54 protein-coding genes and 2 riboswitches (1 of these 56 cut by a window edge) are annotated in these 55,840 nt (G+C 72.6%); of the genes, 20 read left to right on the forward strand and 34 right to left on the reverse strand.

Annotated features, from left to right (window positions below; all coding sequences use genetic code 11):
• Nucleotides 1-151: 151 nt before the first annotated feature.
• The gene (locus AB0398_RS15350) at nt 152-517 is read right to left on the reverse strand and encodes an Rv2175c family DNA-binding protein (protein WP_366375266.1); all 366 of its coding nucleotides are present in this window, start codon (nt 515-517) and stop codon (nt 152-154) included.
• Between the two features lie 76 nt (nt 518-593).
• Nucleotides 594-1,808: an FAD-dependent oxidoreductase gene (locus AB0398_RS15355; protein WP_366375269.1), complete on the reverse strand. Its 1,215-nt coding sequence runs from the start codon at nt 1,806-1,808 to the stop codon at nt 594-596.
• A 93-nt stretch (nt 1,809-1,901) separates the two neighbouring features.
• A riboswitch (TPP riboswitch) is annotated at nt 1,902-2,014 on the forward strand.
• Here AB0398_RS15355 and thiO point away from each other — a divergent pair.
• From thiO to AB0398_RS15385, 6 genes are all read left to right on the forward strand, one after another.
• Nucleotides 2,012-3,250 carry a glycine oxidase ThiO gene (gene thiO, locus AB0398_RS15360; RefSeq protein ID WP_366375271.1) on the forward strand — a complete coding sequence of 413 codons (1,239 nt, stop codon included), beginning with the start codon at nt 2,012-2,014 and terminating at the stop codon, nt 3,248-3,250. It overlaps the preceding riboswitch by 3 nt.
• Nucleotides 3,247-3,486, forward strand: coding sequence for a sulfur carrier protein ThiS (gene thiS / locus AB0398_RS15365; protein ID WP_366375273.1), 240 nt, complete (start codon nt 3,247-3,249; stop codon nt 3,484-3,486). The genes thiO and thiS overlap by 4 nt, the downstream gene beginning before the upstream one ends.
• Nucleotides 3,487-3,491: 5 nt before the next feature.
• Entirely contained in the window at nt 3,492-4,286 is a 795-nt protein-coding gene (locus AB0398_RS15370; protein WP_366375275.1) for a thiazole synthase, read from the forward strand.
• Between the two features lie 91 nt (nt 4,287-4,377).
• Nucleotides 4,378-6,324, forward strand: a complete 1,947-nt coding sequence (gene pknB / locus AB0398_RS15375; RefSeq protein WP_366375278.1) for a Stk1 family PASTA domain-containing Ser/Thr kinase — start codon at nt 4,378-4,380, stop codon at nt 6,322-6,324.
• A 6-nt stretch (nt 6,325-6,330) separates the two neighbouring features.
• Entirely contained in the window at nt 6,331-7,182 is an 852-nt protein-coding gene (locus AB0398_RS15380; RefSeq protein WP_366375281.1) for a deoxyribonuclease IV, read from the forward strand.
• Nucleotides 7,183-7,249: 67 nt separating this feature from the next.
• Nucleotides 7,250-7,786, forward strand: a complete 537-nt coding sequence (locus AB0398_RS15385) for a DUF4396 domain-containing protein (RefSeq protein WP_366375283.1) — start codon at nt 7,250-7,252, stop codon at nt 7,784-7,786.
• A 17-nt stretch (nt 7,787-7,803) separates the two neighbouring features.
• Here AB0398_RS15385 and AB0398_RS15390 read toward each other — a convergent pair whose 3' ends face one another.
• Nucleotides 7,804-8,460, reverse strand: coding sequence for a sulfite oxidase-like oxidoreductase (locus AB0398_RS15390; protein WP_366375284.1), 657 nt, complete (start codon nt 8,458-8,460; stop codon nt 7,804-7,806).
• Nucleotides 8,461-8,642: 182 nt separating this feature from the next.
• Between AB0398_RS15390 and bfr the strand changes: the two genes are divergently transcribed.
• Complete coding sequence (gene bfr, locus AB0398_RS15395) at nt 8,643-9,119, forward strand: bacterioferritin (protein WP_062756446.1); 477 nt, start codon at nt 8,643-8,645, stop codon at nt 9,117-9,119.
• A gap of 10 nt (nt 9,120-9,129) precedes the next feature.
• Here bfr and AB0398_RS15400 read toward each other — a convergent pair whose 3' ends face one another.
• Complete coding sequence (locus tag AB0398_RS15400; protein ID WP_366375285.1) at nt 9,130-9,390, reverse strand: (2Fe-2S)-binding protein; 261 nt, start codon at nt 9,388-9,390, stop codon at nt 9,130-9,132.
• A 122-nt stretch (nt 9,391-9,512) separates the two neighbouring features.
• Nucleotides 9,513-10,865, reverse strand: coding sequence for a class II 3-deoxy-7-phosphoheptulonate synthase (locus tag AB0398_RS15405; RefSeq protein WP_366375287.1), 1,353 nt, complete (start codon nt 10,863-10,865; stop codon nt 9,513-9,515).
• Between the two features lie 128 nt (nt 10,866-10,993).
• Here AB0398_RS15405 and AB0398_RS15410 point away from each other — a divergent pair, with 128 nt between their 5' ends.
• Both AB0398_RS15410 and AB0398_RS15415 read left to right on the forward strand, forming a co-directional pair.
• Entirely contained in the window at nt 10,994-11,050 is a 57-nt protein-coding gene (locus AB0398_RS15410) for a trp operon leader peptide (RefSeq protein WP_366375856.1), read from the forward strand.
• A gap of 103 nt (nt 11,051-11,153) precedes the next feature.
• Nucleotides 11,154-13,022, forward strand: coding sequence for a chorismate-binding protein (locus AB0398_RS15415; protein ID WP_366375289.1), 1,869 nt, complete (start codon nt 11,154-11,156; stop codon nt 13,020-13,022).
• Nucleotides 13,023-13,047: 25 nt separating this feature from the next.
• On the opposite strand, the gene AB0398_RS15420 is transcribed toward AB0398_RS15415, so the two are convergent.
• From AB0398_RS15420 to AB0398_RS15435, 4 genes are all read right to left on the reverse strand, one after another.
• Nucleotides 13,048-14,046: a 2-hydroxyacid dehydrogenase gene (locus AB0398_RS15420; protein WP_366375291.1), complete on the reverse strand. Its 999-nt coding sequence runs from the start codon at nt 14,044-14,046 to the stop codon at nt 13,048-13,050.
• A 97-nt stretch (nt 14,047-14,143) separates the two neighbouring features.
• Nucleotides 14,144-14,791: a response regulator transcription factor gene (locus AB0398_RS15425; protein ID WP_366375857.1), complete on the reverse strand. Its 648-nt coding sequence runs from the start codon at nt 14,789-14,791 to the stop codon at nt 14,144-14,146.
• A 20-nt stretch (nt 14,792-14,811) separates the two neighbouring features.
• A complete protein-coding gene (locus tag AB0398_RS15430) occupies nt 14,812-16,023 on the reverse strand; it encodes a DUF5931 domain-containing protein (RefSeq protein ID WP_366375293.1) in 1,212 nt (403 codons plus the stop codon).
• Between the two features lie 69 nt (nt 16,024-16,092).
• Nucleotides 16,093-16,839 carry a lysophospholipid acyltransferase family protein gene (locus AB0398_RS15435; RefSeq protein ID WP_366375294.1) on the reverse strand — a complete coding sequence of 249 codons (747 nt, stop codon included), beginning with the start codon at nt 16,837-16,839 and terminating at the stop codon, nt 16,093-16,095.
• A gap of 210 nt (nt 16,840-17,049) precedes the next feature.
• On the opposite strand from AB0398_RS15435, the gene AB0398_RS15440 reads away from it, so the two are divergent.
• On the forward strand, nt 17,050-17,832 hold the full coding sequence (locus AB0398_RS15440) for an alpha/beta fold hydrolase (RefSeq protein ID WP_366375859.1): 783 nt from the start codon (nt 17,050-17,052) through the stop codon (nt 17,830-17,832).
• On the forward strand, nt 17,825-18,622 hold the full coding sequence (locus AB0398_RS15445; protein ID WP_366375296.1) for a hypothetical protein: 798 nt from the start codon (nt 17,825-17,827) through the stop codon (nt 18,620-18,622). The genes AB0398_RS15440 and AB0398_RS15445 overlap by 8 nt, the downstream gene beginning before the upstream one ends.
• 48 nt (nt 18,623-18,670) lie before the next feature.
• On the opposite strand, the gene AB0398_RS15450 is transcribed toward AB0398_RS15445, so the two are convergent.
• The 6 genes from AB0398_RS15450 to AB0398_RS15475 all read right to left on the reverse strand — a co-directional run bounded on the left by AB0398_RS15450 (nt 18,671) and on the right by AB0398_RS15475 (nt 23,843).
• Complete coding sequence (locus AB0398_RS15450) at nt 18,671-19,414, reverse strand: endonuclease/exonuclease/phosphatase family protein (RefSeq protein WP_366375297.1); 744 nt, start codon at nt 19,412-19,414, stop codon at nt 18,671-18,673.
• 143 nt (nt 19,415-19,557) lie between these two features.
• Nucleotides 19,558-20,499 (reverse strand): ROK family glucokinase, encoded by a 942-nt coding sequence (locus tag AB0398_RS15455; RefSeq protein ID WP_366375299.1) that lies wholly within the window; start codon nt 20,497-20,499, stop codon nt 19,558-19,560.
• 66 nt (nt 20,500-20,565) lie between these two features.
• Nucleotides 20,566-20,994 (reverse strand): DUF5304 domain-containing protein, encoded by a 429-nt coding sequence (locus AB0398_RS15460; protein ID WP_366375301.1) that lies wholly within the window; start codon nt 20,992-20,994, stop codon nt 20,566-20,568.
• A gap of 43 nt (nt 20,995-21,037) precedes the next feature.
• Complete coding sequence (locus AB0398_RS15465) at nt 21,038-22,162, reverse strand: ArsA-related P-loop ATPase (RefSeq protein WP_366375303.1); 1,125 nt, start codon at nt 22,160-22,162, stop codon at nt 21,038-21,040.
• Between the two features lie 339 nt (nt 22,163-22,501).
• Nucleotides 22,502-22,945: an SRPBCC family protein gene (locus AB0398_RS15470; protein WP_366375305.1), complete on the reverse strand. Its 444-nt coding sequence runs from the start codon at nt 22,943-22,945 to the stop codon at nt 22,502-22,504.
• Between the two features lie 130 nt (nt 22,946-23,075).
• Nucleotides 23,076-23,843: a metallophosphoesterase gene (locus tag AB0398_RS15475; RefSeq protein WP_366375306.1), complete on the reverse strand. Its 768-nt coding sequence runs from the start codon at nt 23,841-23,843 to the stop codon at nt 23,076-23,078.
• 303 nt (nt 23,844-24,146) lie between these two features.
• Here AB0398_RS15475 and AB0398_RS15480 point away from each other — a divergent pair, with 303 nt between their 5' ends.
• Nucleotides 24,147-25,943 carry an AMP-dependent synthetase/ligase gene (locus AB0398_RS15480; protein ID WP_366375308.1) on the forward strand — a complete coding sequence of 599 codons (1,797 nt, stop codon included), beginning with the start codon at nt 24,147-24,149 and terminating at the stop codon, nt 25,941-25,943.
• Nucleotides 25,944-26,007: 64 nt separating this feature from the next.
• Here the strand turns inward: AB0398_RS15480 and AB0398_RS15485 are convergent, their stop codons facing one another.
• The gene (locus tag AB0398_RS15485; protein WP_366375309.1) at nt 26,008-27,150 is read right to left on the reverse strand and encodes a glycosyltransferase family 4 protein; all 1,143 of its coding nucleotides are present in this window, start codon (nt 27,148-27,150) and stop codon (nt 26,008-26,010) included.
• An 84-nt stretch (nt 27,151-27,234) separates the two neighbouring features.
• On the opposite strand from AB0398_RS15485, the gene AB0398_RS15490 reads away from it, so the two are divergent.
• Nucleotides 27,235-28,527, forward strand: a complete 1,293-nt coding sequence (locus AB0398_RS15490; RefSeq protein ID WP_366375311.1) for a glycosyltransferase family 87 protein — start codon at nt 27,235-27,237, stop codon at nt 28,525-28,527.
• Nucleotides 28,528-28,542: 15 nt separating this feature from the next.
• Here the strand turns inward: AB0398_RS15490 and AB0398_RS15495 are convergent, their stop codons facing one another.
• The 5 genes from AB0398_RS15495 to AB0398_RS15515 form a co-directional block, all read right to left on the reverse strand.
• The gene (locus tag AB0398_RS15495) at nt 28,543-29,769 is read right to left on the reverse strand and encodes a hypothetical protein (protein WP_366375313.1); all 1,227 of its coding nucleotides are present in this window, start codon (nt 29,767-29,769) and stop codon (nt 28,543-28,545) included.
• Between the two features lie 144 nt (nt 29,770-29,913).
• Complete coding sequence (locus AB0398_RS15500) at nt 29,914-30,963, reverse strand: NlpC/P60 family protein (protein ID WP_366375315.1); 1,050 nt, start codon at nt 30,961-30,963, stop codon at nt 29,914-29,916.
• A 194-nt stretch (nt 30,964-31,157) separates the two neighbouring features.
• Nucleotides 31,158-32,207 (reverse strand): NlpC/P60 family protein, encoded by a 1,050-nt coding sequence (locus AB0398_RS15505; RefSeq protein WP_366375317.1) that lies wholly within the window; start codon nt 32,205-32,207, stop codon nt 31,158-31,160.
• Between the two features lie 254 nt (nt 32,208-32,461).
• Entirely contained in the window at nt 32,462-33,826 is a 1,365-nt protein-coding gene (locus AB0398_RS15510) for an NYN domain-containing protein (protein ID WP_366375318.1), read from the reverse strand.
• Nucleotides 33,827-33,859: 33 nt separating this feature from the next.
• Nucleotides 33,860-34,102 (reverse strand): hypothetical protein, encoded by a 243-nt coding sequence (locus AB0398_RS15515; RefSeq protein ID WP_015033005.1) that lies wholly within the window; start codon nt 34,100-34,102, stop codon nt 33,860-33,862.
• Nucleotides 34,103-34,261: 159 nt separating this feature from the next.
• Between AB0398_RS15515 and AB0398_RS15520 the strand changes: the two genes are divergently transcribed.
• Together AB0398_RS15520 and AB0398_RS15525 are read left to right on the forward strand one after the other, a co-directional pair.
• On the forward strand, nt 34,262-34,996 hold the full coding sequence (locus tag AB0398_RS15520) for a rhomboid family intramembrane serine protease (protein WP_366375320.1): 735 nt from the start codon (nt 34,262-34,264) through the stop codon (nt 34,994-34,996).
• The gene (locus tag AB0398_RS15525) at nt 34,993-35,274 is read left to right on the forward strand and encodes an Lrp/AsnC ligand binding domain-containing protein (protein ID WP_030205672.1); all 282 of its coding nucleotides are present in this window, start codon (nt 34,993-34,995) and stop codon (nt 35,272-35,274) included. The genes AB0398_RS15520 and AB0398_RS15525 overlap by 4 nt, the downstream gene beginning before the upstream one ends.
• 71 nt (nt 35,275-35,345) lie before the next feature.
• On the opposite strand, the gene AB0398_RS15530 is transcribed toward AB0398_RS15525, so the two are convergent.
• From AB0398_RS15530 to AB0398_RS15555, 6 genes are all read right to left on the reverse strand, one after another.
• On the reverse strand, nt 35,346-36,794 hold the full coding sequence (locus tag AB0398_RS15530) for an aminotransferase class V-fold PLP-dependent enzyme (protein ID WP_366375322.1): 1,449 nt from the start codon (nt 36,792-36,794) through the stop codon (nt 35,346-35,348).
• A gap of 209 nt (nt 36,795-37,003) precedes the next feature.
• Nucleotides 37,004-37,120: riboswitch (SAM riboswitch) on the reverse strand.
• 86 nt (nt 37,121-37,206) lie between these two features.
• A complete protein-coding gene (gene trpD / locus AB0398_RS15535) occupies nt 37,207-38,271 on the reverse strand; it encodes an anthranilate phosphoribosyltransferase (protein WP_366375324.1) in 1,065 nt (354 codons plus the stop codon).
• Nucleotides 38,272-38,405: 134 nt separating this feature from the next.
• Nucleotides 38,406-40,031 (reverse strand): cytochrome bc complex cytochrome b subunit, encoded by a 1,626-nt coding sequence (locus tag AB0398_RS15540; protein WP_366375325.1) that lies wholly within the window; start codon nt 40,029-40,031, stop codon nt 38,406-38,408.
• A complete protein-coding gene (locus AB0398_RS15545; RefSeq protein ID WP_366375327.1) occupies nt 40,028-41,080 on the reverse strand; it encodes a Rieske 2Fe-2S domain-containing protein in 1,053 nt (350 codons plus the stop codon). The genes AB0398_RS15540 and AB0398_RS15545 overlap by 4 nt, the downstream gene beginning before the upstream one ends.
• Nucleotides 41,077-41,886 carry a c-type cytochrome gene (locus AB0398_RS15550; RefSeq protein WP_366375329.1) on the reverse strand — a complete coding sequence of 270 codons (810 nt, stop codon included), beginning with the start codon at nt 41,884-41,886 and terminating at the stop codon, nt 41,077-41,079. The genes AB0398_RS15545 and AB0398_RS15550 overlap by 4 nt, the downstream gene beginning before the upstream one ends.
• Before the next feature lie 74 nt (nt 41,887-41,960).
• The gene (locus AB0398_RS15555; protein ID WP_366375330.1) at nt 41,961-42,581 is read right to left on the reverse strand and encodes a heme-copper oxidase subunit III; all 621 of its coding nucleotides are present in this window, start codon (nt 42,579-42,581) and stop codon (nt 41,961-41,963) included.
• 202 nt (nt 42,582-42,783) lie between these two features.
• Here AB0398_RS15555 and AB0398_RS15560 point away from each other — a divergent pair, with 202 nt between their 5' ends.
• Nucleotides 42,784-43,185 carry a hypothetical protein gene (locus tag AB0398_RS15560; protein ID WP_366375332.1) on the forward strand — a complete coding sequence of 134 codons (402 nt, stop codon included), beginning with the start codon at nt 42,784-42,786 and terminating at the stop codon, nt 43,183-43,185.
• Between the two features lie 14 nt (nt 43,186-43,199).
• Here AB0398_RS15560 and AB0398_RS15565 read toward each other — a convergent pair whose 3' ends face one another.
• The 4 genes from AB0398_RS15565 to coxB all read right to left on the reverse strand — a co-directional run bounded on the left by AB0398_RS15565 (nt 43,200) and on the right by coxB (nt 47,630).
• Nucleotides 43,200-44,453: an Ig-like domain-containing protein gene (locus AB0398_RS15565; RefSeq protein ID WP_366375334.1), complete on the reverse strand. Its 1,254-nt coding sequence runs from the start codon at nt 44,451-44,453 to the stop codon at nt 43,200-43,202.
• A gap of 122 nt (nt 44,454-44,575) precedes the next feature.
• Nucleotides 44,576-44,974, reverse strand: a complete 399-nt coding sequence (locus AB0398_RS15570) for a cytochrome c oxidase subunit 4 (protein ID WP_366375336.1) — start codon at nt 44,972-44,974, stop codon at nt 44,576-44,578.
• Complete coding sequence (ctaD, locus tag AB0398_RS15575) at nt 44,971-46,707, reverse strand: cytochrome c oxidase subunit I (protein WP_366375338.1); 1,737 nt, start codon at nt 46,705-46,707, stop codon at nt 44,971-44,973. Before ctaD ends, AB0398_RS15570 begins: the two co-directional genes overlap by 4 nt.
• Complete coding sequence (gene coxB / locus AB0398_RS15580; RefSeq protein ID WP_366375339.1) at nt 46,704-47,630, reverse strand: cytochrome c oxidase subunit II; 927 nt, start codon at nt 47,628-47,630, stop codon at nt 46,704-46,706. The genes ctaD and coxB overlap by 4 nt, the downstream gene beginning before the upstream one ends.
• Before the next feature lie 521 nt (nt 47,631-48,151).
• On the opposite strand from coxB, the gene AB0398_RS15585 reads away from it, so the two are divergent.
• The gene (locus AB0398_RS15585) at nt 48,152-49,600 is read left to right on the forward strand and encodes an aminotransferase class V-fold PLP-dependent enzyme (protein WP_366375341.1); all 1,449 of its coding nucleotides are present in this window, start codon (nt 48,152-48,154) and stop codon (nt 49,598-49,600) included.
• Nucleotides 49,601-49,675: 75 nt separating this feature from the next.
• Here the strand turns inward: AB0398_RS15585 and AB0398_RS15590 are convergent, their stop codons facing one another.
• Nucleotides 49,676-50,650 carry a carbohydrate kinase family protein gene (locus tag AB0398_RS15590; RefSeq protein ID WP_366375343.1) on the reverse strand — a complete coding sequence of 325 codons (975 nt, stop codon included), beginning with the start codon at nt 50,648-50,650 and terminating at the stop codon, nt 49,676-49,678.
• A gap of 129 nt (nt 50,651-50,779) precedes the next feature.
• Between AB0398_RS15590 and AB0398_RS15595 the strand changes: the two genes are divergently transcribed.
• Together AB0398_RS15595 and AB0398_RS15600 are read left to right on the forward strand one after the other, a co-directional pair.
• Nucleotides 50,780-50,986: a hypothetical protein gene (locus AB0398_RS15595; protein WP_366375344.1), complete on the forward strand. Its 207-nt coding sequence runs from the start codon at nt 50,780-50,782 to the stop codon at nt 50,984-50,986.
• A gap of 75 nt (nt 50,987-51,061) precedes the next feature.
• Nucleotides 51,062-52,648 carry a hypothetical protein gene (locus AB0398_RS15600; RefSeq protein WP_366375346.1) on the forward strand — a complete coding sequence of 529 codons (1,587 nt, stop codon included), beginning with the start codon at nt 51,062-51,064 and terminating at the stop codon, nt 52,646-52,648.
• 71 nt (nt 52,649-52,719) lie between these two features.
• Here the strand turns inward: AB0398_RS15600 and AB0398_RS15605 are convergent, their stop codons facing one another.
• The gene (locus tag AB0398_RS15605; RefSeq protein WP_015033024.1) at nt 52,720-53,076 is read right to left on the reverse strand and encodes an iron-sulfur cluster assembly accessory protein; all 357 of its coding nucleotides are present in this window, start codon (nt 53,074-53,076) and stop codon (nt 52,720-52,722) included.
• Between the two features lie 236 nt (nt 53,077-53,312).
• Here AB0398_RS15605 and nadA point away from each other — a divergent pair, with 236 nt between their 5' ends.
• Complete coding sequence (nadA, locus tag AB0398_RS15610) at nt 53,313-54,500, forward strand: quinolinate synthase NadA (protein WP_366375348.1); 1,188 nt, start codon at nt 53,313-53,315, stop codon at nt 54,498-54,500.
• A gap of 81 nt (nt 54,501-54,581) precedes the next feature.
• On the opposite strand, the gene AB0398_RS15615 is transcribed toward nadA, so the two are convergent.
• A protein-coding gene (locus AB0398_RS15615) for an efflux RND transporter permease subunit (RefSeq protein WP_366375350.1) crosses the window boundary here: on the reverse strand, nt 54,582-55,840 show its 3' portion. The gene runs 1,918 nt beyond the window's last position; the window shows 1,259 of its 3,177 coding nt (coding positions 1,919-3,177); its start codon lies off the right edge, out of view; the stop codon is at nt 54,582-54,584.

Genomic DNA, 55,840 nt, shown 5'->3' on the forward strand with positions numbered 1-55,840 from the left:
CGCGGCGGCCGGTCCCCGGGGACCGGCCGCCGCGACACCGGCTGGTGGTGTCTTCGGTGCGCGCGCCGTCGGACGTGCGGCGGCCCCCGGGCGACGGGAGGCGTCCGTCGGGCCGTGCGCGTCGGGCGGCGCGCGCGTCAGGCGGCGCGCGTCAGACGGCGAGCGCCTGGGCCCGGCGCTTCACCTCCGTGCCGCGGTTCTCGCCGAGCGCCTGCGCGGGCGTGCCCGGCAGGCTCTCGTCCGGAGTGAAGAGCCACTCCAGCATCTCCTCGTCGGTGAAGCCGTCGTCCCGCAGCAGGGTCAGGGTGCCGGCGAGGCCCTTGACGACCTTGTCGCCCTGGATGAAAGCGGCGGGCACCTGGAGTGCGTTGTTCTCTCCGCGGCGCACGGCGATGAGCTGGCCCTCCTTGACCAGCTGCCGCACGCGCGTCACCTCGACATCGAGCATCTCCGCGATGTCGGGCAGGTAGAGCCAGGCGGGGACGAGAGCATCGATCTTTGCGTCAATCTCGGTCACGGGACAAGCCTGCCATCCCGGACCGACAGCCGGTAGTCGGGCCCGGGAGGTATCACGCCGATCGGACGAAGCACCCCTAACGGACCGCCGCCTTCAGGGGTACGGAGGGGTCCGCCGCGCGGGCCGGGTCGACCGGGACCGCGGCCTCGATCAGCCTCCGTCCCTGGGCCAGGTCGCGGGGACGGCCGACGGCGAGGAGGGCGACCGGCACCCCGGCGCGCAGCCAGAGCACCGACCAGGCCTCGTCCGCCGGGTCGCCGCGCCACAGCAGCTCGTCCGCGCCCGCGTGGTGCCCCGCGTACTGGACGAAGCGCCCGAACTGCTCGGACCAGAAGTACGGCACGGGGTCGTACGGCCCGGTGCCGGCGCCCGTGATCGCGGCGGCGACCGCGCGCGGGCCCTGGAGGGCGTTGTCCCAGTGGTGGACGAGGAGGCGCTCGCCGTAGCGGGCGGAGGGGAAGGAGGCGCAGTCCCCGACCGCGTACACGTCGGGCAGGGAGGTGCGCAGCCGGTCGTCGGCGGTGACGGCGCCGCTCGGGTCGAGGGCGATGCCCGAGCCGGCGAGCCAGCCGGTGGCGGGGCGGGCGCCGATGCCGACGACGACGGCCTCGGCGGGCAGTTCGCGGCCGTCGGCGAGGAGGACCCGGCCGGGTTCGACGGTGTCCACGCGCGCGTGGGTGAGGAGTTCGGCGCCGTTCGCCCCGTACCACTCGGCCATGGGGGCGGCGACCTCGGCGGGCAGGGTGCCGGCGAGCGGGAGGTCCGCGGCCTCGACGACGGTGACGGCGCAGCCGGCCGCGAGCGCGGCGGTGGCGAACTCGGCGCCGATCCAGCCGGCGCCGACGACCACGACGGTGTGGCGGCGCTCCAGGACGGGCCCGAGGCGCACGGCGTCGTCGAGGGTGCGGAGCAGGTGGACGCCGGGGACGCCCTCGGAGCCGGGCAGGGTGACCGGGTGGGCGCCGGTGGCGATCACCAGCGTGTCGTACGGGACGGGTCCGGCCTCGGTGTCGACCTCGTGGTCGGCGGCGCGCAGTCCGGTGACGTCCACGCCGAGCCGGAGTTCGACGCCGAGCTCCTCGAAGTCGACCTCGAAGGCGGAGTCCTCGGCCTTCCCGAGGAGGACCGCCTTGGAGAGCGGGGGCCGGTCGTAGGGCTGGTGGGGTTCGGCCCCGAGGAGGGTCACGGGGCCGGTGAAGCCCTGCTCGCGGAGGGCGACGGCGGTCTGGACGCCCGCCATTCCGGCGCCGACGACCACGACGCGCCGCTGGGTCTGCTTCTGCTCGCTCACACGGCCACCTTACGTAACTGACGGCCCGTCAGGTGGGGTGGGGGTCGCGGCCCCCTCGTGACGGACGCGGGGCGGAAGCTAGTCTGGCGGGCGTAAAGCACTCGCGGGAGCCCGGACGCACCGGGCTGAGAGGGAGGCTGGCCGGCCTCCGACCGTACGAACCTGATCCGGGTCATGCCGGCGAAGGGAGGGGCTGGACGCCCATGCGTTCTTCCGACGATGCACAGGGATCCTCCGGCGCGGGAGGGGCTTCCGGCGCACGGGGAGCCTCCGACGGCCGAAGGGCCTTCGACGTCCTCGTGGTCGGGGGCGGGATCATCGGCCTGGTCACGGCCTGGCGGGCCGCGCGGCGCGGGCTGAGCACCGCCGTCGTCGACCCGGAGCCGGGCGGCGGGGCCGCGCGGGTCGCGGCCGGGATGCTCGCCGCCGTCACCGAGCTGCACTACGGCGAGGAGACCCTGCTCGGGCTCAACCTCGCCTCCGCCGCCCGCTATCCGGCCTTCGTCGCCGAGCTGGAGGAGGCCACCGGGCTCGACGTCGGCTACCGCGCCTGCGGCACCCTCGCCGTCGCCCTGGACGCCGACGACCGGGCCCACCTGCGCGAGCTGCACGCCCTGCAGACCCGCTGCGGGCTCGCCTCGGAGTGGCTGAGCGGCCGCGAGTGCCGCCGTCTGGAGCCGATGCTGGCGCCGGGGGTGCGCGGCGGCCTGCGGGTCGACGGCGACCACCAGGTGGACCCGCGCCGGCTCGCCGCCGCGCTCGTCGTCGCCTGCGAGCGGGCCGGGGTGGTCTTCCACCGGGCCCTCGCGGAGCGCCTGAGCGTGGTGCGGGACCGGGCGCGCGGCGCGGTCCTGGCCGGGGGCGGGGAGCTGGCGGCCGGGCAGACCGTGCTCGCGGCGGGCAGCCTGAGCGGGCGGCTCGCGGGGGTGCCGGACGAGGTGCTTCCGCCGGTCCGCCCGGTGAAGGGCCAGGTCCTGCGCCTGCGGGTGCCGCCCGCGTACGCCCCCTTCCTCTCCCGGACCGTCCGGGCCGTCGTCCGCGGCAGCCACGTCTACCTGGTGCCCCGTGAGAACGGCGAGCTGGTCGTCGGCGCCACCAGCGAGGAGCTGGGCTGGGACACCACGGTGACGGCGGGCGGGGTGTACGAGCTGCTGCGCGACGCCCACGAGCTGGTGCCCGGCCTCACCGAGCTGCCGCTCACCGAGACCCTGGCCGGGCTGCGCCCCGCCTCGCCGGACAACGCGCCGCTGCTCGGCCCCACCTCCCTGCCCGGCCTGCACCTGGCCACCGGCCACTACCGCAACGGGGTGCTGCTGACCCCCGTCACCGGCGACGTCATGGCCGAGGTGCTCACCACGGGCGCCCTGCCCGACGAGGCCCGCCCCTTCACGCCCCGCCGTTTCTCCCCCGCCCCTCCCGCACGTCAGGAGCAGCCCGCATGAGCGCGAACCCGCCCGCCGACGACGCGACCACGACCGTGACCGTGTCCGTGAACGGGGAGGCGCGCGAACTCTCCGGCCCCGTCTCCCTCGACGCCCTCGTGGCGACCCTGACCGCGGCCCCCTCCGGGGTGGCCGCCGCCGTCAACGAGACGGTGGTGCCGCGCGGCGAGTGGGCGTCGACGCGGCTCGGCGACGGGGACCGGGTCGAGGTCCTCACCGCGGTGCAGGGGGGCTGAGCGCGATGTCCGACGACGTGTTCGTCCTCGGCGGTACGGAGTTCTCCTCCCGCCTGATCATGGGCACCGGCGGCGCGCCCAGCCTCGACGTCCTGGAGCGCTCCCTGGTCGCCAGCGGCACGGAGCTGACCACGGTCGCCATGCGGCGCCTGGACCCGACCGTGCGGGGCTCGGTCCTCTCCGTCCTGGACCGGCTCGGCATCCGGGTCCTGCCCAACACGGCGGGCTGCTTCACGGCCGGCGAGGCGGTCCTGACCGCCCGGCTCGCCCGGGAGGCGCTCGGCACCGACTGGATCAAGCTGGAGGTCGTCGCCGACGAGCGGACCCTGCTGCCGGACGGGGAGGAGCTCCTGAACTCGGCGGAGACCCTGGTCGACGACGGCTTCACCGTCCTGCCGTACACCAACGACGACCCGGTCCTCGCCCGGAAGCTGGAGGACGTCGGGTGCGCGGCGATCATGCCGCTCGGCTCCCCCATCGGCTCCGGGCTCGGCATCCGCAACCCGCACAACTTCCGGCTGATCACGGAGCGGGCCGGGGTGCCGGTGATCCTGGACGCGGGGGCCGGCACGGCGTCGGACGCGGCGCTCGCGATGGAGCTGGGGTGCGCGGCGGTGATGCTGGCGTCGGCCGTCACCCGGGCGCAGGAACCGGTCCTGATGGCCTCGGCGATGCGGCACGCGGTCGAGGCGGGCCGGCTCGCCCACCGGGCCGGCCGCATCCCGCGCCGCCACTTCGCGGAGGCGTCCTCCCCGGTGGAGGGCCTGGCCCACCTGGACCCGGAGCGCCCGGCCTTCTGAGGCCCGGGGGCCCCGCGGGGCTCGTCACAGGTGTGCTGCGGTCCGGGGCACGCGCGCCGGACGCGTGGGCGCGGCTCGTAGACTCGTCGCCGTGGACACGACCCTTCAGGACCCCCTCGTCGGGCGGCTGCTCGACGGCCGCTACCGCGTCGACGCGCGCATCGCCGTCGGCGGGATGGCCACGGTCTACCGGGCCGTCGACACCCGTCTCGACCGCGTCCTCGCGCTCAAGGTGATGCACCCGCAGCTCGCGGCCGACGCCGTCTTCGTCGAGCGGTTCATCCGCGAGGCGAAGTCGGTCGCCCGGCTCGCCCACCCCAACGTCGTCGGCGTCTTCGACCAGGGCGCCGAGGGCGCGTACGTCTACCTGGCGATGGAGTACGTGCCCGGCTGCACCCTCCGCGACGTGCTGCGCGAGCGGGGCGCCCTCGCGCCCCGGGCCGCGCTCGACATCCTGGAGCCGGTGCTCGCCGCGCTCGGCGCCGCGCACCGGGCCGGGTTCGTGCACCGGGACATGAAGCCGGAGAACGTCCTGATAGGGGACGACGGCCGGGTGAAGGTCGCGGACTTCGGTCTCGTCCGGGCCGTGGGCTCGGCGACCGCCACCACCGGCTCGGTCCTCGGCACGGTCTCGTACCTGGCGCCGGAGCAGATCGAGCACGGCACCGCCGACACCCGCGCCGACGTGTACGCCTGCGGCGTCGTCCTGTACGAGATGCTGACCGGCGCCAAGCCGCACGCGGGCGACACGCCCGCCCAGGTGCTCTACCTGCACCTGAACACCGACGTGCCCGCGCCCTCCGCCGCCGTGCCGGGCCTGGCCCCGGAGCTCGACGGGCTGGTGGCGGCGGCCGCGGCCCGCGCCCCCGAGGCCCGCCCGCACGACGCCGTCGCCCTGCTCGGCCTGGTCCTGGAGGCCCGTGCCGCGCTCACCGACGCGCAGCTCGACGCGGTGCCGCCGCAGGCCCGGTCCGACGCCCGGGACACCGCCGACGACCGGACGAGCGTGATCGCCCGCGCCGTGCCGGCCGAGGAGCGCACCAGCGTGATCGACCTCCCGCTGCCGGCGGAGGCCGACGTCCGCGAGGTGCGGCACACCGGCCGGATGCCGGCGCCCGAGCCGCCCGCGGCCCCCGCCGGCCGCCGGCTGCCCCCGCGCGGCCCGCTGCTCGTGGTCGCCGCCGTCCTGCTCGTCCTCGGCCTGGGCGCCGGGGTCTGGTACATCAACTCCGGCCAGTTCACCCGCGTCCCCGCCGTCCTCGGCCAGACCGAGGACGCCGCCACGCGGCGGATCACCGACGCCGGCCTGGACGTCGGCAGCACGCGGCGCGCCTTCAGCGACGTGTACGAGCGCGGCACCGTCATGGCCGTCGACCCTGCTCCCGGCGAGCGCCTGCGGGGCAACGGCACGGTCGTCCTCACCCTCTCCCGGGGCCCGGAGACCGTGAAGGTGCCGAACCTCAGGGGCAAGCCGCTCGCGGAGGCGAAGCGGGCCCTGGAGAAGGAGGGCCTGGTCGCGGGGGTGGTCACCCACGAGTTCAGCGACTCCGTCGCCCGGGGCGCCGTGGTCGGCTCCGACCCCGAGCCCGGCACCGACCGCGCTCCCGACTCGGCGATCGCCCTGGTCGTCAGCAAGGGCTCCCCGATCGACGTGCCCGACGTCACCGGCGAGGCCGTCGCCACCGCCACGGCCGAGCTCCAGAAGTCCGGGCTCACCGTCCGGGTCGCCCCCGAGCGGGTCCACTCCCCCGAGGAGGCCGGCGCGGTCGCCGCCCAGTCCCTCGCGGAGGGCAGCCGGGCCGCCGCGGGCGACACGATCACCCTGACCGTCTCCAAGGGGCCCGCGCTGGTCGAGGTCCCCGACGTCACCGGCGAGACCACCGAGGACGCGCGCGCGGCCCTGGAGGGGGCGGGCTTCGAGGTGAAGCTCAGGAAGACCTTCCCGTACCTCGGCGACACCGTCGCGGGCCAGTCCGTGGAGGGCGGCTCCACCGCCCCCGAGGGCTCAGCGATCACCCTCACGATCAAGGGACTGTAGACACCCATGCGCAACCCCGTCGGCGGCCACGTCCCCGTGGCCGGCGGTCTCGCCACGGTCGGCCTCGGCTACGCCCGCGAGCTGGGCGCCGAAACCGTGCAGGTCTTCGTCGCCAACCCGCGCGGCTGGGCCACCCCGGCCGGGAACCCGGCCCAGGACGAGCGGTTCCGCGCCGAGTGCGCGGAGCTGTCGCTCTCGGCCTGGGTCCACGCCCCGTACCTGATCAACTTCGGCTCGCACACCGAGGCCACCGCGGAGAGGTCGGTGGAGTCGCTGCGGCACTCGCTGCGCCGGGGCCGGGAGATCGGCGCGAAGGGCGTGGTGGTGCACACCGGCTCGGCGACCGGCGGCCGGCCGCGCGAGGTGGCGCTCGCCCAGGTGCGGGAGCGGCTGCTGCCGCTGCTCGACGAGCTGACGCACCCGGACGACCCGGACCTGCTCCTGGAGTCGACGGCCGGACAGGGCTCCTCGCTCTGCTCGCGGACCTGGGACTTCGGCCCGTACTTCGACGCCCTCGACCGCCATCCCAAGCTGGGCGTCTGCCTGGACACGTGCCACGTGTTCGCCGCCGGGCACGACCTGACGGGCCCGTCCGGGGCGGCGCAGACGCTCGACCTGCTGATGGAGACCGTCGGCGAGGGACGGCTGAAGCTGATCCACGCCAACGACTCCAAGGACGTCGTGGGCGCCCACAAGGACCGGCACGCGAACATCGGGGCCGGTCACATCGGCGAGGACGCCTTCCGGGAGCTGCTGCGCCATCCGGCGACGGAGGGGGTGCCGCTGGTCATCGAGACGCCGGGCGGCAAGGAGGGGCACCGGGCGGACGTGGACCTGCTGAAGAAGCTGCGCCCTTGAGGAATACCCCTAGGGGGTATACGGTTCCGGTGTCGACAGGAACCGCTACCTGACATCGGGGGCCCTCATGCGACACGAAGCACACGCCGGCCACGCACACGACCACACCGGGCACGGCCATGAGCACGGGCACGACCACGGGAACGGGCCGCACCACTCCCCCGCCGGGGCCTCCTGGTCCACGGCCGCCAGGGCCACGCTGCACTGCCTCACCGGCTGCGCCATCGGCGAGGTGCTCGGCATGGTGATCGGCACCGCGCTCGGCTGGGGCAACGTGCCGACGATGGTCCTCGCCATCGTCCTGGCCTTCTTCTTCGGCTACGCGCTCACCCTGCGCGGCATCCTGACCTCGGGCGTCGGCCTCCGGACGGCCGTCAAGGTCGCCCTGGCCGCCGACACGCTCTCCATCGCGGTCATGGAGATCATCGACAACGGCGTCATCGCCCTCTGGCCCGGCGCCATGGACGCGCACCTGTCCGATCCGCTCTTCTGGACCGTGCTCGTCATCGCCCTCGCCGCCGCCTTCGTGATCACCACACCGGTCAACAAGTGGCTGATCGGCCGGGGCAAGGGCCACGCGGTGGTCCACCGGTACCACCACTGAGGCCGGAGCCGCCGGGGTCAGAGCTCGGGGCCGTCGCCCGGCTCCTCCTGGTACGAGTAGCGCTGCTCCCGCCACGGGTCGCCGAGGTTGTGGTAGCCGCGCTCCTCCCAGAAGCCCCGCCGGTCGGCGGCCATGTACTCCACGCCCCGGACCCACTTCGGGCCCTTCCAGGCGTACAGGTGGGGGACGACGAGCCGCAGCGGGAAGCCGTGCTCGGCGGTGAGCAGCTCCCCGTCCATGTGGGTGGCGAAGATCGTGCGGTCCGAGGCGAAGTCGGCGAGCCGCATGTTGGCGCTGTAGCCGTACTCGGCCCAGACCATCACATGGGTGACCTGGGGCGCGGGCGGGGCGAGCTCCAGGACCGTGCGGGCGGGGACGCCACCCCATTCGGACCCGAGCATGCTGAATTTCGTGACGCAGTGCAGATCGGCCACGACCGTGGAGAAGGGGAGGGCCGAGAACTCCTCGTGGTTCCAGCAGCGCTTGTCGCCGTCGGCCGTCGCGCCGAAGACGCGGAACTCCCAGCGGTCCGGCTTGAACTTGGGCACGGGACCGTAGTGGGTGACCGGCCAGCCGCGCTGGATGCGCTGTCCCGGCGGGAGATCCGCCGGAAGGCCCGGTGAACGATCCGGCTGATCCGCTTCCCGGTGTACTCCGCTCTCCGGCTGACCCATGTCATCCATGGTGACAGACCGCAAGGGGTGGTCATGACCAGGAGACCACTCCGACGACGCCATTGGGGCAACTCCCACTAAGCCTGCACTTACTGGACGCCCCCCATTCGGGGTGCGAGGATGCCGCCATCCTGCCCAGTTATGGCGTAGACACACCGCGTGAAGTGGAAGGAGCCTGTGCGATGCAGGGCGACCCCGAGGTCCTCGAGTTTCTGAACGAGCAGTTGACCGGCGAGCTGACCGCCATCAACCAGTACTGGCTGCACTACCGCATCCAGGACAACAAGGGGTGGACGAAGCTCGCCAAGTACACCCGTGAAGAGTCCATCGACGAGATGAAGCACGCGGACAAGCTGACCGAGCGCATCCTGATGCTCGACGGCCTGCCCAACTACCAGCGGCTCTTCCACGTGCGCGTCGGCCAGACCGTCACCGAGATGTTCCAGGCGGACCGCCAGGTCGAGGTGGAGGCGATCGACCGCCTCAAGCGCGGCATCGAGGTCATGCGCGCCAAGGGGGACATCACGTCCGCCAACCTCTTCGAGGAGATCCTCGCGGACGAGGAGCACCACATCGACTACCTGGACACCCAGCTGGAGCTGATCGAGTCCCTGGGCGAGGCGCTGTACATCTCGACGCTCATCGAGCAGCCGAGCTGATCTCCCGAGGTCAGGCGGCTTCCCCGAGGACGGTGGCGGGAGCGACGGCGGTCTCGGCCGCCAGGGCGGGGACGCCCCGGTCGACGAGTTCGCGCCGGGGGCAGTTGCCGCGCCCGAGAATGGCCTGAATGCGACGGACGCAGGACCCGCAGTCCGTTCCGGCCTTGCAGGCGGAGGCGATCTGGCGGGGCGTGTGAGCGCCCGCGTCGACGTGCTCCTTGACCTGCTTCTCCGTGACACCGAAGCATGAGCAGACGTACACGCGGCTCACCTCCCGCCGAGATCGTTTAGGTTACCCTAACCTTACCCGGTGGGTCGGGGCCGTAAAAGACCTGAAAACGACGATGGGGCGCGGATCACAAGGATCCGCGCCCCGTCGTCGTAGGAAACCACTTACTGATCGCGGTACATCTCCGCCACCAGGAAGGCCAGGTCGAGCGACTGGCTGCGGTTCAGGCGCGGGTCGCAGGCCGTCTCGTAGCGCTGGTGCAGGTCGTCGACGAAGATCTCGTCGCCGCCGCCCACGCACTCGGTGACGTCGTCGCCGGTGAGCTCGACGTGGATGCCGCCGGGGTGGGTGCCCAGCTCCTTGTGGACCTCGAAGAAGCCCTTGACCTCGTCCAGGACGTCGTCGAAGCGGCGCGTCTTGTGGCCGGAGGCGGCCTCGAAGGTGTTGCCGTGCATCGGGTCGGTGACCCAGGCAACGACCGCGCCGGAGGCGGTGACCTTCTCGACCAGCTCGGGGAGCTTGTCGCGGACCTTGTCGGCGCCCATGCGGACGATGAAGGTCAGCCGGCCCGCCTCGCGGTCCGGGTCGAGGCGGTCGATGTAGGTGAGTGCCTCCTCCGACGTGGTCGTCGGGCCCAGCTTGATGCCGATCGGGTTCGCGATCCGCGAGGCGAACTCGATGTGGGCGTGGTCGAGCTGGCGGGTGCGCTCGCCGATCCAGACCATGTGGCCGGAGGTGTCGTACAGCTTGCCGGTGCGCGAGTCCGTACGGGTCAGGGCGCCCTCGTAGTCGAGCAGCAGCGCCTCGTGGGAGGCGTAGAACTCGACGGCCTTGAACTCGGCCGGGTCGGTCCCGCAGGCCTTCATGAAGTTCAGGGCGTTGTCGATCTCGCGGGCGAGCGCCTCGTAGCGCTGGCCCGAGGGGGACGACTTCACGAAGTCCTGGTTCCAGGCGTGGACCTGGCGCAGGTCGGCGTAGCCGCCGGTGGTGAAGGCGCGCACCAGGTTGAGCGTGGAGGCGGAGGCGTTGTACATCCGCTTCAGGCGCTCGGGGTCCGGGATGCGGGCGCCCTCGTTGAAGTCGAAGCCGTTGACGGAGTCGCCGCGGTACGTCGGCAGGGTCACGCCGTCGCGGGTCTCGGTCCCCTTGGAGCGGGGCTTGGAGTACTGCCCGGCGATGCGGCCGACCTTCACCACGGGCACGGAGGCCGCGTAGGTGAGGACGGCGCTCATCTGGAGCAGCGTCTTGAGCTTGGCCCTGATGTGGTCGGCGGACACGGCGTCGAAGGCCTCGGCGCAGTCGCCGCCCTGGAGCAGGAACGCCTCGCCACGGGCGACGGCTCCCATCCGGGCACGCAGCTGGTCGCACTCGCCGGCGAAGACGAGCGGAGGATACGACTCGAGGTCCGCGATCACATCGCGCAGAGCCTCGGCATCGGGGTACTCGGGCTGCTGCGCCGCGGGCAGGTCTCGCCAGGTCGCCTCGGCGACGGCGTGGGAATCAGCGTTCACGGTCACACGGACAACATTACGGGGTTCTTCGTCCGGTCCTGTCCCACCGACCAGTGGCTGAGACGAGTGCCCGGAATGTCGGTCGCTGAGCTTCATGCCGCCGCACCGGGCCCCGGCTGGGTTACAGTGCTCGCATGTACGCGCCCCTGAACACGAACTGGTGGTGGACCGCTCTTCCGGCGGCCCACTGACTGCGCGTACACCGAAACACACGCGAAGGCCGCCCGAGGGGCGGCCTTTCCCGTACCCGGGGCCGTTCCTCTCCGCACACCGATGGAAGGAACGACGGACCCCATGGACCTCTCCCGTCTGCTCGACGACTCCTGCCCTCCCTTCGCCCTGCTGCGCAGGCGCACCCCGGGCCGCGACCACGACACCATCGAGGTGCTGATCGGCCGGGTCCACGAGGCCGAGCGCCTCGCGGAGCTGCCCGTGGGCCCGCTGCCGACGCTCGCGCTCGTGCCCTTCCGGCAGATCCGGGAGCGCGGCTTCGACGTGCGCGACGACGGCACCCCGCTCTCCGTGCTCGTCGCCGAGGAGGTGCACGAGCTGCCGCTCGCCGAGGCCCTGGAGCAGCTCCCGGTACACGACGTGCGGGTCGAGGGGGGCGGGTTCGACGTCTCCGACGAGGAGTACGCGGAGACCGTGCGGCGGGTGATCGACGAGGAGATCGGCTCCGGCGAGGGCGCGAACTTCGTGATCCGGCGCACCTACACCGGGGAGGTCCCCGGCTTCGGGCGCGCCGACGCGCTCGCCCTGTTCCGGCGGCTGCTCGCGGGCGAGCGGGGCGCGTACTGGACCTTCGTCGTGCACACCGGGGAGCGGACGCTGGTCGGGGCGAGCCCCGAGGTGCACGTCCGGATGACGGGCGGGACGGTCGTGATGAACCCGATCAGCGGCACGTACCGCTACCCGGCCGGAGCGGCCCCCACCCCGGAGGACCTGCTCGCTTTCCTCGGCGACCGCAAGGAGACCGAGGAGCTGTCCATGGTGGTGGACGAGGAGCTGAAGATGATGTGCACGGTGGGCGACCGGGGCGGGGTGGTGATCGGCCCGCGCCTCAAGGAGATGGCGCACCTCGCGCACACCGAGTACGAGCTGCGCGGCCGGTCGTCGCTCGACGTGCGGGAGGTGCTGCGGGAGACGATGTTCGCGGCGACCGTGACCGGGTCGCCGGTGCAGAACGCCTGCCGGGTGATCGAGCGCCACGAGGCCGGGGGCCGCGGCTACTACGCGGGGGCGGTCGCCCTCCTCGGCACGGACGGGTCCGGCGCGCAGACGCTGGACTCCCCCATCCTGATCCGTACGGCCGACATCGCCGCCGACGGGCGGCTGCGGGTGCCGGTCGGCGCGACCCTGGTGCGGCACTCGGACCCGGCGGGCGAGGTGGCCGAGACCCACGCCAAGGCGGCCGGGATCCTCGCCGCGCTGGGCGTGCGGGCGGGCCGGCCGGCGGCGGAGGCGCCCGCCTCCCCCCGGCTCGCCGACGATCCCCGCGTGCGGGCCGCGCTCGACGCGCGCCGGGCGGACCTGGCGCCGTTCTGGCTGAGGATGCAGGTCCGCTCGGCCGAGCTGTCCGGGCACGCGCTCGTGGTGGACGCCGAGGACACCTTCACCGCGATGCTGGCGCACGTGCTGCGCTCCTCCGGCCTGGAGGTCTCGGTGCTCCGGTACGACGAGCCGGGGCTGCGGGAGCTGGCGCTCGCGCACGAGGGGCCGGTGGTGCTCGGCCCCGGGCCCGGGGACCCCTCGGACGCGGCCGATCCGAAGATGCGGTTCCTGCGCGGTCTGACGGCCGACCTGGTCCGGGACCACCGGCACGGTCTGCTCGGTGTGTGCCTGGGCCACGAGCTGATCGCCGCCGAGCTGGGTCTGGAGATCGTCCGCAAGCGGGTGCCGTTCCAGGGCGCCCAGGTGCGGATCGACCTCTTCGGGCAGGAGCGGACGGTCGGCTTCTACAACAGCTTCACCGCCCGCTGCGACGACCGGGCGGCCGAGGAGCTGGCGCTGCACCGGATCGAGGTCAGCCGCGACCCGGGGACGGGCGAGGTGCACGCCCTGCGCGGGCCCGGCTTCGCCGGGGTGCAGTTCCACCCCGAGTCGGTCCTGACGACGGAGGGCGCGGCGCTCACGGCCTCGCTCCTCGCGGGCGTGCTGGTCTGAAGGTGCGGAAGTCCCCGGGCCGGGGTCACCCGGCCCGGGGGACCAGGACGTTCTCGCTGCGCCGGCCGGCGATGTGGTCGAGGACGTTGCGGAGGGTGGTATCGACGATCTGGCCGACGGCGTCCGCCGTGTAGTACGCCTGGTGGGAGGTGACCACCACGTTCGGGAAGGTGACCAGGCGGGCCAGGGTGTCGTCCTCGACGACCTCCAGGGACTTGTCGAGGAAGAAGAGCCCGGCCTCCGCCTCGTACACGTCCAGGCCGACGCCGGTGAAGCGGCCGGCGCGGAGCTCGGCGACCAGGGCCTCGGTGTCGACGAGCCCGCCGCGGCTGGAGTTCACCAGGATGGCGTCGTCCTTCATGGCCTTGAGCGCGGCGGCGTCGACGACGTGCCGGGTGGCGGGGAGCAGCGGCACGTGGAGGCTGACGAGGTCCGACTCCGCGAAGAGCCGCTCCTTCTCCACGTACCGCATGCCGAGGTCGACGCAGGCCGGGTTCTCGGCAACGTCCCAGCCGAGGAGCTTCATCCCGAAGCCGTGGGCGATCCGGGTGAAGGCCTCCCCGATCTTGCCGGTGCCGAGGACGCCGACGGTGCGCCCCCGCAGGTCCCGGCCCATCAGACCGTCGAGACGGAAGTCGAAGTCGCGGGTGCGGTTGGAGGCGCGGACGATCCGCCGGTTGACGGCCATGGCGAGGGTCCAGGCGAACTCCGCGACCGAGTACGGCGAGTAGTACGACACCCGGGCGACGGTGAGGCCGAGGCGCTCGGCGACCTCCAGGTCGATGTTGTTGAAGCCCGTGGAGCGCTGGGCGATCATCTGGGTGCCGCCGGCGGCGAGGATCTGCAGGACGCGGTGGTCCAGGACGGCGTTGACGCTGGTGGAGACGATCTCGTAGCCGGCCGCGATGCGGGCGGTGTCCTCGGTGAGGAAGACGTCCAGGCAGTGGACGTCGTGGTACCCCTCGAAGGCCCGCTCGATGAGGGGCTTCTCGTCCGCCTGCACGCCGAATGCCAGGATTTCCACGCATGCCCCTCGGTGCGGTGACGGGCCGGGTACCGGCGCCTGTGTCCTGTCAGCGCGAATATACGGCCCCCGCCCGGACCCGGCCCGTCGGACGGGTCTACGCGTCGTCGAGACCGCGCTCGATGGCGTACCGGACGAGCTCGACCCGGTTGTGGAGCTGGAGCTTGCCGAGGGTGTTCTGGACGTGGTTCTGCACCGTGCGGTGCGAGATGACCAGGCGCTCGGCGATCTGCTTGTAGCTGAGGCCCTTGGCGACGAGCCGCAGGACCTCGGTCTCGCGCTCGGTCAGCCGGGGGGCCTTCGGCTCGTCGCCGCCGGAGACCGGGGCGGGCTCGGAGGCCAGCCGGCGGTACTCCCCGAGGACCAGGCCGGCCAGGCCGGGGGTGAAGACGGGGTCGCCGGCGGCCGTGCGCCGCACCGCGTCGGTCAGCTCCTCCGTACTGGCGGACTTGAGGAGGTAGCCGGTGGCGCCGGACTTGACCGCCTCCAGGACGTCGGCGTGTTCGCCGCTCGCCGAGAGGACGAGGACCCTCAGCTCCGGCCGGGCGCCGACCAGCTCCTTGCAGACCTGGACGCCGGGCTTGACCGGCAGGTTCAGGTCCAGGACGAGGACGTCGGGGACGGCCGCCGCCGCGCGCCGCACGGCCTGCTCGCCGTCGCCGGCGGTGGCGACCACGTCGAAGCCCGCCTCGGCGAGGTCGCGGGCGACCGCGTCCCGCCACATCGGGTGGTCGTCCACGACCATCACTCTGATCCGCCGCTCGCTCACTGCTTCTCCGCCTTCCCCCGTGGGACCTTCAACTCGACCTCCGTGCCCTGACCCGGGACCGAGACGACCTCGGCGCCGCCGCCCAGGTCCCGCAGTCTCCCCCGGATGGAGAGGGCGACGCCCATCCGGCCCTCGCCCTCCGCCTGCGCGAGGCGGCCCTCCGGGATGCCCGGTCCGTCGTCCCGGACGGTGACGATCACCTCGTCGGTCCAGTCCTCGATCAGGATCCAGGCATGGGCGTCCTCGCCCGCGTGCACCCGCACATTGTCCAGGGCGGCGCCGACGGCCGCGGCCAGCTCGCGGGCGGCGGGCGGCGGCAGCAGGACCGGCGCGCCCGGCTCGGAGAGGGTGACCCGGGAACCGGCGCGCGGGGCGATCAGGACGCGCAGGTCGACGGGGGCGGAGTCGTCCACCTCGTCGTCCACCTCCACGACCCGGACCACGGCCCCCTCGGACTCGTCCTCGGAGACCAGGCTGGGCCGGGCGAGCCCGCCCGCCACCAGGGTGCGCAGGGCCACCTCCTGCTCGCCGGCCATCCTGCCCAGCTCCGCGGCCTCGCCGCCGAGCGCGGTGCCGCGCCGCTGCACCATCGCGAGGACCTGGAGGACGCTGTCGTGGATGTCGCGGGCGAGCCGCTCCCGCTCCCGGGTGGCGGCCTCGATCTCCAGGGCGCGGGCGAGGGTGCGCTCGGAGGCGCGGGCGACCTCCACGACGTACCCGATGGCGATGGAGGCGACCCAGACCAGGATCACGTTGTGGACGGTGTCCTGGCTGGGGTGGCCGCGCTCGACGATGTTGGCGACGGCGACGAGGGAGGAGGCGACGCCGGCCCAGCGCCAGCCGCCCTTGATGGCGAACGCGAGGACGGAGCCGGCCGTCCATATGGAGGGCAGGGTGGGGCCGTCGACCGACTGGGCGTGGGCGTCGGCGAGCGGGGTGAGGAGGATGCCGGTGAGGGCGAGGGCGAGGTCGGCACCGAGGAAGCGCTTGGTGCAGCCGGCCGCGTTCGCCACCTTGGGGAGGGTGGCGAGGGTCCAGACGCACAGCACCGCCAGGTAGACGACGCCGATCCAGGGCCGCTCGTACCGGTCACGGCCGAAGACGAAGACCAGGACCGCGTAGCCCATGGTCAGGACGCGGTAGCCGGTCAGCGCCCGCCACAGCGGCTGCTCGACCGACATCCGCACGACGCGCTCGCGCCCGGCCATCTCCCCCACCCCCCGACGCCCCTCGCGGGGCGGTTCTCCCTCGTGCGTTCCCGTGCCCGGGACCGTGCCTTACGCCCCGGACTCCTCGCGGGCGGCGATCTCGGCCTTCACGGCCTCCTTGGCCGCCTTCTCCGCCTCCGCGATCTGCCGCTTGGCGGCGGTGGCGTAGATGTCGACGTACTCCTGGCCGGACAGCTTCATGATCTCGTACATGACCTCGTCGGTCACCGAGCGGAGGATGAAGCGGTCCCCCTCCATGCCCTGGTAGCGGGTGAAGTCCAGCGGCTTGCCGATGCGGATCCCCGGGCGCATCAGCTTGGGGACGAGCTTGCCGGGCGGCTGGATCTTCTCGGTGTCGATCATGGCGACCGGGATCACGGGCGCGCCGGTGGCCAGGGCGACCCGGGCCAGGCCGCCGGGCTTGCCCCGGTAGAGGCGTCCGTCCGGCGAGCGGGTGCCCTCGGGGTAGATGCCGAAGAGGCCGCCGCCCTCGATGACCTCGATGCCCGCCCTGATGGCGGCCTCGCCGGCGCCCCGGGCGCCCGAACGGTCCACCGGGAGCTGGCCGACGCCCTTGAAGAAGGCGGCGGTGAGCTTCCCCTTCACACCGGGGCTGGTGAAGTACTCGGCCTTGGCGATGAAGGTGACCTTGCGGTCGAGCACGGCCGGCAGGAAGAAGGAGTCCGAGAAGGACAGGTGGTTGCTCGCCAGGATGGCGGGGCCGTCGGCGGGAACGTTCTCCAGACCCTCCACCCAGGGTCGGAAGGCGAGCTTCAGGGACCCGCCGAGGGAGAACTTCATCGCGCCGTAGATCAACTCGCCATGCCTTCCGTGTGCTGTCGGGCCCCGACTTTATCCCGTACCGGCGTACGCCCCCCGCTACGGCCCTGGTCGGTGTCGGTCCGGTCGCGTACGGTGAAGGCCCTTCCCCATTTTCCGTCGCTTCGGCGCACCGGAGGCGCACCCAGGGCGCATCCGGGGACGCGTCCGGTGGCGAACGCGAAGCCGAGCGAACAGGAGACCCCGGTGCCGGTCCTTCCCGGAGCCGAGCCGTACCGCCATGAGGGCGGAGAGGTCGGCGTCCTTCTCTGTCACGGATTCACCGGTTCCCCCCAGTCGATGCGTCCGTGGGCCGAGTACCTGGCCGAGCGCGGCCTGTCGGTGTCGGTGCCGCTCCTGCCGGGGCACGGCACCCGCTGGGAGGACATGCGGATCACCACCTGGCACGACTGGTACGCCGAGGTGGACCGGGCGCTGCGCGAGCTCCGTGAGCGGTGCGGGACCGTCTTCGTCTTCGGCCTCTCCATGGGCGGGGCGCTCGCGCTGCGCCTCGCGGCCCGGCACGGGGACGCGGTGCGGGGGCTCGTCCTGGTCAATCCGGGCAACAAGGTGCACGGCGTGGCCGCGCACGCGCTGCCGGTCGTCCGGTACCTGGTCCCCACCACGAGGGGCGTCGCCAACGACATCGCCAAGGAGGGCGTGACGGAGGTGGGCTACGACCGGGTGCCGCTGCACTCGGCGTACTCGCTGCGCCGGTTCTTCCGTACGGTGGACGGGGAGCTGCCGCAGGTCACGCAGCCGCTGGTGCTGCTGCACAGTCCGCAGGACCACGTGGTGCCGCCGGCCGACTCGGCCAGGATCCTGAGCCGGGTCTCCTCGACGGACGTCCGCGAGGTCCTGCTGGAACAGAGCTACCACGTGGCGACGTTGGACCATGACGCGGAGCGGATCTTCGACGAGAGCTGGGCCTTCGTCGAGCGTCTCGCGCCGGAACCGGTCGGCGGGAAGGGGAGCAGGAGCGGTGGCTGAGCAGCAGGACGGCGGAGACCGGGATCCGCAGCCCATCGACGAGGAGGCGGCCTGGGCCGCGATCGTCGCGGGGTACGGCGAGGAGCCCGCGGACCCGCCGGGGACGAGGCCGTACCGGCCGATCGAGAACCTGTCGCTGCCGGAGCCGGAGGACCTCGACGGGGACGAGGACGACGGGTTCCGGAAGAGGAAGACCGGGGACGCGCCGGAGGCGGCCGGGAAGCCGGACCTGGTCTGGAAGCCGAAGACGGACGGCGGGCCGGGCGTTTCCGGTACCTCCGGGGAGTCCAAGGCTTCCGGGGACTCCGGGGCTTCCGGCGTTTCCGGGGCTTCTGGGGCTGCCGGGTCTTCCGGTGCGGAGAAGGAGCCCGAGGACGGCGAGGAGCCGAAGACGGGGACGGAGGCGGGGGCGGACGGGGCCGGTCCGGAGAAGCCGGTGCTCGGCGGCTCGATCGTGTTCGCGCCCGGGGTGCGGCCCGCCGGCCCCCGGGACTACTCCCCCGCCGAGCCGGAGGACGGCCCGGAGGGCTCGGACGAGGGCCACTTCGTGCCGCCGGAGCCGCCCCCGCTGCCGGAGGCGGACGCGACGGCCAAGTTCGCCTGGCTCGGTGTGATCGGCGGCCCGGTGCTGCTGCTCGTGGCCGTCCTCCTCCAGTGGGACATGACCTGGTGGCTGACGACGCTCTGCGTGGGCGGCTTCCTGGGCGGCTTCGCGACCCTGGTCGCGCGCATGAAGCCGGACGACGACGACGACGGCTTCGACGACCCGGGGCGCGGGGCGGTCGTGTAGGGCCCCGTCCGGCGGACAGGGGCCGGACGGGCCCCGAGGCTCCGGCTCCTACGCGGCGGGCACCCGGACCGCCGCGAGCACCGGCAGGTGGTCCGTGGCGGCCCTCAGGTCGGCGGGGTCCAGGTCCACCGGGACCCCGCAGCCGAGGAACTCGACGCCGGGGGTGGCCAGGACGGCGTCGATACGCTGGTGCGGGTCCTCGGGGATCGAGGTGTGCTCGCCGCCCCACGGGCTGACGGCCCAGCCGTCCCGCAGCTCCCCGGTCAGCCGGGTGAAGGCGGGGCCGCCGGGCCGTTCGTTGAGGTCGCCGGCGACGAGGACGTGCGGGGTGCCGAGGGCGGCGACCCGGTCGAGGACCATGCCGGCCTGGGCGTACCGCTCGTCTTCGCGCAGGCTCAGGTGGCAGCTGATCAGTCCGATCCGGGCCCCGCCGAAGCGGACGACCGCCGTCGCCAGGCCCCGGCGGTGCAGGCCGGGGGTGAGCGGGAGGAGCACGTCCTCGGTGCGTTCCACGGTGGCCCGCAGGGAGCAGAGCAGCAGCGGGCCCGCCGCGGTGGCACCGCCGCTCAGGACGACGAGCTCGCTCTTGGCGGCGAGCCGGGCGGCGTGCTTGCGCCAGCGGAAGAAGCGCGGGGCCTCCTGGACGAAGACGACGTCGGGGGCGCAGGCCCGGATGACCCGGGCGAGGGCGTCCTCGTCGTCGCGCATCGAGCGGACGTTGTAGCTCAGGACCCGGAGGACGGCCGAACCGTCCTCGTCTGTGCGGGAGTTGGGCAGTTCGGTGATCGCCATGCGGGCCAACATACGACGACCGCCCGCCGGGTCCGAGAGGACGCGGCGGGCGGTCGTCGCAAGGTGTTCATCCGCCTCCGTACGGGTGTCCCCGTACGGGTGCGGTCGCGCGGGGCCTCCGTGCGGGCGCCCCCGTGCGGAGGTCAGCCCTGGCGGGCCAGGTCCGCGGCGCCGACCAGGCCGGCCTTGTTGCCGAGCTGGGCGGCGAGGACCTGGGCGTGCGGGCGCCACTGGCCGCCGATCAGCCAGCGCCGGAACGACTTGCGGATCGGGCCGAGGACGAGCTCGCCCTCGTCCGAGACGCCGCCGCCGACGATGAACGCCGAGGGGTCGAAGAGCGAGGCCAGGTCGGCGAGGCCGGCACCGGCCCAGCGGGCCAGCTCCCGGAAGGAGTCGACGGCGACCGGGTCGCCGGCGCGGGCGGCCTGGCTGACGTGGCGGCCCTCGATGCCCTCGGGGCTGCCGTCGCCGAGGCTCAGCAGGACCTCGGCGTTCTCCGGGGTGGCGGCGGCGCGCTGCCGGGCGTACCGGACGAGGGCGCGACCGGAGGCGTACTGCTCCCAGCAGCCCTGGCTGCCGCAGCCGCAGAGCAGGCCGTCGGGGACGACCCGGATGTGGCCGAATTCGGCGGCCACACCGAAGCGGCCGCGGCGCAGCTTGTTGCCGATGATGATGCCGCCGCCGAGGCCGGTGCCGAGGGTGATGCAGATGACGTCCTCGTGGCCCTGGCCGGCGCCGAAGCGGTACTCGCCCCAGGCCGCGGCGTTGGCGTCGTTCTCGACGACGACGGGCAGGCCGACGCGCTGCTCGACCTTGTCCTTGAGCGGCTCGTGCCGCCAGTCGATGTTCGGCGCGAAGAGGACGGTGGCGCGCTTGTCGTCGACGTAGCCGGCGGCGCCGATGCCCACGGCCTCGATCGCGTGGCCCTTGCCGGCCTCGGAGACCGCCGTGCTGATCGCGTCGACGATGCCCTCGGGGGTCGGCGGGGTGGGCACCTTGTGCGTGTCGAGGATGTTGCCCTCCTCGTCGACCACGCCGGCCGCGATCTTCGTGCCGCCGATGTCGACGCCGATGGTGAGTCCCATGTGTCCCTCAGTTTTCGGTCGAGCCCCGCTAGGGCCCACCGTACCCGAGGGGGAGGCGCGTCCTGATCAATCCAGGTCGATGTGCTGGCCGGTTCCGGGCCCTTCGCCGTCCTCGCGGGGCGCCTTCGGAGGCTCTTCCGAGGGGGTCTCCCCCCGGGTCCAGCGGGCCTCGTGGCCCTCGACGGCGGAGCGGTAGGCGGCGAGGAGTTCGCTGCCGGCGGCGGCGAGGTGGTCGAAGACCTGCGGGTTGCGCTCGACGACGGGTTCGACGGCTGCCTTCGCCTGGTCGACGAACTGCTGGACGGTCCGCGCGGCCTGGCCTGCGAGCAGCGGGTTCCCGAAGCCCTCGGAGACCTTGCCCGCGACGGCGTCGAAGAGCTTGCGGAACTCCTCGGCGGCCGTTCCCGGCCCGGCCCCGCGCTCGGCCCGGCGGCGGACCCTCTCCGCCTCCAGGTCCTCGGCGCACGCCTTGGCCCAGGCGTCCGAATCGCTCATGGCGCACTCCTCAGTCGGCTGGTACTTCGACGGTACACGGGCGTCAGGGGGTGCGGGGCCAGAGTCCGGGGTCGGGGGTGAAGCGGACGCGGAGGTCGCCGTCGACGAGGCCCGCGCCGGTGACGGTGCAGCGGCGCAGGGCGCCGGGGAGGGGGAGGTTGCGGCGGAACGGTCCGGCGGCCAGGAGCAGCTCGTCGCCGCGCCGGACGAGGGAGAGCTCCTCCTTGGCGGCGCCGGGCAGAGGGACGTGCCAGACGAGGACGCCGTCCTCCTCCCGCCGGTCCTCGACGGTCCACGCGGGCGCGGGCACGGCGTCGGTCCGGGCGGGGGCGAGGAGGGCGAGGTCGTCGGCGCCGCGCGGGGCGCGGCCGAGGTGCGGGAGCTCGTGGAGCACTCCGCCGGCGGTACGGAGTTCCGCGAGGTGCCGGTGCTGCTCGGCGGTCAGGCCGGCGAGCCAGGGGTCCTCGGAGCCCGCGGGCAGCAGCCGGTTGGCGACGACGGAGTCGAGGGAGAGGCGGTGGAGGGCGAGGCCGAGGCGGGCGGTGCGCAGGGCGCGGACGGCGGCGGGTCCCGGTTCGAGGACGAGCCGGACGGTGGTGCCGGGGGCCTCGACGACGGCCTGGACGGCGGCGAGTTCGGCCTCCCAGCGGGCGGTGGTCTCGTACAGCCACTGCGCGGGCATGGGGACCCCGGCGAGCTGGGCGAGCATCGGGCGCAGGGCGCGGGCGGCCTGCCGCTCCTGGGGCAGGAGCCGGCCCAGATAGCGGCGGAGCTGCTCGGGCAGGGCGAGGAGGGCGAGGGCCTCGGGGAGCGGCGGCAGGTCGACGACGGCGAGCTCGTGGTCGCCCGCGGCGGCCTCGCGCAGGGCCCGCAGCAGGGCGAAGGGGCGGCTGCCGGGCAGTTCGGTCAGCTCGGCGTCCTCGAAGGGCGCGGCGCCGAGCAGGTCGAGGGCGACGCCGGAGCGGGCCTGGAGGGCGAGGAACTCGCGGCGGAAGTCGGCGGCGGGCTCGGGCCGCAGCACCCGCAGGTTCCCGTCGTCCGGCAGCCGCCCGGCGTCCTCGGAGACGAGCAGCGTCCGCCGCCCGGCCCGCGCCTCGGCGAGGGCGGTCGCGGCGGCGACGGTGGTGCGCCCGGCGCCGCCGAGTCCGGTGACAAGGATGATCCGCATGCGGAGGACGCTACCCGCCTCCGGCGGCGGGGGTCCGGGGGGCCGAGGCGGGGGCCTGGCGGCCGTCCGTGACCGGGGGCTGGCGCCTCCCCGGGACGGGGCCTCGCCGACCGACCGTGACCGGGGCCGGCGCCTGTCCACCGGACGGGGCCCGGCCGACCGGGGCCGGCTCCCGCCCCGGAGCGGAACGGCTCGGCCCGGCCCGGCCGCCGGGCGGGGACGAGGGTCCGGCGGTGGGGGCGGCGCGCCCGCCGCAGGACCCGCCCCGGGCGGCGGAGGTACCCGCCACGGAGCCGTCGGGCCGGGCCCGGAGCCGTACCCCGGCCCGCCGCGCGGCGTCTACGCGCCGGATTCCACGCGCTTCTTCAGGCCCGCCAGAGCGCGGTCGATGATGACCTTCTCGGCCTTGCGCTTGATCATGCCGAGCATGGGGATCTTGACGTCGACGGTGAGCTGGTAGGTGACCTCGGTGCGCTTGCCGCCGTCGAGCGGGGTCAGGCGGTAGGAGCCGTCGAGGGAGCGGAGCATCTGGGACTTGACCAGGGTCCAGCTGACCTCGTCGGCGCCGGTCCAGGTGTACGCCAGGGTGTGGTCGTCCTTGATGGCGCCCGCGTCGAGGAGCAGCCGGACCTTCGCCGCGCGGCCGGCGGCGTCCTTCTCCAGGACCTCGGCCTCCTTCACCTCGCCCGTCCACTCGGGGTAGCGGGCGAAGTCGGCGATCACGCCCATGACGTCGGCCGGCGCCGCCTCGACGGTGATGCTCGAGCTGGTGTGTTCGGCCATCGCGGTGGCTCCTCCACTGTGCGGTCCGGCGGAAGTCAAGGGGGCACGGGCGTGCCGACGGCAGGCTATCGCGCCCCGGGCCCGGCCCCGCCACGGGAAGGCCGCAGGGGGGGCGGGAACGGCCGGGAGATCACCACTCCAGGGCGAAGGGCCTGCCCGTCGAGGCGAAGTGCCCCACGTTGACGCACTCGGTCGCGCCGACCCGCATCCGCCGGGCCAGCGGCTGGTGGACGTGGCCGAAGAGGGAGTAGCGCGGCCGGGTGCGCCGGATCGCGTCGAGCAGGGCCCGGCTGCCGCGCTCGAAGCGGCGGGCCACCGTGTCGTACGTCAGCTCCGGCACCTCGGGCGGGATGTGGGAGCAGAGGACGTCGACCTCGCCGAGCGCCTCGACCTTCGCCGCGTACTCCTCGTCGGAGATCTCGTACGGCGTGCGCATCGGGGTGCGCAGGCCGCCGCCGACGAAGCCGACGACGAGGCCGCCGAGCTCGATCCGCTCCCCGTCGAGGACGGTCGTCCCCGGCCGGGCGAATTCGGGCCAGAACCGGGGGATGTCCACGTTCCCGTAGGTGGCGTACGTGGGGGTGGGGAAGGCGGCGAAGAGTTCGGCGTACTGGCGGCGCACGGCGGCCTCGATGGCGGTGGTGCGGTCGATGTCGAGCTCGGCCCAGAGGCGGCGGCCCAGGTCACGGGCCTCGTCGAAGCGGCGGGCGGTGCGCAGCTCGACGAGCCGGTCGGCGTTCTCGACGCCGAAGAGGTCGGGGAAGATGCCCCGGGCGTGGTCGGCGTAGTCGAGGAAGAGGACCAGGTCCCCGAGGCATATCAGGGCGTCGGCGCCCTCCCCCGCACGGGCGAGGTCGCCGGCGTTGCCGTGCACGTCACTGACCACATGGACTCGCATGGAGCCACCTTAGGGGGCGCCCCGACGGCCGGTCCGGGAAACCGGCCGCGGACCGCCTCCCGGCCGCCCTACCTGCGGTTACTTCCGAGTCGGGAAACAGGTGGACTACTGTTCACGGAGCACCGTCATGCGTGTGTGACGCACGGAACATCTGGCCGGAACCCCCTATCGGGAACCACGTACTGATGGGTAACGTCCGGGCAGTCCAGTCGTGCTCACCCCCACTGAGCACCTGACCGAATATGGACTGACCGGTGCATCACACAGAGCCGTGGCGCCGGCGCCCGATGAGGAGCAGCAGTCTTGCGCGAGTTCAGCCTTCCGGCCCTGTACGAGGTCCCCACGGACGGCAACCTGACGGATCTCATCCGCCGCAACGCCTCCCAGCACCCAGACGTCGCCGTCATGGGACGCAAGGTCGACGGAGTCTGGACGGACGTCACCGCCACCGAGTTCCTCGCCGAGGTCCGCGGGGCCGCCAAGGGTCTGATCGCCGCCGGGGTGGAGCCGGGCGACCGGATCGCGCTGCTCTCCCGCACGCGCTACGAGTGGGTGCTCCTCGACTTCGCGATCTGGAGCGCGGGCGGCGTGACCGTGCCGGTGTACGAGACCAGCTCGCCGGAGCAGATCCAGTGGATCCTGGGCGACTCGGGCGCGACCGCCGTCCTGGTGGAGAGCGCGGCGCACGAGGAGTCGGTGGCCTCGGTCCGGGCGGACCTGCCGGAGCTGAAGAACGTGTGGCGGATCGAGGACGACGCCGTCGCCCGCCTCACCGCCGACGGGGCCGGAGTCTCCGACGAGCTGCTCGACGCGCGCATGTCGGCGGCGAACGCGGACGACCCGGCGACGATCGTCTACACCTCGGGCACCACAGGCCGCCCCAAGGGCTGCGTCCTGACCCACCGGGCCTTCTTCGCCGAGTGCGGCAACGTGGTGGAGCGGCTGAAGCCCCTCTTCCGCACGGGCGAGTGCTCGGTCCTGCTCTTCCTGCCCGCCGCGCACGTCTTCGGGCGGCTCGTCGAGGTGGCGTCCGTGATGGCGCCGATCCGGCTGGGCTGCGTCCCGGACATCAAGAACCTCACGGACGAGCTGGCCTCGTTCCGGCCGACGCTGATCCTGGGCGTGCCCCGGGTCTTCGAGAAGGTCTACAACTCGGCGCGGGCGAAGGCCCAGGCCGACGGCAAGGGCAAGATCTTCGACAAGGCCGCGCAGACGGCCATCGCGTACAGCCGGGCGCTCGGCACCCCGCAGGGCCCGTCCTTCGGCCTGAAGCTGAAGCACAAGGTCTTCGACAAGCTGGTCTTCAGCAAGCTGCGGGCGGTGCTCGGCGGGCGCGGCGAGCACGCCATCTCGGGCGGCGCGCCGCTGGGCGAGCGGCTCGGCCACTTCTTCCGGGGCATCGGCTTCACCGTCCTGGAGGGCTACGGCCTGACGGAGTCGTGCGCGGCGACCGCGTTCAACCCGTGGGACCGGCAGAAGATCGGCACGGTCGGCCAGCCGCTGCCGGGCTCGGTGGTGCGGATCGCCGACGACGGCGAGGTGCTGCTGCACGGCGAGCACATCTTCTCGGGGTACTGGAACAACGAGGCGGCGACGGCCGAGGCCCTCGCGGACGGCTGGTTCCACACGGGCGACATCGGCACGCTCGACGAGGACGGCTACCTGGCGATCACCGGCCGGAAGAAGGAGATCCTGGTGACGGCGGGCGGCAAGAACGTCGCCCCGGCGGTCATCGAGGACCGGATCCGGGCGCACGCGCTGGTCGCGGAGTGCATGGTGGTCGGCGACGGGCGCCCGTTCGTGGGCGCGCTCGTCACCCTGGACGAGGAGTTCCTCGGCCGCTGGGCGTCCGAGCACGGCAAGCCGGCCGGTGCGACGGCGGCGGCGCTGCGCGACGACCCGGAGCTCCTGGCGGAGGTCCAGCGGGCGATCGACGACGGCAACGCGGCGGTCTCCAAGGCGGAGTCGGTCCGCAAGTTCCGTGTGCTGCCCGCCCAGTTCACGGAGGAGGCGGGGCACATCACCCCGTCCCTGAAGCTGAAGCGGAACGTGGTGGCGAAGGACTTCGCGGACGAGATCGAGGCGATCTACCAGGGCTGAGCCCGGACGTGCGGAGGGGCCCGGGGCGCTGTCGCCCCGGGCCCCTCCGCGTGTTCCGTCCCGCTCAGAGCAGCTCACGCAGCCGTTCCGCGAGGAGGTCCCAGCGCCACTTCTCCTCCACCCAGGCCCGGCCCCGTTCGCCCATGCGGGCGCGGAGTTCGGGGTCGAGGAGGAGGGTGGTGACGCGGTCGGCGGTCTCCTCCGGGGAGTCGCCGCGCACGACCCAGCCCGTCTCGCCGTCGAGGACGGCGTCGGGGGCGCCGCCGGAGTCGCCGGCGACGACCGGCAGGCCGGTGGCGGAGGCCTCCAGGTAGACGATGCCGAGGCCCTCGACGTCGAGGCCGCCGCGCCGGGTGCGACAGGGCATGGCGAAGACGTCGCCGGCCCCGTAGTGGGCGGGCAGTTCGGCCCAGGGGACGGCGCCGGTGAAGCGTACGGATCCGGCCACGCCCGTCTCGTCGACGAGACGGCGCAGGTCCTTCTCGTACGGGCCGCCGCCGACGATCAGGAGGACGGCGTCGGGGACCCGGCGCAGGATGCCCGGCAGGGCCCTGATCAGGGTGTCCTGGCCCTTGCGCGGGACGAGCCGGGAGACGCAGACGACGACGGGCCGGTCGCTGAGCCCGAGGCGGGCGCGGACCTCGTCGCCGCCGGAGCCGGGGTGGAAGGTCTTCTCGTCGACGCCGGGCGGGAGCTGGACCATCCGGCCGGCGGCGGCGGGCGTGAGGGCCGAGGCGATCCGGGAGCGGGTGTACTCGCCGAGGTAGGTGATCGTGTCGGTGCCCTCGCCGATGCGGCGCAGCAGCTGCCGGGCGGCGGGCAGTTGGGCCCAGCCCGCCTCGTGGCCGTGGGTGGTGGCGACCAGGCGCCGGGCGCCGGCCCGGCGCAGGGCGGGGGCCATCAGGCCGAGCGGGGCCGCGGCGCCGAACCACACGGACTCGCAGCCGTGTTCGCGCAGCAGCGCGGTGGCGCGGGCGGTGACCCGGGGGGTGGGCAGCAGCATGGTGGTGCGGTCCCGGACGACGGTGAAGGGCTGTTCGGCGTCGAACGCCGCCGTCGCCTCGGCGCCTTCACGGCCGCGCTTCCAGGTGGAGGCGTAGACCACGACCTGCTGGGGGTCCAGGCGCAGGGCCATGTTGTGCAGGAAGGCCTGGATTCCCCCGGGACGCGGCGGGAAGTCGTTGGTTACGATCAGGGTCTTGTGCATCGTGGCCGACAGTACGCGATCGCATCCACCGCCCGGCACCACCACTCCCCCGCGCGAGCGGGCCGACCCGACGAGGACGAGTCAGTGACGACGGGCACCGTGGGGAAGGGATCGCGCGCGGGTCTGTGGCTTCCCGTCGGCCTCTGGGGGCTCACCCGGGTCCTCCTCCTGCTGTGCGTGTTCGACGTCGTGGAGGTCCCGGGACCGGACATCGCGTACGACGTCGAGAACATCTACCGGGGCTGGTACGAGGTGCTGCGGGACGGCACGTACCCGCTGGACGACATCACCTGGCAGTACCCGCCGGCGGCGGCGCTCGTGATGCTCGCCCCTGGTCTGCTGCCGTTCCTCGGCTACGCGTCCGCCTTCTTCGTCCTCGCCCTGCTCTGCGACGCGCTGGTCTTCGGGCTGCTCCTGTACACGGGCCGCCGGGCGGGCCGGACGTCCCGGGGCGCCTGGATCTGGCTGGCGGGCGTCGCGCTGCTCGGCCCGACCGCGTACGCCCGGTACGACGTGATGGTGACCGCCGTCGCGGTGGCGGGGCTCCTCGCGGCCGGCCGCGACCCCCGGGTGCTCGGCGCGCTCGCCGGTCTCGGGGCGGTCCTGAAGGTGTGGCCGGCGCTGGTGCTCGCGGGCACCCCGAAGGGACGGGCGACGTTCCGCTCCTGGTCGGCGGCGGCGGGCGCGGCGGCCGGGGTGCTGCTGCTCTGCGTGCTGTGGAAGCCGGGGGCGCTGTCCTTCCTGTCCTTCCAGCGGGACCGGGGCACCGAGGTGGAGTCCCTGGGCGCGACGGTCTTCCACGTCCTGCGGCACTTCGGCTGGGAGGGCGAGGTGCGGATGAACTACGGCTCGATGGAGTTCCTCGGCCCGTACGTGTCCGCGGTGTCGACGGCCGCGATGGCGGTCACGGTCGCCGTCTTCGGCTGGCTGCTGCTCTGGCGGATCAGGGCGCGCCGGTTCGTCTCGTCGACGGTGGCGGACGCGGCCTTCGTGGCGGTGCTGCTCTTCACGCTGACGAGCCGGGTGCTCTCCCCGCAGTACATGCTGTGGCTGATCGGTCTGGCGGCGGTGTGCCTGGCCTTCCGGTCGAGCCGGATGGAGCGGCCCGCGCACCTGGTGGTCTGGGCGACGGCGGTGACGCAGTTCGAGTTCCCGGTGTGGTTCTGGCACGTGACGCGGAGCGACGCGCTGGGCATGGCGGTGCTGTTCACGCGGAACGGGCTGCTGGTCGCCGCCGCCGTCCTGGCCTGCCGGATCCTGTGGCGGCAGACGGTCACGGAGCCGCGCCTCGCCGCGGCCGTCCCCGCGCAGGCCTCGCGTACGGAGCGCGAGGGGGCCCTGTCCGGCTCGGGGCGCCGAGGCGGGCCCCGGCCCTGATCCGCCGGACAGCCCCTACCCGAGCTTCTCCGCCACGTACGCCCGCCAGGCCTCGGTGAACTCCTCCGGGGTGGTGTCCAGGACGTCGTGGAGCGCGTTCTCCACCGCGCCCTCCCGGCCCGGGTGCGCGCCCACCGCCCGGTAGAACGCGGTCAGCTCCTTCTCGCCCCAGCGCTCCGCGATCAGCCCGCAGGCCAGCCAGCCGCCCTCGTAGGCCCGTGCCAGGGTCCCCGCGTCCCCGCCGAAGGAGAAGTCGGCGTCCTCCGGGAGCCGGACGGGCGGTTCGCCGCCCCGGACCGCGCGGCGCAGCTCGGGGGCGGCCTCCGCGGGCGTGCGGTCGGCGTCCCGGTAGGCGACCCAGTCCGCGAAGCCCTCGGAGAGCCAGACCGGGGTCGAGGGGGTGGTGTGGGCGCGGGTGGCGACGTGGACGGTCTCGTGGGTGAGGACGAGCTGGCGGCCGAAGTCGCCGAGGACCCCGTACGCGTCGGGGTTGACGATCACCCGGTCGGCGGGCCCGTCCGGTCCGCCCCTGGTCTCGCCCGTGGTGACGGCCGCTATCCCCCGGTAGGAGTCCCCCGGCTCCCCCAGGAGCTCCCCCATGGCGTCCAGGGAGCCGGGGACGAGGACGACCACCCGGCGGGCCCAGTCCTCGGGCCAGGCGCCGGTGACGGCGGGGACGGCCCGGTCGGCCGCCGCCGCGATCTCCCGGAGCCGCGCCCGGTCCGGGCCGGTGCCGAGGACCAGCGAGCGGGCGCCGTGGACGGCCGCGACGTCCCCCTGCTCCCAGAGCTGCCGGGGCGCGCCCTCCGCGGGCCGCTCACCGGTCACGTACCAGCGTCCGCCGCGCTCGGTGAGGTCCAGGACGCGGGTGGTGGTGACGGGCCGCCGGTCCTGGCCCTTGAGCCGGTGGCCGAGCTCGGCGCGGGCGGTGACCCGGTCGGGGGCGGTCCGGTCGACGCCGGTGACCCGGTACGACCAGCCGTCGAGCGGCACCGCCGCGAGCCGTCGGTAGAGGGTGAGGGCGGCCGGCGCGTAGGCGGGGTCGAGGGCGGCCCGGTAGCCGGGCTCGTCGCGGGCGAGGAGGGCCCTGGCGTGCTCGTCGAGGAGCGCCTGGATCTCCCGGGAGGCGGTGCGGGCGGCGGGCCCGGTCTCCGCGCAGCCGACGAGGCCCGTCAGGGCGAGCAGCAGGGCCAGCAGGCAGAAGACCGCCGGCCGTCGCGCTCCGTACCCCTGACCCGCCACGCCTCCGATCGTACGATCCGAACGGGGGACGCGGCTCCCGGGGCGGCCGGGACCCGGGCGGGCCGGGCTCCCGGAGCGTGCGTGGCCTGGGCGGACCGGGCTCCCGGACCGTACGGACCGGGCCCCCGGCCCCCGCCCTCCGGCTCAGACCCGGGTCACCGTCACGTGCGACATCATGTTCACCGGGTCGTAGCGGACCCGGGCGCCCGGGTAGGGGGCGTGGATGACCTGCCCGTTCCCGACGTAGATCGCCACGTGGCTGGCGTCGCTCCGGTAGGTGACCAGGTCCCCGGGCCGCGCCTGCGAGAGCGGCACCTGCCGGCCCGCGTGCCGCTGGGCGGCGGAGGTGCGCGGCAGGCCGATCCCGGCCTGGCGGTAGGACCAGACCATCAGCCCCGAGCAGTCGAAGGCGGAGGGCCCGGTCGCGCCCCACACGTACGGCCTGCCGACCGCGCCGCGGGCGGCGGCCACCGCCGCGGCGACCCGCGAGGAGACCGGTCCGGAGTCGGCGGCCGTCACCTCCCCGGCCTCCCCCGCGATGCCGGCGGCGCCGGTACGGGCGTCCTCGCGGCCGCCGGTGCGCGAGGCGCGGTCGAAGTCGGCGCGCTCCTCGGCGGTGAGGGAGGCGAGCAGCCGGCGGGCCTCGGCGAGCTTCCGCTCGACGGTGCGCTTGTGGCGGGCGACCTCGGTCCGGCTGCGCTCCAGTTCGGCCAGGGCCGAGCGGGCCTCGCTCCGCTTCTGGCCCAACCGGCGCTGCTCCCGCAGGAGTTCACCGAGGGCGGCGCTCTGGTGGGCGGTGAGCCGGTCGAGGGCGGAGGCGCGTTCGAGGTAGCTGTCGGGGTCGGAGGAGAGCAGCAGGGCGAGCGAGGGGTCGATGCCGCCGGAGCGGTACTGGGCGCCGGCGACCGAACCGAGGACGCCCCGCATGCGGTTGACGCGCTCCTGGCCGCGGGCCAGGCCGTCCCGGGCCCGGGCGACCGTGCGGCGCAGCGCGTCCGCCTTCTCGTCGGCCTCGTTGTAGCCCTCGGTGGCCCGCTCGGCCTCCTCGAAGAGGCGGTCGACCCTGGTCCGGGCGGCCTCGGCACCGGCCCCGGGGTCGGCGTTCGCGGGGACGGCCCCGAGGGACGCCGCCGCGGTGGCCGCGGCGGCGACGGTGAGGACGGTGACCCGGGCGGGTCGGCGGTGGGACGCCACGGATCGCGCTCCGTTCGGCTCGACGCAGACTGGCGCGGCAGACAGTAGCCGCTGATCACTCTCCGTCCAACGAAGGCGCCGGGCACACAAAGTGACGCCCCGCCGGAGACCACAGGTCACCGGCGGGGCGTCGCGTCAGGGTGCGTCGCGGCGAACCACCCGTTCGGGCGGCATGCCGCGGCGGGTCGCGGGGGTCAGCCGCCGATGCGGACGCCGAACTGGAACGTGCCCATGTAGTCCATGGACTCGTAGCGGACGTTGGTGCCCGGCTTGGGGGCGTGCAGGATCGTGTTGTTGCCCGCGTAGAGGCCCACGTGCGACAGGCTGTTGAAGAACACCAGGTCGCCCGGCCGGAGCTGGCTGCGGCCGATCTTCGTGCCGTCGTTCTGCTGGGTGTAGGTGACGCGGCTGAGCCGGGCGCCGGCCTTCCCGTAGGCCCACTGGGTCAGGCCGGAGCAGTCGTACGCGTTGGGGCCCTCTTCGCCGGAGACGTACGGCTTGCCGATCTGGGTGGCGGCGGCGCTGAGCGCGGCGGCGCCGAGGCCGCTCGCGGGGACCTCGTTGCCCAGGTCGACCCGCTCACCGGCGGCGCGGCTGGCGCGCTGCTCCTTCGCGCGCTCCTCCTGCTCGATCTTGGCCTTCTCGGCGGCCGTGAGGGTGTTGAGGAGCTTCTGGGCCTCGGCCAGCTTGCCCTGGTACTTCTGCTTCTTCTCGCCGAGGGACTTGCGGACGCCTTCGAGGTCGGCGAGCTTCGCGGTGGCCTCGGCGCGCTGCTGGGCGAGGGTGCGCTGCTTGGCCTGGATCCGGGTGAGGACATCGGCCTGCTGGGCGCTCAGCTGGTCGATCGCGGACGCCTTGTCGAGGTAGGTGTCCGGGTCGCCGGAGAGGAAGAGCTGGAGCGCCGGGTCGATGCCGCCGGAGCGGTACTGGGCGCTGGCGACCGAACCGATCTGGTCGCGCAGGGTGTTGAGCTCCTGCTGACCGCGGGCCACCTTGTCCTGGAGCTCGCCGATCTCCTTCTGCAGCTTGCCCCGGCGCTCGTCGGCCTGGTTGAACTGCTCCGTGGCCTCCTCGGCCTCGTGGTGCAGTTCGTCGACCTTCGTCTTGACCTCGTCGATCTTGGGCTTGGCGGGGGCCGCCTGGGCGCCGGACTGGGCGGTGAGGGCGACGGCCGCGGCCGCGGTCACGGTGAGCACGGTCACACGGGCGCGGCTCGGCTGCTTGGGTCGACGGTGGGACGCCACGAAGGCGGTCTCCTTCTTCCTCGAGCCGCCCGGCCGGTCAGGGCAGGCGGTTCCTCCGCCGTCACCCCGGATGGGTGATCGACCGCGCGAAGGTTCGAGGCCTGACCCTAGTGACCGAGTTGTGATCATTCAAATCCCACCGGAGAAAATCTCGCTCACGCACCACATTATTTACATACATCGCACGGGCTGTGATGGGCATTTGACGGTCCGCCGTCCAGAATCCGGGCATAAGGCCCAGGAGTTACGAGTGGTTACGAGAGCCGCGAAAGCCGCTTCAGCAACAAGGCGGACGTGACCGGACGCGCCCCCGCCTTCGCGACCCCGTCGGCCACCTCGCGGTCCGTGGAGACCACCACGACCGGCCGCCCCGGCGGCTCGGCCCGCACCAGCTGCCGGATCAACTCGTCGGCCGTGACGCCGGGCTTGGAGAACAGCACCCGCACCCCGCGCGGCGGCGCGAGCAGCACCGGGGCCGCCAGCTCCGCCCCGTCGAAGACACAGGTGACCTCGGCGCCCGAACGGGCCGCGAGGGCCGACAGGCTGCCGAGCAGCCGCAGCCGCTGCTTCTCCAGGGGCATCGTCGGATAGCCGGTCTTGGTGACGTTGTAGCCGTCGACGACCAGATGCGTCTGCGGCAGCGACAGGAGCTGGTCGAGCAGCGCCGGGTCGGTCTCGGAGAGCGCCCGGGTCGCGATGTCCTTCGGGGACATCCGCCCCGGCTCCACCGCGTCCACGGTGTCCGCCGGATGTGTCGAGACGGGCGGCAGCGCGAGTTCGCGGCGCAGCCCCTGGGCCGCGTCGAGGACCGTGTCGAGCAGCAGCCGCAGCCGCATGTCCTCCACCGAGCGCCCCTCGCGGGCGGTCCTGCGGCTGGCCTCCAGGGCCGCCTCGACCTCACCGAGCCGGGCCTTGAGCCGCCGGCCCTCGCTCTCGGCGGCCGACACCTGGGCCGCCGACTCAGCCCGTACGGCCTCGATCTCGCCCCGCGCCTTGCGCAGCGCGGCCTCGCCCCGCTTCACGTCGCTCTGCGCGCTGCGCAGCTTGCGGTGGAGCGACTCGGTCTCCTTGCGGGCCGCGTCGAGGTCGTGCCGCAGCTGCTCGGTCTCGCCCCGGGAGCGGTCCCGGGCGGCGGCGAGCTCCTCGCGCAGCCGCTCCACCTCGCGCCGGCCGGCCTCGTCGGCCCGCTCGGCGTCGACCCGCAGGGCCTCCTCGCCCGCGGCGGCGACCAGCTTGACCCAGCCGGGCGGGCGCAGCACGTAGGCGGCCGCCGCCACGTCGACGGGGTCGGCGGCCGCGGGCGGGGTGCCGCCCTCCACGGCTCCGGCCAGCTCGGGCTGGCCCTGCTTGAACCGCTCGCCGATCCGCTGCCGGAAGAGCGGATCGCCCTCCAGGGCGGCCGCCATCGCGTTGCCGGCGAACTTGGCCCGCCGGCTCGGGGTGAAACGGGCGTACTGCCGCAGGGGCGCGGGCAGCTCCGCGACGGTCAGCCCGCCGAAGGCGTCGGCGACCAGCGCGACGACCCGCCGCCGTACGCCTTCCGGCAGTGGGTGGTCGAGCGTCTCGGCAGCGTCACCTGCCGCGCCGGCCGGCTCTCCACCGTGCGCGGGCTGCTCCACGATCCGTCACCCCTATGTCGTCCGCGCCGTCCCTCAGGAGGCGGCGCCCGGCCTGTCCACCAGCTCGATCTGGTCCACCGCGTTGCACCAGCGGCAGCGGACCGACTCGATGGTCTCACTGACCACCTGCCGCTCCTCGACCGTCGGCTCTCCGGCGAGGTCCAGATGGACGTACTCGACGACCTTGGACGAGCGGGTCACGTCGAAGCGGGTGAGGTTGCCGCAGAGCGTGCAGCGCCAGCGGGTCTCGGCGGTCGGCAGGGGAACCGTCGTCATCGAGCCGTCCTTCTTCCTGTTGCGTGGTACTCAGGTGCGGGAGCCGCGGTGCGCCGTCGAACTGCGGTCGTACTGCCCGCAACCCTACGGCCTCACGGCCCGGCGGGGGCACGGCGAGGCGCTCTGTCCAGTTCGCCACCGGTACGCCATGATCTGTCCATGATCGATTGGCGAAACGCGGCGACCGGCGCCTGGCGGGGCGCCCGCGGCGGCCCCTCGGTGACGTACGCGCTCATCGCCGCCTGCTGCCTCCTCTTCCTCTTCGGCCCGGTCTCCGGGCTGAACCCGGTGTACGGCACGGGGGACGCGCTCCTGGCGGCCCAGGGCTCGTACTTCCGCCGCTGGGGGGTCGTCCCCGCCGAGCTGATGGGCGGTGAGCCGCGCGCCCTGCTCACCCCGTTCACCGCGCTCTTCGTCCACGGGAGCTGGCTCCACCTCCTGGGGAACATGCTCTTCCTGTACGTCTTCGGCGCGATGGCCGAGGAGCGGATGGGGCGGATCGGCTTCGCCCTCTTCTACCTGGGCACCGGCTACCTTGCCCTCGCCGGGTACGCGGCGGCGCACGCCCACAGCGAGCAGACCCTCGTCGGGGCGTCGGGGGCGATCTCCGGGGTGCTCGGGGCCTTCCTCTTCCTCTTCCCGCGCTCCCGGGTCACCAGCCTCTTCCCCTTCCTCTTCTTCCTGCCGCTGCGCTTCCCCGCCTGGATCGTGCTCGTCTTCTGGTTCACGCTCCAGTGGATGGCCGCGCGGGCGGCGGGCGCGGGGCCCGGCGTCGCCTATCTGGCCCACGTGGTGGGCTTCGCCCTCGGCTTCCTCTACGCCTGGGTGCGCTACCGGGGTGGGGATAGAGTGAAGGCCCCAGCCGCGGCGACCGAGGGAGAAAGCCAGCCGTGATCACCGCGATCGTGCTCATCAAGACCAGCGTGGACCGCATCCCCGAGATCGCCGAGTCGATCGCGGCGCTCGACAGCGTCAGCGAGGTCTTCTCGGTGACCGGTACGTACGACCTGATCGCCATGGTCCGGGTGCCGCGCCACGACGACCTCGCGGACGTGATCCCCGGCAGCATCAGCAAGATCCCGGGCGTCGAGGCCACGGACACGCACGTCGCGTTCCGCACGTACTCGCAGCACGACCTGGAGGCGGCCTTCGCCATCGGTCTGGAGTCCTGAGGCTCCGCGCGCACGGAAACGGTGAAGGGGCCTCCCGGTCGGGAGGCCCCTTCACCCGTACGAGTGAGTGATCAGCCGCGGTCGGGGACGCAGCGGCCGTCCTCGGTGCGGTACTTCCACCGGGCGCCGTCCCGGACGAGCTCCTTCACGGCGCCGACGAACCGCTCCACGTGCTCGTCGGGCGTGCCGGCGCCGAAGCTCACCCGGATGGCGTTGAGGGACCGCTCGCCCGGCGCGGCCTCGGGGGCACCGCACTCGCCCGGGTCCTGCGGGTCGCCGCCGAGCAGGGTGCGGACCAGCGGGTGGGCGCAGAAGAGGCCGTCGCGGACGCCGATGCCGTACTCGGCGGAGAGCGCGGCGGCGAAGTGGGAGCTGTTCCAGCCCTCCACGACGAAGGAGATGACGCCGACGCGGGGGGCGTCGTCGCCGAAGAGCGAGAGCACCCGGACCTCGGGGACCTCGGCCAGGCCCGCGCGGACCGTGGCGATCAGGTGGTTCTCGCGGGCGACGAGGGCGTCGAAGCCGGCCTCGGTGAGGGCCTTGCAGGCCGAGGCGATCGAGTAGACCCCGATGACGTTCGGGGAACCGGCCTCGTGCCGGGCCGCGGTGGTGTGCCACTCCACGTCCACACCACCGTCGGCCCGACGCGCCACCTTGCGGGAGGCGCCGCCGCCCGCGAGGTAGGGCTGGGAATCCTGGAGCCAGTCGGCGCGGCCCGCGAGGACGCCGGAGCCGAAGGGCGCGTACAGCTTGTGTCCGGAGAAGGCGACCCAGTCCACGTCGAGTTCGGCCACGGAGACCGGGTGGTGGGGCGCGAGCTGGGCGGCGTCGAGCACGATCCGGGCGCCGTGGGCGTGCGCGGCGGCGGCCAGCTCCTTGACCGGCCACAGCTCGCCGGTGACGTTGGAGGCGCCGGTGACGCAGACCAGGGCGGGGCCGTAGGGGTCGCGGTCCGCGAGGGCGCGCTCCAGGATCTCGACGGCCCGGGCCGGGGTCCGGGGCGCGTCGAGGTAGGTGACCCGGGCGTCCCGCCACGGCAGCAGCGAGGCGTGGTGCTCCGTCTCGAAGACGAAGACCTCGCAGCCGGCCGGGACCGCGGCGGCGAGCAGGTTGAGCGAGTCGGTGGTGGAGCGGGTGAAGACGACCTGGTCGCCGGGGCGGCAGCCGAGGAACTCGGCGACGGTGGCGCGGCTGTTCTCGAAGAGGTCGGTGGAGAGCTGGGAGAGGTACCCGGCGCCGCGGTGGACGCTGCCGTAGTACGGGGCGTACGCGGCGACGTCGTCCCACACCCGCTGGAGGGCCGGGGCGCTGGCCGCGTAGTCGAGCGCCGCGTAGGTCACCTCGCCGCCGGTGACGAGCGGGACGGTCACGTCCCGGCCGAGGACGGGCAGCGGGGCGGCGCAGCAGGGGTCGGCGGACTCGGTGGCGGCGGACTCGACGGTCTCGACGACGGTGACGGCGGCGGGCTCGACGGCGGTGGCGGCAGCGACGGTGGCGACGGCGTCAGGGCGTGCGGACATGGCGGTATCTCCCGGCGGGCGGTGCGGAATGGCTTCGGTGGATCCCGTGCGCGGCCGGACACGGCGGGGCACGGGTGAGGCCTCGGAAGACATGGGGGTACGCGGAAGGGACCCTGATCCGAGGGTGAAGAAGGGGCGGAGTCGCCCTATCGCATTCGCTTGCTCACGGAAAAAGCTCCTCGACAGACCAGGACCCCTGGTGTTCGAGGGGTCCGCGCTTGCCGTAGACCTCGCTGCCTACGGCCTGGTCATCACCCGGGGCACCCCGCCACGGACGGAGGGTTGCCGGACAGCAAGCCGGGGCCAAAACGCTGTCACTCGTGACCTGAGGAGAATCTTGCCACAGGAGCGCCGATGCGCAAGACCCCGGTCCGCATGCTGGACCGGGGTCTCGTGGCGAACGGCCCGAGGGCTACGCGTTGCTGACGGCGATCCAGCGCTCCAGGGCCCGGCGGGCGGCGCCGGAGTCGATCGCCTCGGCGGCCTTCGCGATGCCGGCGCGGATCTGCTCCACCAGGGTGCCGTCCCCCGGTTCGAGGGCCGTGAGCGCCGCCGCCGAGTTGAGCAGCACCGCGTCCCGCACCGGACCGGTCTCCCCCGCGAGCAGCCGGCGGGCCACGTCGGCGTTGTACGAGGCGTCCGCGCCGCGCAGCGCCTCCACGGGCACCAGGTCGATGCCGGCGTCCCGGGGGTCGAAGGCCTCCTCGCGCACCGAGCCGCCCCGGACCACCCAGACCCGCGAGGTGGCCGTGGTGGTCAGCTCGTCGAGCCCGTCGTCGCCGCGGAAGACCAGGGCGGAGGAGCCGCGCTCGGCGAGCACCCCGGCCATGATCGGGGCCATCCGGGCGTCGGCGACGCCGGTCGCCTGGGCCCGGACGCGGGCCGGGTTGGTGAGCGGACCGAGGAAGTTGAAGGTGGTCCGGATGCCGAGCTCCTTGCGGGCGGCGGCGACGTGCCGCAGCGCCGGGTGGAACTTCACCGCGAAGCAGAAGGTGATGCCCGCCTCCCCGGCGACCTCGGCGACCCGGCGCGGGGTCAGCTCCAGGTTGACGCCGAGCTTCTCCAGGACGTCGGAGGCGCCGGAGGCGGAGGAGGCCGCCCGGTTGCCGTGCTTGACGACCTTGGCGCCGGTGCCGGCGACCACGATCGCGGACATGGTGGAGATGTTGACGGTCTTGGCGCCGTCGCCGCCGGTGCCGACGATGTCGACGGAGGGGCCGGGGACCTCGATCGTGTGGGCGTGCTCGTACATCGTCCGGACGAGTCCGGAGATCTCCTCGACGGTCTCGCCCTTGGCGCGCAGGGCGACCGCGAAGCCGGCGATCTGCGCGTCGGTGGCCTCGCCGCGCAGGATGCGGTCCATGGCCCAGGCGGTGTCCTCGGCGCTCTGGTCGCGGCCGGTCAGCAGACCGTCCAGGACGACGGGCCAGGAGCGGCCCGCCGTGGTAGGTCCTCCAGCGGGGGTCGCGGCGCTCATGGCGGCTCCTGATCGTCATCGCTTGTGGATACGGCCCCACCCTATCGACCCCCGGGGACGGCAAAGAGCCCCGTCCATCGAATGGACGGGGCTCTCGCCGTGGCGACTTACGGGGAAGTCGGGGATCGAGGCGATCAGTGGTGGCCGTGGCCGCTCTGGATCTCCTTGTACTCCTCGACGGTGGGCTTGGCGATCTGGCTGTCCTCGCCGTAGTAGCCCTTGTTGAGCTTGACCCGCAGCTTCTCCAGGCGGCCGGTCTTCCGCTCGACGCCGTTCTCGTCGACGGCCGGCGGCAGCTCGGCGGGCGCGTACTGCTCGTGCGCCGTGAGGCGGTGCAGCTCGCCCTGGCTGAGCGGCTCGTGGACCTCGACGAACTCACCGTGCGGCAGGCGCTTGATGATGCCCGACTCGCGGCCGTGCAGCACCTTCTCCTTGTCGCGGCGCTGGAGGCCGAGGCAGATCCGCTTGGTGACGATGAACGCGATGACCGGGCCGAGGAAGAAGAAGATCCGCACGAACCAGGTGATCGAGTTGATCGACAGGTGGAAGTGGGTCGCCCAGAGGTCGTTTCCACCACCCACGAGCATGACCATGTACGCGGTGATCCAGGCGACGCCGAAGGCGGTGCGCGTCGGAGCGTTGCGCGGGCGCTGCGCGATGTGGTGCTCGCGCTTGTCGCCGGTGATCCAGGACTCGATGAACGGGTAGACCCCGATCGCGGCGAGCACCGCCGGGAAGAGCACCAGCGGGATCATCACGCCCAGGACGAGCGTGTGGCCCCAGAGGTTGATCTCCCAGCCGGGCATGACGCGGATCAGACCCTCGGCGAAGCCCATGTACCAGTCGGGCTGGGCGCCGGTGGACACCTGGTCCGGGCGGTACGGGCCGAGCGCCCAGATCGGGTTGATCGAGGCGATCGCCGAGATGACCGCGATGACGCCGAAGACCAGGAAGAAGAAGCCTCCGGCCTTCGCCATGTACACGGGCAGCAGCGGCATGCCGACGACGTTGTTGTTCGTACGGCCGGGGCCCTCGAAGTGCGTGTGCTTGTGGACGATCACCAGGATGAGGTGGGCGACCACCAGGCCCAGCATGATGCCGGGCAGCAGCAGCACGTGCGCCGAGTAGAACCGGGCGACGAAGTCGCCGCCGGGGAACTCCCCGCCGAACAGGAACATCGAGAGGTACGTGCCGACGATCGGCACGGACAGGATCGCGCCCTGCATGAAGCGGACACCGGTGCCGGAGAGCAGGTCGTCCGGGAGCGAGTAACCGGTGAAGCCGGTGAACATGCCCAGGAAGAACAGCAGGAAGCCGAACAGCCAGTTGATCTCACGCGGCTTGCGGAACGCGCCGGTGAAGAAGACGCGCATCATGTGCACGAACATGCCGGCGAGGAAGACCAGCGCCGCCCAGTGGTGGATCTGCCGGACGAGCAGACCGCCGCGCACCTCGAACGAGATGTGCATGGTCGAGTTGAACGCCTCGGACATCAGCTGTCCCTGGAGCGGGACGTACGGGCCCGCGTACTCCACCTCGTTCATCGACGGGTGGAAGAACATCGTCAGGTAGACGCCCGTCAGGATGATGATGAGGAAGCTGTAGAGGCAGATCTCGCCCAGCATGAAGGACCAGTGGTCCGGGAAGATCTTCCGCATGTTGGCCTTGGCCAGCGTGTAGATCCCCAGGCGGCCGTCGGCCCAGTCGGCGACCCGCTCACCGGCGGGCGCCTTCTTGGTCGTATCCGTCACGGTGCTCATCCGCGCTCCCAGAAGGCAGGACCGACGGGCTCGTCGAAGTCGCCGAGCGCCTCCAGGAAGCCCTTGTCGTTCACGCCGATCCGCAGCTGCGGAAGGGGGTGACCGGCCGGGCCGAAGATGACGCGGGCGCCGTCGGAGAGGTCGAAGGTGGACTGGTGGCACGGGCAGAGGACGTGGTGCGTCTGCTGCTCGTACAGGGAGATCGGGCAGCCCACGTGGGTGCAGATCTTCGAGAACGCGACGATGCCCTCGTGCGACCACTCGAGCTCGCGCTTGTCCTTGATGTCGTCCGGCTGGATCCGGACGATCATCAGGGCGGCCTTGGCGATCTCGGTCTGGAAGTGGTGGTCGTGCTCCGAGAGGCCCTCGGGCATCGCGAAGGTCAGCGAACCGACCGCGACGTCCTCGGGACGCAGCGGCTCGTGGGTGTTCATGTTGATGAGCTGCTTGCCCTTGGCCCACAGGGTGGTCCGGAGCTTCTTCTCGGGCAGCGGGCCCATGTCGCGCAGCAGGACGATGCCGGAGAGCGGTACGAGCGACAGCGCGCCGAACATCGTGTTGCGGATGAGCTTGCGGCGGCCCATGCCGGACTCGGCGGCACCGGCCGCGAAGTCCGCCATGACCTGCGCCTTGACCTCGGGCGACGCCGCGATCGGGTGACGCTCGTCGGCGACCTCGACGTCGGACATCAGGGTGCGGGCCCAGTGGACCGCGCCCGCGCCGATGAAGAAGAGGGCGAGACCGAGGGTCCAGCCGAGCGCGAAGTTGAGCGCGGACACCCGGCCGAAGGGCCAGATGTACACGATCTTGTCGACCGGGAAGATCACGTACGAGGCGATGAAGCCGACGGTGGCCAGCATCGACAGCGTGAACATGAAGGCGACCGCGCGCTCGGACCGACGGGCGGCCCGCTCGTCGATGTCCTGGATGCGGGGCTTGTGGGGCGGGAGGCCCGGGTCGGCGAACGGGTCGTCGGCGACCTTCACCGCGCCGTGCGCGGTGTCCTGCCCTGCCGGCAGGTTCTCTTCTGAAATCTCTTGGCTACTCATGACTTCTTGGCCTTAGCGGTGTGGGCCGCGACCCAGACGGCGACTGCGATCAGCGTACCCAGGCCGAAGATCCAGCCGAAGAGACCTTCCGAGACGGGGCCGAGGCCACCGAGCGAGAGACCGCCCGGGCTGTCGGCCTTCTCGCCGTTGACGGCCTGGACGTACGCGATGATGTCCTTCTTCTGCTGCTCCGGCATGGTCGTGTCCGGGAAGGAGGGCATGTTCTGCGGGCCGGTCTGCATGGCCTCGTAGAGGTGCTTCGGGCTCACGCCTTCGAGGCTCGGGGCGTACTTGCCGTGCGTCAGCGCGCCGCCCTCACCGGTGAAGTTGTGGCACTGGGCACAGTTGGTGCGGAACAGCTCGCCGCCCTTGGCGGCGTCGGCGCCCGCGGGGTCGTACTGCTTCCCGGTCGGCGTGATCGGACCGGCGCCGAGGGAGGCGATGTACGCCGCGAGCTGGTCGATCTCGGCCTGCGAGTAGATGACCTTCTTCTTCGGGACCTGGGCGCCCGGCTGCTGGGCCGGCATGCGGCCCGTGCCGACCTGGAAGTCCACGGAGGCCGAACCGACGCCTACGAGGGAGGGGCCGTCAGTGGTGCCCTGACCGCCGGTTCCGTGGCAGCTGGCGCAGCCGACGGAGTAGAGCTTCTTGCCCTCCTCGATGGCGAGGGACTGGGCGGTTTCATCGGCCTTCGCCGTGCCCGCGGGCGCGAACGCGGCGTACAGCCCCCCCGTGGCCGCCAGCGCGAGAAGTAGGACGACGACCGCCGCCAGCGGATGGCGTCGTCGTGCGGAGAGCTTTTTCACGGATTACCCCGGTGTCAGGATCTTCTGCGTCGATGCTTGCTGGATGTCTCGGTCCGCCGTGTCGGCGGGACCGATTACTTGATCATGTAGATCGTGGCGAAGAGGCCGATCCAGACGACATCGACGAAGTGCCAGTAGTAGGACACGACGATGGCGGCGGTTGCCTGCTCGTGAGTGAACCTCTTGGCGGCGTACGTCCGGCCCAGGACCAGCAGGAAGGCGATGAGTCCGCCCGTCACGTGCAGGCCGTGGAAGCCGGTGGTCAGGTAGAACACGGAGCCGTACGGGTCCGACGAGAGGGAGAGCCCCTCGTGCTTCACCAGCTCGGTGTACTCGAAGACCTGGCCGCCGATGAAGATCGAACCCATCACGAACGTGATGATGAACCACGTCCTGAGCTTCTTCACGTCGCCCCGCTCGGCGGCGAAGACGCCGAGCTGGCAGGTGAGGGAGGAGAGCACCAGGATCGTGGTGTTGGTCGCCGAGAACGGGAAGTTCAAGGCGTCTGCCTTTTCCGTCCAGAAGTCGGCTCCCGTCACCGATCGCAGGGTGAAGTACATCGCGAAGAGGGCCGCGAAGAACATCAGCTCGGAGCTCAACCAGATGATGGTTCCGACGCTGGTGAGGTTCGGTCGATTGACCGACGGGTGTGCGTGCCCTGTTTCTACTGTCGTTACTGTCGCCACGACCGACATTATGTCGGTCGCTTATCCCGCCCTCACTCCGGGGGGTGCCGTTCGGAGTGTCAGGGGGGTGTGTCCAGCCCGAACGGCCCAGTGCGGGGCCTCCGGGACGCCCTTCGAACAGGTGTTGAACGGGTGTTGACGGGCAGTGGACCGGAGTAGCATCCGGCGCGTCGGACGACGACCTTCCCACGGACTTCCCCACGGAGGAACGATGCAGTCGAGTGCCACGGTCCTGGTCTACAGCGACGACGCGAACACGCGCGCGCAGGTGCGGCTCGCGGCCGGGCGCAGGCCCGCGGCCGACGTTCCCCCGGTCGAGTTCGTGGAGTGCGCCACACTGCCGGCGGTCCTGAAGCGCCTGGACGAGGGCGGGATCGACGTCTGCGTCCTGGACGGCGAGGCCGCGCCGGCGGGCGGCATGGGGGTCTGCCGGCAGATCAAGGACGAGGTCTTCCGCTGCCCGCCGGTGCTGCTGCTCATCGGGCGCCCGCAGGACGCCTGGCTGGCCACCTGGAGCCGGGCGGACGCCGCGGTCACCCTTCCGGTGGAACCGGTCGAGTTCGCGGCGTCCCTGGCGTCCCTGCTGCGCTCCCGCCTCTCGCTCGACGCCTGAGCCGGTCGGGCCGGTCAGAGCGAGGGCCGCAGGCGGGCCTGCTCGGTGGAGACCACCGGCTCGCCGGCGGTCTCCACCAGGGCGCTGCCCTCGCGCCACTTGTCCCAGGACAGGTTCCAGTCGCCGAAGCCGTTGCCGAACCCCTCCATCGTGTCCCCGGAGCTGTTGACGGTCTTCACGATGTCGCCGGGGCGCACGGTCTCGAAGAACCAGGCCGCGTTCCCGGTCGACATGCCCACGCAGCCGTGGCTGACGTTCGCCACGCCCTGCGAGCCGACCGACCAGGGCGCGGCGTGCACGTACTCGCCGCTCCAGGTCACCCGGGTGGCGTAGTACACCGGCAGGTCGTACGACTCGGAGCTGCCCTCCGCGATGCCGACGGTGGTGCCCCGCATCCGGACGTAGTACTCCTTGCCGAGCACCACCTTGACGCCGTTGCGGGTGTCGAAGCCGGGCTTGCCGGTGGTCACCGGAATGGTGTTGATCACTTCCCCGTTGCGCTTCACCGTCATGTGGTGGGTCCCGGCGTCCGCGATGGCCTCGAGCCGGTCGCCGATGGTGAGCTTCAGCGGCTTGGACTCGCCGCCGTAGAGCTTGTCGCCGACCTTGAGGCCGTCCAGGTTGCCGCTGACCGTGACGGTCGCGCCGGCGGGCCAGTACTCCTTCGGGCGGAAGTGCAGCTTCTTGTCGTCCACCCAGTACCAGGAGCCCTCGACGGAGGGGGTGGAGCGGACCTTGAGGGCGCGTTCGACGACCGCGCGGGAGGCCCGGTCCTTGACGGGGAGGCTGAGTTCGGCGGTGATCGGCTGTCCGACGCCGTACGTGCCCGCCTCGGGCCCGAAGGACGCGGTCAGGGCCCGCTTCGCCGGGGACGTCTCGAACGTGAACGTACGGGCGCCGGGGGCGCCGTCCCCGTCCTCCGTGGCCACCCGGACCGTGTAGCGGGCACCGGCCGCCAGGGTGGCCGTGGAACGCCAGCGCCGCCCGTCCGCCGTGAGCTCGCCCGCCAGGTGGCGTCCGGAGGCGTCGACGGCGGTGACGTCGGTGATCCGGCCCTCGTCGCCCTTGGCGGTGATCTCCAGGGGCTTCTCGGGGTCCGCCTTGGCTCCGTCGGCGGGGGCGCTGACGGCGAGCTGGTCCGCCGCGTCGTACGCCTTCACCGTCAGCGGGTGGTCGTCCGATCCGGAGCACGCGGTGGTGCCCGCGGTGACGGTCACGGCCAACAGGGTGCAGCTCAGAACAGTCCGAATGCGCGGCGTGTCGTTCATGACCTCACCGTAAGAACAACCCTCGGAGGAGGCGCGCCGAGTGCGGCAAAAGAGGGGCCCGGACACTTCGGTGACGAAGCGTCCGGGCCCCTCGGTGTGCTCCGGTGCGGAGCGGGGTACTTCTACTGGTTCTGGTTCTCGCCGCGGTAGAACTCGAAGACCCAGCCGAACAGGCCGACGAGGATCAGCGGGGCGGAGAAGTACAGGATCCACCAGCCCATCGCGACGGCGAGGAAGGCGAGCGCGCCGCCGATGGCGAGCGAGAGCGGCTGCCAGCTGTGCGGGGCGAAGAAGCCCAGCTCACCGGCCTCGTCCGCGACGTCGGCCTCCTTGTCGTCCTGCGCCATCGCGTCGACACGCTTGGCCGTGAAGGCCAGGTAGTAGCCGATCATGATGGCCAGGCCGAAGGCCAGGAAGAGCGCCGTCGTGCCGACCGGCTCCTTGGACCAGACGCCGTACAGGATCGCCATGGCAAGGATGAAGACGCTCAGCCAGATGAACATCTTGCCCTGGATCTTCACTTGCCGGCCTCCTTGCTGCCCGTGAGGGCCTCGGCCTCGTGCGGCTTGTTCTCGAGCTGGTCGAGGGCGGCGATCTCAGGGTGGTGCAGGTCGAACGCCGGGGATTCCGAGCGGATGCGCGGCAGCGTGAGGAAGTTGTGCCGCGGCGGCGGGCAGGACGTCGCCCATTCGAGCGAACGGCCGTAGCCCCACGGGTCGTCGACCTCGATCTTCTTGCCGTACTTGGCGGTCTTCCAGACGTTGTAGAAGAACGGCAGGATCGACAGGCCGAGCAGGAAGGAGGAGATCGTCGAGATCGTGTTTAGGGCGGTGAAGCCGTCGGCGTTCAGGTAGTCCGCGTAACGGCGCGGCATGCCCTCGGCACCGAGCCAGTGCTGCACCAGGAAGGTGCCGTGGAAGCCGATGAACAGCGTCCAGAACGTCATCTTGCCGAGGCGCTCGTCCAGCATCTTGCCGGTGAACTTCGGCCACCAGAAGTGGAAGCCGGCGAACATCGCGAAGACGACGGTGCCGAAGACGACGTAGTGGAAGTGCGCCACGACGAAGTACGAGTCGGAGACGTGGAAGTCCATCGGGGGCGAGGCCAGGATGACACCGGTCAGACCACCGAAGGTGAAGGTGATCAGGAAGCCGATCGTCCAGAGCATCGGTGTCTCGAAGGACAACGAGCCCTTCCACATCGTTCCGATCCAGTTGAAGAACTTCACGCCGGTCGGTACGGCGATGAGGAACGTCATGAAGGAGAAGAACGGGAGGAGCACGCCGCCTGTGACGTACATGTGGTGAGCCCACACGGTCACGGACAGACCGGCGATCGCGATCGTCGCGGCCACCAGGCCGATGTAGCCGAACATCGGCTTGCGGCTGAAGACCGGGATGATCTCGGAGACGATGCCGAAGAACGGCAGGGCGATGATGTACACCTCTGGGTGTCCGAAGAACCAGAAGAGGTGTTGCCAGAGCAGGGCACCGCCGTTGGCCGCGTCGAAGACGTGGGCACCGAACTTGCGGTCCGCCTCCAGGGCGAACAGCGCGGCCGCCAGGACCGGGAAGGCGAGCAGGACCAGGACACCGGTCAGCAGCACGTTCCAGGTGAAGATCGGCATGCGGAACATCGTCATGCCCGGAGCGCGCATGCAGATGATCGTGGTGATGAAGTTGACCGAACCGAGGATCGTGCCGAAGCCGGAGAAGGCCAGACCCATGATCCACATGTCGGCGCCGACGCCCGGCGAGCGGACGGCGTCCGACAGCGGGGAGTAGGCGAACCAGCCGAAGTCGGCCGCACCCTGCGGGGTGAGGAAGCCTGCCACCGCGATGATCGAGCCGAAGAGGTAGAGCCAGTAGGCGAACATGTTCAGCCGCGGGAACGCCACGTCGGGCGCGCCGATCTGCAGCGGCATGATCCAGTTCGCGAATCCGGCGAACAGCGGCGTCGCGAACATCAGCAGCATGATCGTGCCGTGCATCGTGAACGCCTGGTTGAACTGCTCGTTCGACATGATCTGCGTACCCGGACGGGCCAGCTCGGCGCGCATGAAGAGCGCCATGAGTCCGCCGATGCAGAAGAAGACGAACGACGTGACCAGGTACATCGTCCCGATCGTCTTGTGGTCGGTGGTGGTCAGCCACTTCACCACGACATTGCCGGGCTGCTTGCGCCGTACGGGCAGCTCGTTCTCGTACGAGCCCTCAGCTGCGGCGGCACCCTGGGTTTCGTTGGGGATGCTCACAGTTGGTTCTTCTCCGCATTCCTGGCCGGGTCCGTCTGCTCGATGCCGGACGGGATGTAGCCGGTCTGCCCCTTCTCGGCCAGCTCCTTCAGGTGCTGCTGGTAGCGCTCCGGGGAGACCACCTTGACGTTGAAGAGCATCCGGGAGTGGTCGACACCGCACAGCTCGGCGCACTTGCCGAGGAAGGTGCCCTCACGCGTCGGGGTGACCTCGAAGGAGTTGGTGTGACCCGGGATGACGTCCTGCTTCATGAGGAAGGGGACCACCCAGAAGGAGTGGATGACGTCACGCGAGGTCAGGACGAACCGGACCTTCTCGCCCAGGGGCAGCCACAGGGTCGGGCCCGGGTTGCCGGTCTGCGGGTTCCGGTCGCCGGGGATGCCGGCGTCGTAGACTCCGCCGGCGTTCGCCGGGAAGTCGTCGATGAACTTGTCCGGAATCGAGGCGAGGTTCTTGTCCGTCTTGGCGTCGCCCTTCACACCGGGCACGTCCTCGACGTAGTTGAAGCCCCAGCTCCACTGGTAGCCGACCACGTTGACGGTGTGGGCGGGCTTGTCGGAGAGCTCCAGGAGCTTCGACTCGTCGCGCGCGGTGAAGTAGAAGAGCACCGAGACGATGATGAGGGGCGTGACCGTGTACAGCGCCTCGATGGGCATGTTGTAACGGGTCTGCGGAGGTACCTCGACCTTGGTCCGGGTGCGCCGGTGGAAGACGACGGACCACAGGATCAGGCCCCACACCAGCACACCGGTGACGAGGGCGGCCGCCCACGAGCCCTGCCAGAGGGAGAGGATCCGGGGAGCCTCCTCCGTGACGGGGGTGGGCATGCCGAGGCGGGGGAAGTCTTCCCAGTTGTACGAGCAGCCGGTGGCTGTCGCCAGGATCAGGCCCGCAGTCAGCACCTGCGGCAGCTTCCGCCGCATCGGGCGCCGAGACGTGGGGGTACCGCCCGCGCCTTGGCTGCGGGGGAGGTCGGAGCCGTTGGGACTCACGTAGCGCCTTCCCGAGAGTCTCGGCCCGCGTTGGTCGGCCACGGCCGTCCGTCTCGCTGGTCGGTCGCCGCCCCGGCCGCGGGCAGGGGTTTGGATGTTTATGCGGACCAAACCCTACTGGACGCTATTTGGGGTCGCGCGGGGAGGGTGCCCAACGCGCCGTCCGACTCCCCGAAGGGGTGGAGCCGGGGGTTCCGGAGGGGGGTCCGGCGCACCCGTCCGGGGGTTCGGGGACGGGCCGGGCGGCTGTTCTGACGAGGGCTCACCGGGCGGGGCCGGGCGACGCGCCGGGGCGGAGGCGGTGCGCCGGGGACGGGGGGAGGTCCTGCGCGGTGGGGTGCGCCCGGGAGCCGGGGCGGGGGTCTGTGGTGGGGGACGCCCGGGAGCCGGGGCGGCGGGCCTGCGGAGGGGTGTGCCGGGGGCCGGACCCGCGCACGTTCTACCGTGGACGGATGCCGTACTTCGACGCCGCGTCCGCCGCCCCGCTGCACCCCGTCGCCCGCCAGGCGCTGCTCGCCTCCCTCGACGAGGGCTGGGCCGATCCGGCCCGGCTGTACCGGGAGGGGCGGCGGGCCCGGCTGCTGCTCGACGCGGCGCGGGAGGCCGCGGCGGAGGCGGTGGGCTGCCGCGCCGACGAGCTCGTGTTCACTCCTTCGGGTACGCGCGCGGTTCACGCGGGGGTCTCCGGCGCGCTCGCGGGACGGCGGCGCGCCGGGAACCGGCTCGTGGTGTCGGCGGTCGAGCACTCCTCCGTCCTGCACGCGACCGAGGTCCACGCGGCGGCGGGCGGGACGGTGGCCGAGGTGCCGGTGGACCGGTCGGGGGCGGTGGACGCCGGGACCTTCGCGGCGGCCCTCGGGGAGGGCACGGCCCTGGCCTGCCTCCAGTCGGCCAACCACGAGGTGGGGACCGCGCAGCCGGTGGCCGAGGTGGCCGAGGCCTGCCGGGGGGTGGGCGTGCCGCTGCTGGTGGACGCGGCCCAGTCGCTCGGCTGGGGCCCGGTGGAGGGCGGCTGGTCGCTGCTCGCGGCCAGCGCGCACAAGTGGGGCGGTCCGGCGGGGGTGGGGCTGCTCGCCGTGCGGAAGGGGGTGCGGTTCGCCCCGCAAGGGCCGTCGGACGAGCGGGAGTCGGGCCGGGCGCCGGGCTTCGAGAACCTGCCGGCGATCGTGGCGGCGGCGGCCTCGCTGCGGGCGGTCCGGGCGGAGGCGGAGGCCGAGGGGGCGCGGCTCCGGGAGCTGGTGGACCGGATCCGGGCGCGGGTGCCGGAGCTGGTGCCGGACGTGGAGGTGGTGGGCGACCCGGTGCGCCGGCTCCCCCACCTCGTCACCTTCTCCTGTCTCTATGTCGACGGGGAGACGCTGCTGCACGAGCTGGACCGGGAGGGTTTCTCCGTTTCGTCCGGTTCGTCGTGTACGAGTTCGACACTGACGCCCAGCCATGTGCTGCGCGCGATGGGGGTGCTGAGCGAGGGGAACGTCCGGATCTCCCTGCCGGCCGGCACGTCGGCGGAGGACGTGGACCGCTTCCTCGACGTGCTGCCGGGGGTGGTGGCGGGGGTGCGGGAGCGGCTCGGCGTCCCGGGCGCGGCGGCCTCGGCGACCGGTTCCGGCGCGGTGGCCGGTTCCGGCGCGGTGGCCGCTTCCGGCGCGGTGGCCGAGGACGTCCCGGCCGGGGACGCGCTGGTCGTGGACGCGCTGGGGCGGCGCTGCCCGATCCCGGTGATCGAGCTGGCCAAGGTGATCGGTGACGTCCCGGTGGGCGGCACGGTGCGGGTCCTCGCGGACGACGAGGCGGCGCGCCTGGACATCCCGGCGTGGTGCGAGATGCGGGGCCAGGAGTACCTGGGCGAGGAGCCGTCCGCGCGGGGCGGCGTCGCGTACCTGGTGCGGCGCACGGCCTGACCGCGCGGGCCGGGATGCGTCCGGCGCGGCGGCCCGCTCGGGCCCGGGAGGTCCCGGGCCCGGCGGGGGCGGTTGTCAGACGAGGTGCGCGTGGACCTCGGCGGCAGCCTCGTCGCCGTACGCCTTGGTGAAGCGCTCCATGAAGTTGGCGCGGCCCAGGGTGTACTCCTGGGTGCCCAGGGTCTCGATGACGAGGGTGGCCAGCATGCAGCCCACCTGGGCGGCGCGCTCGTGGCCGACGCCCCAGATGAGACCGGTGAGGAAGCCGGCCCGGAAGGCGTCGCCGACGCCGGTCGGGTCGACCTTGGCCGTCTCCTCGGGGCAGCCGACCTCGATCGGGTCCTCGCCGACCCGCTCGATGCGCACGCCGCGCGAGCCGAGCGTGGTGACGCGGTGGCCGACGCGGGAGAGGATCTCCGCCTCGGTCCAGCCGGTCTTCGACTCGATGAGGCCCTTCTCGTACTCGTTGGAGAAGAGGTAGGTGGCGCCGTCGAGGAGGGTGCGGATCTCCTCGCCGTCCATGCGCGCGATCTGCTGCGAGAAGTCCGCGGCGAAGGGGAGGGAGCGGGTGCGGCACTCCTCGGTGTGGCGGAGCATCGCCTCGGGGTCGTCGGCACCGATCAGGACCAGGTCGAGGCCGCCCACGCGGTCGGCGACGGCCTTGAGCTCGATCAGCCGGGCCTCGCTCATCGCGCCCGTGTAGAAGGAGCCGATCTGGTTGTGGTCCCGGTCGGTGGTGCAGACGAAGCGGGCGGTGTGCAGGACCTCGGAGATGCGGACCGATTCGGTGTCGACGCCGTGCCGGTCGAGCCAGGCCCGGTACTCGTCGAAGTCGAAGCCGGCGGCACCGACCAGGACCGGGCTGCTGCCCAGCTGCCCCATGCCGAAGCAGATGTTGGCGGCGACGCCGCCCCGGCGCACGTCCAGGTTGTCCACGAGGAAGGAGAGGGACACCGTGTGGAGCTGGTCGGCCACGAGCTGGTCGGCGAACCTTCCGGGGAAGGTCATGAGGTGGTCGGTGGCGATGGAGCCGGTGACTGCGATACGCACGGCGGGCGCTCCTGCGGGAAGGCGGTAATGACAGTTCACGCTACCCGCTGGGGCCCGCCCTGCCGAACAGTGGAAACTACCCCAGAGTAGGCCTTTTCTGCGCGGGCCGGCGGTGCGTACGGTGCGCCCATGAGTCTCTACTCCGCTCCTCGAGAGCGACACGAGTCCGAGTTGAGCCTGGCGCAGCTGCGCGGCGACGGCGCCCGCATGGCCCCGCACTGGGTGGCGCCGGTGGAGCCGGAGTCCGCCCCGGTCTCCCCCGCCCTGATCAACGGGGTCGTCGTGCCGGCCGCCTCGGCCCGGCTGATCGACGCCACCGTCGAGTACGGCGGCTGACGGAACCGTCCGGGCTCCCGCTCCGTCCCACCGGTGTCTTCCACGGAGATGACCGAGGGACGAAGGAGCTGAGCCGTGAGCGGTACGGAGAACGGTCGGAGGCGGCGGACGCTGCTCACCGCCTCGGTGGCGGCGGGCGTGCTGCTCGCCGGGGGCGGCGGGGTCTACCTCGCCACCGCGGCGTCCGGCGACGGCGGTACGGACGGCGCGAGCCGGTCCGCCGACGCGGCCGCGCCCCCGCCGCCGCTGCGCCTGGGGGCCGGCGACGGCGGTACGGACGGGGGCCCGGGGATCGCGCCCGGCGAGCCCGACCCCGGCGGCGGTCCGCGCGGGACCGTCTACAAAGCCAAGGGCCCACTCCCCCAAGGGCCCTCCTCGGCCGCGGTCCACCGGCCCGAGGGCCTGGTCACCTCGGCGGAGGTGACCAGGCTGGCCGATGCGCTCGGGGTCTCCGGGCGCCCGGTCCTGGCGGGCGACGTCTGGTCGATCGCGCCGGAGAAGGACGGCTCGGGGCCGCGCCTCGACGTGGCGCGGAAGGCGCCGGGGAACTGGACGTACTCCTGGTACGACGGCGGTCCGGTCGGCGACACCTGTCTCAAGGGCAAGGCGTGCCCGCCGCCGGGGGAGACGAAGCCCTCGCGCGGCGGCTCGCCGGTGAGCGAGGCGGCGGCGAAGGCCGCGGCGGCCCCGGTCCTGAAGGCGATCGGCCAGGACGGCGCGAAGGTGACCGCCGGACAGGTGATGAACGGGTCCGTACGGGTGGTCAACGCCGAGCCGGTGGTGGGCGGTCTCCCGACCTACGGCTGGTCGACGGGGCTGCACGTCGAGCCGGACGGCCGGGTGTCCGGCGGGAGCGGGATGCTCAAGGTGCCGGCCGAGGGCGCCGCGTACCCCGTGGTGGGGGCGGCGAAGGCCCTCCAGGAGCTGAACGAGGACGCGAAGGGCACGGGCCCGATCGGCATCGGCGGCTGCGCCACGCCCGTCCCGAACGGGGAGGAGCCGAACGCCGGGCTGCCGGAGGCCCCGGGGGCCGGGAAGCCGGGGACGGACGAGGCCCCGGGGGCCGGGAAGCCGGGGACGGCGGAGGTCCCGAGCGCCGGGAGGCCCGGGACGGCCGAGGAGGTCCCGAGCGCCGGGAAGCCCACGGTTGAGCCGGTTCCGCCCTGTCAGTCGTCCGCCGACCAGGGCCCGCCGGTCGAGGTGCCGGTGACGGGCGCGGTCTTCGGGCTCGCCGCGCAGGACGTGGACGGCGAGCGGCTGCTCGTACCGGCGTGGCTGTTCACGGCGGACCCGGCCGACGCGGCGCCGTACACGGTGGTGCGCACGGCGGTCGAGGACCGCTATCCGGCGCCGCCGGTGAAGACCCCGCCGGCGCCCGACGAGGGCACGGCGCCAGCCCGGCAGGTCCAGTCGTACAAGACCGCGGACGACGGCCGGAAGCTGACGGTCGCCTTCTGGGGCGGGGTGTGCAGCACGTACGGGGTGACGGCCGAGCAGACCCCGGAGCGGGTCGCCCTCCGGATCGAGGAGACCCCGTCCGAACCGGGCCGGATGTGCGTCGCCATGGCGGTGGAGATCGTGAAGACGGTGACCCTGGACGCCCCGCTCGGCTCGCGGCCGGTGGTGGACGCGGCGAGCGGCGAGACGGTGCCGCGCCGCTGACGTCCCCCGCACACGCGTGAGGGCGGGCCCCGGAATTCCTTCCGGGGCCCGCCCTCACTCACGCGTACGACTTAGCTGAACGAGTCACCGCAGGCGCAGGAGCCCGTGGCGTTCGGGTTGTCGATGGTGAAGCCCTGCTTCTCGATGGTGTCGACGAAGTCGATCGAGGCACCGCCGAGGTACGGGGCGCTCATGCGGTCGGTGACGACCTTGACGCCGTCGAAGTCCTTCACGACGTCGCCGTCGAGCGAGCGCTCGTCGAAGAAGAGCTGGTAACGCAGGCCGGAGCAGCCGCCGGGCTGAACGGCGACGCGCAGGGCCAGGTCTTCGCGGCCTTCCTGGTCGAGGAGGGCCTTGACCTTGGCCGCGGCGGCGTCGGACAGGAGGATGCCGTCGCTGACAGTGGTCTTCTCGTCCGATACGGACATCTGCTTCTCTCCCGGTGTGTACGGAGACTGCTTGCCGACGGTGGAAACCGACGGTGCCCCGGATTCATTCCGGGCCGAGTGGGTTCTTCCTCCTTTCATGCTCGCACACCCTGTCCAGATACGTGGAAGGCGAATTCGTCACATCGACACTATGGACATCGTCAACGTGACGTGAAGGGGTTATGATAGATAGCGTCATTTAGACGAAAAGGTTCCCCGAAGAAAGGGTGCGTGACGTGACCACGGCCCAAACCCGTCATGAGCTCGACGTCCAGCCGACGCCGCTCGCCCTCCTCCTGCTCGGCCGCGAGGCGGATCCGAAGAGCGAGCGCGGCGTGGAGTGCCCCGGCGATCTGCCGTCGCCCTCCGACCCCGACCTCGTGGAACGCGCCCGCGCGGCCAAGGAGAAGCTCGGGGACAAGGTCTTCGTGCTCGGCCACCACTACCAGCGCGACGAGGTCATCCAGTTCGCCGACGTCACCGGCGACTCCTTCAAGCTCGCGCGCGACGCGGCCGCCAAGCCGGAGGCGGAGTACATCGTCTTCTGCGGCGTGCACTTCATGGCGGAGTCGGCCGACATCCTCACCGGCGACGACCAGAAGGTCGTCCTGCCCGACCTCGCGGCCGGCTGTTCGATGGCCGACATGGCCACCGCGGAGCAGGTCGCCGAGTGCTGGGACGTGCTGACCGAGGCCGGGATCGCCGAGCAGGTCGTGCCCGTCTCGTACATGAACTCCTCGGCCGACATCAAGGCCTTCACCGGCAAGCACGGGGGCACGATCTGCACCTCGTCCAACGCCGAGCGGGCCCTGAACTGGGCCTTCGAGCAGGGCGAGAAGGTGCTCTTCCTGCCGGACCAGCACCTGGGCCGCAACACCGCCGTCCGCGACATGGGCATGTCCCTGGACGACTGCGTCCTGTACAACCCGCACAAGCCGAACGGCGGGCTGACCGTCGAGCAGCTGCGCGCCGCCAAGATGATCCTGTGGCGAGGCCACTGCTCGGTGCACGGCCGGTTCTCGCTGGAGTCGGTCGAGGACGTGCGGGCCCGCATCCCCGGGGTGAACGTGCTCGTCCACCCCGAGTGCCGGCACGAGGTCGTCGCCGCCGCCGACTATGTGGGCTCGACCGAGTACATCATCAACACCCTGGAGGCGGCCCCGGCCGGCTCGAAGTGGGCGATCGGCACGGAGCTGAACCTCGTCCGGCGCCTGGCGAACCGGTACGCCGACCAGGGCAAGGAGATCGTCTTCCTCGACAAGACGGTCTGCTTCTGCTCGACCATGAACCGCATCGACCTGCCGCACCTGGTGTGGGCCCTGGAGTCCCTGGCCGAGGGCAAGCTGATCAACCGGATCGAGGTCGACAAGGAGACGGAGAGCTTCGCGAAGCTGGCGCTCGAACGGATGCTGGCGCTGCCGTAACGATTCACCTCCCCGTACTCCCGTACGTACGCCGAAGGGCGCCCCGCGCGTGTCGCGGGGCGCCCTTCGTACGTGCCGGGCTCAGTCCAGGAGGTTCAGCAGGGTCGCGTCCAGCGGCGAGACGTCCGGCTGCTCCGCGTTGTGCGTCGTGTCGCCGTCCTTCTCCTTCTTCTTCTTCTTCTTCGCGGCCTTCTTCTCGGCCTTCTTCTTCGCACGGCGCTCCTTGCGGAGCTCCACCATCGCGTAGAGGGTCGGGACGAGGAGCAGGGTCAGCAGCGTCGAGGTGACCAGACCGCCGATCACCACCACGGCCAGCGGCTGGGCGATGAAGCCGCCCTCGCCGGTGATGCCGAGGGCCATCGGCAGCAGGGCGAAGATCGTCGCCAGGGCGGTCATCAGGATCGGGCGGAGCCGGTGCCGGCCGCCCTCGACCACCGCTTCGACGACGCCGAGGCCCCGCTCCCGGTACTGGTTGATCAGGTCGATCAGGACGATCGCGTTGGTGACGACGATGCCGATGAGCATCAGCATGCCGATCATCGCCGGGACGCCCATCGCGGTGTCGGTGACCACGAGCAGACCGATCGCTCCGGTCGCCGCGAACGGGATCGAGACCAGCAGGATCAGCGGCTGGACCAGTGACCGGAAGGTCGCGACGAGCAGCATGAAGACGATCGCGACGGCCGCGAGCATCGCGAGGAACAGGTTGAGGAAGGCCTCGTTCTGGTCCTCGGAGACGCCGCCGATGGTGGCGGTGGCGCCCGCCGGCAGGTCGAGCGCGTCGATCTTCGACTGGAGGGAGGCGCTGACGGCGCCGGTGTTGTCGCCGACCGGCTCGGCCGTGATCGTCGCGGCGCGGGCGCCGTCGATCCGGGTCATGGAGACCGGGCCGGGGACCAGCTCGACGGTGGCGACGTCACCGAGCCGCACCGGGCCGAGGGGCAGCGCCCTCAGCTCCGCCAGGGTGGTGGCGGGCTTCGCCGAGGTGACGAGGACGTCCCGCTCGCTGTCGTCGAGGGTCGCCCTGGCGGCCGGGGTGCCCCGGACGGCCTGGGCGACGCCCATGCCGAGCGAGGCGGCGTCGAAGCCGGCGTCGGCCGCGGCGGGCTTCGGCGTGACGGAGACGCGCGGGACGGACTGCGACAGGTCGCTCTGGACGTCGGTGACGTCCTTCATCCCGGCGATCGCGGTGCGGACCTGCTCGGAGGCCTTCCTCAGGACCTCGGCGTCGGCGGCCTTCACGACCACGCTCAGGTTCTGGCTGGCGAAGCCGTCGCCGGCCGCCAGGGTGGTGTCGCCTATCCCGTCGAGCCCGGCGAGCCCCTTCTCGATGGCGTCCC

This window comes from Streptomyces sp. NPDC086147, assembly GCF_040702165.1.
Lineage (GTDB): Bacteria > Actinomycetota > Actinomycetes > Streptomycetales > Streptomycetaceae > Streptomyces.

Bases quoted from the DNA above. Each gene is read 5' to 3' on its own strand.
- thiO (WP_366375271.1), top strand. From the start codon at position 2,012: ATGCGTTCTTCCGACGATGCACAGGGATCCTCCGGCGCGGGAGGGGCT.
- thiS (WP_366375273.1), top strand. From the start codon at position 3,247: ATGAGCGCGAACCCGCCCGCCGACGACGCGACCACGACCGTGACCGTG.
- AB0398_RS15370 (WP_366375275.1), top strand. From the start codon at position 3,492: ATGTCCGACGACGTGTTCGTCCTCGGCGGTACGGAGTTCTCCTCCCGC.
- AB0398_RS15380 (WP_366375281.1), top strand. From the start codon at position 6,331: ATGCGCAACCCCGTCGGCGGCCACGTCCCCGTGGCCGGCGGTCTCGCC.
- AB0398_RS15385 (WP_366375283.1), top strand. From the start codon at position 7,250: ATGCGACACGAAGCACACGCCGGCCACGCACACGACCACACCGGGCAC.
- AB0398_RS15390 (WP_366375284.1), bottom strand. From the start codon at position 8,460: ATGGGTCAGCCGGAGAGCGGAGTACACCGGGAAGCGGATCAGCCGGAT.
- bfr (WP_062756446.1), top strand. From the start codon at position 8,643: ATGCAGGGCGACCCCGAGGTCCTCGAGTTTCTGAACGAGCAGTTGACC.
- AB0398_RS15415 (WP_366375289.1), top strand. From the start codon at position 11,154: ATGGACCTCTCCCGTCTGCTCGACGACTCCTGCCCTCCCTTCGCCCTG.
- AB0398_RS15425 (WP_366375857.1), bottom strand. From the start codon at position 14,791: ATGGTCGTGGACGACCACCCGATGTGGCGGGACGCGGTCGCCCGCGAC.
- AB0398_RS15430 (WP_366375293.1), bottom strand. From the start codon at position 16,023: ATGGCCGGGCGCGAGCGCGTCGTGCGGATGTCGGTCGAGCAGCCGCTG.
- AB0398_RS15450 (WP_366375297.1), bottom strand. From the start codon at position 19,414: ATGGCGATCACCGAACTGCCCAACTCCCGCACAGACGAGGACGGTTCG.
- AB0398_RS15455 (WP_366375299.1), bottom strand. From the start codon at position 20,499: ATGGGACTCACCATCGGCGTCGACATCGGCGGCACGAAGATCGCGGCC.
- AB0398_RS15460 (WP_366375301.1), bottom strand. From the start codon at position 20,994: ATGAGCGATTCGGACGCCTGGGCCAAGGCGTGCGCCGAGGACCTGGAG.
- AB0398_RS15465 (WP_366375303.1), bottom strand. From the start codon at position 22,162: ATGCGGATCATCCTTGTCACCGGACTCGGCGGCGCCGGGCGCACCACC.
- AB0398_RS15470 (WP_366375305.1), bottom strand. From the start codon at position 22,945: ATGGCCGAACACACCAGCTCGAGCATCACCGTCGAGGCGGCGCCGGCC.
- AB0398_RS15475 (WP_366375306.1), bottom strand. From the start codon at position 23,843: ATGCGAGTCCATGTGGTCAGTGACGTGCACGGCAACGCCGGCGACCTC.
- AB0398_RS15485 (WP_366375309.1), bottom strand. From the start codon at position 27,150: ATGCACAAGACCCTGATCGTAACCAACGACTTCCCGCCGCGTCCCGGG.
- AB0398_RS15515 (WP_015033005.1), bottom strand. From the start codon at position 34,102: ATGACGACGGTTCCCCTGCCGACCGCCGAGACCCGCTGGCGCTGCACG.
- AB0398_RS15520 (WP_366375320.1), top strand. From the start codon at position 34,262: ATGATCGATTGGCGAAACGCGGCGACCGGCGCCTGGCGGGGCGCCCGC.
- AB0398_RS15530 (WP_366375322.1), bottom strand. From the start codon at position 36,794: ATGTCCGCACGCCCTGACGCCGTCGCCACCGTCGCTGCCGCCACCGCC.
- trpD (WP_366375324.1), bottom strand. From the start codon at position 38,271: ATGAGCGCCGCGACCCCCGCTGGAGGACCTACCACGGCGGGCCGCTCC.
- AB0398_RS15540 (WP_366375325.1), bottom strand. From the start codon at position 40,031: ATGAGCACCGTGACGGATACGACCAAGAAGGCGCCCGCCGGTGAGCGG.
- AB0398_RS15545 (WP_366375327.1), bottom strand. From the start codon at position 41,080: ATGAGTAGCCAAGAGATTTCAGAAGAGAACCTGCCGGCAGGGCAGGAC.
- AB0398_RS15555 (WP_366375330.1), bottom strand. From the start codon at position 42,581: ATGTCGGTCGTGGCGACAGTAACGACAGTAGAAACAGGGCACGCACAC.
- AB0398_RS15560 (WP_366375332.1), top strand. From the start codon at position 42,784: ATGCAGTCGAGTGCCACGGTCCTGGTCTACAGCGACGACGCGAACACG.
- AB0398_RS15565 (WP_366375334.1), bottom strand. From the start codon at position 44,453: ATGAACGACACGCCGCGCATTCGGACTGTTCTGAGCTGCACCCTGTTG.
- coxB (WP_366375339.1), bottom strand. From the start codon at position 47,630: ATGCGGCGGAAGCTGCCGCAGGTGCTGACTGCGGGCCTGATCCTGGCG.
- AB0398_RS15585 (WP_366375341.1), top strand. From the start codon at position 48,152: ATGCCGTACTTCGACGCCGCGTCCGCCGCCCCGCTGCACCCCGTCGCC.
- AB0398_RS15595 (WP_366375344.1), top strand. From the start codon at position 50,780: ATGAGTCTCTACTCCGCTCCTCGAGAGCGACACGAGTCCGAGTTGAGC.
- AB0398_RS15605 (WP_015033024.1), bottom strand. From the start codon at position 53,076: ATGTCCGTATCGGACGAGAAGACCACTGTCAGCGACGGCATCCTCCTG.